This window comes from Acidaminobacter sp. JC074, assembly GCF_022496765.1.
Classification (GTDB): domain Bacteria; phylum Bacillota; class Clostridia; order Peptostreptococcales; family Acidaminobacteraceae; genus JABXKX01.
The window spans coordinates 57,672-106,386 of record NZ_VANV01000021.1 but is presented as its reverse complement, the minus strand read 5'-3'; the positions used below and the strand labels follow the sequence as shown (position 1 = coordinate 106,386).

The following is a 48,715-nucleotide window of genomic DNA, read 5'->3' as shown; positions in this document are numbered from 1 at the left end:
TACTATGTATACTAAGTAGATTCGACATCGGATCTACTTTTCCTTTTTGTAATTTTTACCAATTGATAAATAAAAGAAATGAACTATAAATCATCTGATTCATAGTTCATTTTTGTTTTGTTAATTATTTACTTTCGACAGCCCCTTTATTTCTTACATAATTTTTTGTTGACACTTGTTTGTTTCTCCTCTAAAATACCTTGTATCAGAAGGGAGCAATCATGAAAATCAGAAAAGAAATTACATGTCCTTTAGAAATCACCCACGATATTATAAAAGGTAAGTGGAAAACTGTCATTTTATACCAAATCAATCACATAGAAAAAGCTTCGCTGTCTCAATTGGAATCTTCCATAAAAGGGATCAGTCAGAAAATGTTATTAGAACAATTAAAAGAACTGATGTCATATGGCCTAGTAGGTAAAAATACTTTTCAAGGATACCCTTTGCGTGTGGAATATTACATTACAGAGGATAGGGGGAAAAAATTGATAGAAGCTTTAGATATCATGCAAGAAATTGGTGTGAAGTATCTTGAAGACCAAGGGACTACCGAAGGGTAGATCTTTAAAATTCAATTATTTGGCCGTCTTCTGGAATGATCATTCTTTCCTTAATACCAGCCTTTAATGCTTTTTCTCTCAATTCCTCTCTAGTTACAGGACAATGGTCTAAACTTTCCATATGAATGGCAACTATTTTTGCATTAGGTACTAATTTAGAAATTTCTATTGTATCTTCTGCATTCATAACAAGTTGGGCCATATTGCCTTCTGCATCAATTGGCAGACTTGCACCACCTGAATGAACAATCACAATATCTGGTTTAAATGATTTAATAGCTTCTTTCATGTCGTCTGTTAGTAAGTTGTCACCTGTCCAGAATATAGTTGGTTCACCTTCAGCTTCTAAAACATATGCTGAGCTATCGCCGACAATTGGTAGAAGAAATTCTACATCTGCATGAACACCTATAATTCTAGTAATTGTTATGTTATCGATCTTAATTTGCGAGCTGATTGGCTGTAAGTTTGTAAAACCCTTACGCTTTAATCCAGCTTCATCAAATGGCTGGATGTAGACAGGCATATCTTTATCTAAGACTTGAACTGCTTTTGCATCAAAGTGATCAGATGGGCCTTCCATGTTAGAATCTTCTGGTATATGCGTATGAGTAACCAGTGTGAACTCAACATTCTTTAATAGAGTATCAATATCTACTGGCATGCCTACTGTAGGATTTGCTAAGACTTCATTGTTTAAAAAGCCTGGATACGCAGCTTGATCTGCTAACATGGGATCCGTTAAAAATGTTTTTCCTGCATATTCAATTTTCATAGTTGCATTTCTTACAAACTCGATTTTAGTAGTATTTTTTTCTTGTGGTTGGCAACTTAATATCAAAAATGAGATTAAGCTGATCATAATAATTAATTTTTTCATTTTCTGTCCTCCGTTACATTGTGTAACCTAAATATAAAAATATGAGTGATGTTAATGCCACATAGGTTAAAGCATAAGGCATTAAAGCTAAAACTTGATTGACTGGCTTGAGGCCAAGTGTGCCTGAAACAAGTATGTTGGATTCCGATATAAAACATACTTGTGTACCAAAGCTGATTCCAGAAAGTATAGCTCCGATAACCATGAAAGCATTGACTTCATGAACTTGAGCTAATGGTAGTAAGACGGGTAATATAAGTGGTATGGTTGCCCATACATCAATCCCGGCAAAAACAAGACCAGCTACCAAAAGGAAGGAAAATACCAGAAGGTTTTCCCTCGTGATTAATGGATTGATTAAGTTTAACACTGTATCTGCGAAGCCTAACTCAGTAAGTATTTCACCGAAAGTAAAAGCAAAGATAATAAATATCAAAGGTGAGGTCATAGTAGACATACCTTTTAAAACGATATCAACGGCTTCTTTGAAGTAGACTTGTTCAGAAAAGCTCAACCATGCTGTCGTAACCACTAAAGCTGTGACCAAGCCGTAAGTTATGTTTAAAGTTAATACTGTTACGACTATTAATATAACAATTGGTATTACAAAGTTTAGTGGATTACCTTTTACCGAGATTTCTTGATCTTCTCTCGCCTTGAAGTTATCATATGCTCTTTTTAGTCTAAAAACCCTAGGTGCAAGCCCTGAAATCATTAAAACTGTTCCAATAATGCTGATTATAGGATAAATCATGAATGGCATTATTTTAATGTGGGTGCCAATTTGTCCATGACTAGTATCTATGCCTGTCGTTTTAAGAACACCATATATGAATACTGCCCATGTTGATACTGGTGTCATAATACTTAGTGGTACGCTAGTTGTGATGGATATGATCGACACTTGAACTCTTGGTATTTCAAACTTATCTATGATCTTTCTCATAGTTGTTCCTACTAATAAGGAGTTGAGATAATCATCCATGAACAAAGCTATTCCTAATAGCCAAGTAAATAGTAGAGCGCTTTTTTGAGTATGAATTCTATTTTTAAGAAACTCAATCATACCCAGTATCCCTCTTGAATGTGTGATAAGTTCTATTAGACCACCAAATAAAGTTAACATAATAATTAAAAATATAATGGTCTCATTTGCTAGTGTGTTATAAACACCAGCAAGAAAGTGCTCAGGAAATGTCAGCCCATACTTAATGATATATGCTGTCAAAACGGCTAGAATTATTGGTTCAACTGTTCTTTTACTCATTATGGAATAAAGGATGAGTAAAAGAACAGGAAGGTATATAATGATTGATTCTATAGACACACAATTTCACCATCTTCTGGAATGATAATATTCAAAACTTGATTTTTCTCCGCTTTCATTCTAAGTTCTTGTCTGGTAACTGGACAGTGGTCAAGGGATTCCATATGAACAGCAATTATTTTAGCATCTGGTAGAAGTTTGGCTATTTCTATTGTGTCATCTGCATGCATAACGAGTTGTGACATGTTGCCTTCAGCATCTATTGGCAACTCTGCACCACCTGCATGGACAATCACAAGATCTGGTTTCTCATCTAGAAGGTACTTTTTCATTTTCTCTGTCAAAAGTGTATCTCCAGTCCAAAAGATACTTGGTTCATCTTGAGATTTAAGCATGTAAGCGGAACTATCACCAACAAGCGGTAAGAGGGCATCTATATCTGCATGTCGACCAATGAATCGTTTTACTGTTATTTCCTTATAATCCAAGGATTCTTCAATTGCATGTACATTCACAAAGCCGGCATTCTCAAGTCCTTTTACATCACTTGGTTGCGTAAGGATAGGTAAATCCTTCTTTAGTTTGGATACCGCGACTTGATCGAAATGATCTGAAGGTCCGCCAGCTCCTTTTGCAGGAATATGCGTATGTGAGACGAGCACGCTGGTAACATTTTTTGTTATTTCATCTAAAGTTGTCTTTAGTTCTGCTGTAGGATTTACTAGATTTTCACGATCCATAAATCCTCTATAAGCGCCTTTCTCAGCTAACATGGGATCTGTAAGAATGACTTCTCCAGCATAACTGATCCTCATAGTTGCATTCCTAATTAATTGAATTTTCATTTTTGTTCTCCTTAATTTGTCAATATGTTGTGACTAACTACACAATAACATCGTATTATTTTCCTTGTAAATTACCCACTTTTTTGTGGGTATGAAAAAAAATGAACTTGACATTAATCGAACGGTCGTTTATTATAGACTTATAAGGAGATAGAATTTGAGAAAAAAAGATGAATTAAAAGCTTTGGGAATTCGCTCATCAGTTATAAAATTAGCTAGAGATTTTGGTCTACAAGGCATTTCAATGTCAAAGATCGCAAAAGACTGTGGGATTTCATCATCAACAATCTATACATACTATAAAGACAAGAATGAAATGATCCATAGTATTTATCATGATCTTAGAGAGAAGAGACATAATAATATATACAACTCAATTAAGGAAGGCATGAATGCTGAGGAGACTTTAAAAGTCATTTACCTTGATTTTTATGATTATTTGATTGAGTTTGAAGATGAATATTATTATATAAGACAGTTTTCTTCTTGTCCTTGTTTAGATGAAGAGATAAGAGAAAAAGAATATCATATCGCTATTGATAAGATCATTGGAGGTTTTATAGAATCAGGCGATTTAGTAGATGTGGACATTACAATCATTCATGCTATGTTGTCATCTACAATAGAAAGAATAGCTGAAAACTATTTTACAGGAAAAAGAAAGTTAAGTAGAGATGAAATTATCAAAAGCTTTGATTTAATATGGAAAGGCATTAAAGCCCACTAGGGCTTTAATTTAAACATTCTAAATTAAACGAACGTTCGATTAAGGAGCGTTATGAAAGTATTTAAGAAAAATAAGTTGGGAAGTATTGAATTAAAAAACAGATTTGTAAGGTCAGCTGCGGGATCTGGTGTTGCATCAAAAGAAGGTTTTGTAACTTATGAAGTAAAGGATTGGTACAGAAAAGTTGCTTCTGGTGGCGCAGGGCTTCTGATTACAGAAATGATGACGGTATGGGATGATAGTAATTTCCCAGAGTATTATTTAAGAGTAGATGATGACAAGTATATTAAGGGATTAAAAGAACTTGCGGATATAAGTCATAGCTATAGGTCTGGAATTGTCGCTCAGATTGGAAATTATGGTTCACTTTTACATTGGGAGCCCAATAAAATACCTGTAGGTCCATCAAATGTCAAGGATGCAATTAGCTGTATTGAGCCACATGCCCTAAGTGAAATAGAGATAAATGATTTAGTGAACTATTTTATAGAAGCGGCAAAACGTGTAAAGGAAGCGGACTTTGATGGTGTACAAGTTCATGCAGCTCATGGTTTTCTATTAAATAAGTTTATCAATCCCTATTATAACAATAGAAAAGACAGATATGGCGGTTCGACAGAAAATCGTTCGAGAATTATTGTTGAAATTGTTGATGGTATAAAAAAAGCTTGTGGGAAGGATTTCTTAGTCTTACTCAAATTAAATAGCGACGATTATGTAAATGAAAGCTATGGCTTTAAGTTTGATGAAGCTAGAAAAGTTGCAAGTTATTTATCAAATAAAGGATTTGATGGATATGAAATAACAAGTGGATTAGCAGGTGGAAGAATATCTCCTGCAAGGCCTTTAGATGAGGAGGCCTATAACTTAAAACATGCAAAAATTATTTCTGAAGAAAACAATCTACCTGTTATTTTGGTAGGTGGTATCAGGTCTTTAACTCTTGCAGAAAAGATTCTAAATGAAACATCAATAAACAGTATTGGAATGACACGAGCTTTGACTTATAAGCCAGATTTAATCAATGAATGGATGAATGGAGAGCAAGTATCGAAATGTATCGCTTGCAATAAATGTTTTGTAACAGACGGACAATTATGTATTTTTAACATAAACAAGGAGGCCATATGATTTCTGAATCACTAGCTGCTTTGAAGAATAATTTCTATTCAAGTGCTCCAAAAGACATACTGGATATAATTGATCAAAGCATATTTGACTTGGTTGAAAACAAGTTGGTAGAAAAGGCCATCAAAGTTGGCAAGAAGATGCCTGAGTTTACTCTAAAAAATGCTGTAGGTAATCAGATTTCTTTGAGCAGTTTACTACAAAAGGGGCCATTAGTCGTTAACTTTTATAGAGGTGGATGGTGACCGTTTTGTAATATTGAGCTTGGAGGTTACCAAGAGATAATAAATGAAATTCACAGAAGAGGTGGACAATTAATTGCGATTTCACCGGAAAAACCTAATGACTCACTGTCGCTTCATGAGAAGATGGCTCTGGACTTTGAAATCCTGTCTGATATTGATAATAGGTTAGCAAAGAAGTTAGGCATTGCCTTTTCCATGGGTGAGGAGTTAAAGAAAGTATATCATTCCTTTGGTATTGATTTGAAGTCAAAACATGGCAATGACGAATATGTTATGCCTGTACCGGCAACCTTTGTGATTGATAAAGAAGGCATGATACAACTTGCGCATATAGGTGTTGATTATACTCAAAGACTAGAACCTGAAGAAGTCTTGAAGTATCTATAATAAGGAGGCAATAATGACTAAGAAAACACATACAAAAGAAGCAATTAGAGAGGCTATGGATCACTTAATTGATCGAGCAACAAATTTTGATACTGAAGCATTAGAGCTAATTTATCATGATGATTTTCATACGACACTCATTAACCCTGATGATACAGTGGTAACCTACAATAAAAGTGAGTTTAAATCACATTTTAAAAAGCAAGCTGATGAAGGTAAGCATCAGTTAAATACATGGGCAAAATGGCATGACTTTCACGTTTTAGGTGATACAGCGGTATGTGTGTTAACAAGAAAACATTCTGGTATGAATGGTGAGGAAATGAAACTTTTATGTAACATTGAGTTTAGATATGAGGATAATAGATGGCAAGTACTTAGAGAGCAGATATTTCTTCGTCCATTAAATGAATAACTTACCGACTAAAAAGATGAGCTTTGCTCATCTTTTTAGTTTATAAGCATTAATATCTAGTTTGTCTCCTTCTTGATGAAATGAAAATGATAAGCCTTTTCCTGTGTTTTTTAAAGTGGCAATATTTTCAGATTCAACTATTTTGTAACCATTTTCCTTTAAGCTATGAAGGTATTTGTTACTATTGAAATTGTCAGGTGAGGTCTCAGGGTAATGCTTTGAGATATAAGTTCGTGATAGACACCCATCTTGTAATGAAAAAAATACGGAGTAGATAGTTGAATCTTTTTTAAGGTAGGGATGGATATTAAAAATAAGCCTTGTTTTGTTAAAAAGCATATGTTCACTACTAGAGCTGAAATCAATAAATGTATCAACACATTTATCACGAATTGGCAGACAAAAGTCATTGTTGGTGATGTATATGATATCAAGGTCTAATCCTAAGTATTCTAGATTCTTCTTAAACATGGCAATGAGATCTTTGAACTTATCAATCACGATGAATAGATTATTTGAGCCTAATTTATCCATAGTCTGGTATAAAAAGAAAAAAGAGTTGAGATTGGTTTCCAAAATTACCTTATCATTTTGAGGTATCATTTGATCATATATCCATTGACTAGATCGATTGATGATATTAATGAGGTCAGTGGAATTGTCTTTATATACTTGTCTTTCTAAATCAGGTTTATCATATTGACTGATAGGTTTTGAATCTGTAATTAGAATACCGTCCTGAACAAGTGCTGAATATTTGCAGGTGTTACAGAGAAGGTCAGCTTGGTAGATATATTTATGATCCATTTGTGCATTTGTAAGTACCAAAGGTTTCTTGCAATGTGGGCAGTAGAGCAAGTATAGCCCCCTGATTGGCAGTCCTGTACTAGTTCTTTCTTTGGTAGGTGTGTTCTCATTTATCTCTTGATCTGCTTGTTTTATCATTTCTTTTATAGCCATCATGTCTGACCTTAATTTTTCCTTATGATCAGATAGAATTTTGTGATACTCGTTTATGTCTTCTGGCTCAACCCAATTGGATATTTTTCTAAGTGCTATAACTTTTTCGATGTCTTTAACAGGCATGCCCATGCTCTTGAGTTTTCTAATGAACTCAAGCTGGATAATATTCTCTTTACTAAAATCGAATTTTGAATTGATCTTTTTAGGATTTACAAGGTTTAGATTGATATAGTGACGAATGGCACCAATACTCAATCCTGTTTCTTTACTTGCTAAGCTAATTTTCATCATGCCTCCTTGACTGAAGTTTACCATAATTTTAATTGAATGAATAAGAAAATAATTAATTAGAAAAGAGTGTATAAATTTTATACATTGATGTATAAAATTTATATACATTCTATATGTTTATTATACTGGTAATCTTTATATTTTGTGTATAAAAATTATACAGCAGCTTTCTGAGAGTGTCTGAAATGCATAAGTCTTAGTTGGCATGGTACTTGCAATAAGTAATCTAAACGAAGGAGGACTAGATGAAAACACAAGTATTATATGAGATTAAACCACCAAAAGGAACAGAACTAAGATGTAAAGGATGGAGACAAGAAGGGCTTCTAAGAATGCTCGAAAATAATTTGGCTAATGCAGAAGCACCAGAAAAATTAGTCATATATGGTGGCAATGGCACTTGCGCAAGAAACTGGGAATCGTACCATGCCATTGTAAAATCACTAACAGAACTTGAAAATGATGAAACATTGGTTATGCAATCAGGCATGCCGGTAGCTGTCTTTAAAACACATCGATTGGCTCCGAGAGTTGTCATGGCCAATACTAATTTTCTACCAGCCACATGGGATACATACTTTGATTTAAGAGACAAGAACTTAATGATGCATGGTCAATATACAGCAGGTCCATGGGAATACATTGGTACTCAAGGCGTTATTCAAGGTACCTTTGAAATCTTAGCTGTTATAGCTGAGCAAAAGTTCAATGGCTCATTAGAAGGAAAAATCCTTTTAAGTGCTGGCGTTGGCGGTATGGGTGGCAATCAGGGCAAGGCTATGGCATTACATGGTGGATGCGCCATTATACCTGATGCTGATGAACGTGTTATTAAGAGAAGAATGAAGGCAGGCTTTATTGATAAGATGGTTCATACATTTGATGAAGCTTTAGAGCTTGTTAACCAAGCTATTATTAAAGGTGAGGCACTTTCAGTTGCAATACTTGCTAATGCTGCAGATATCTTTGAAGAGTGTTTAGAAAAGAATTTTATACCAGATATTTTAACAGAGATGACACCATGTCATGATCCAAGTATTTATATACCTTCTGGCTATACAGGTGAAGAAGCAGACAAGTATAGAGCAAGTGATAGAGATGCCTATATGAAAGAAGCTTATGAAACCATGAAACGCCAACTTAGGGTGATGAATGCTTATTATGATAAGGGGGTGGAGACCTTTGAGTATGGTACTTCTATTAGAAAAGAATGTATGGACGCAGGTATGGCTAGAGAAGAGGCTTTAAAGATTCCTGGCTTCTTGGTGAAATATGTGAGACCTCTTTTCTGTGAAGGTCGTGGTCCTTTTAGATGGCTATGTTTATCAGGTGATTCAAAAGATCAAAAGCGCTTGGACGATCTTGCTCTTGAGCTATTTAAAGGGGATGAGATTATTGAAAGATGGATTAAACTAGCATCTGAGCATCTACCTATTGAGAGCTTACCAGCTAGAATTTGTTTCCTAGGTTACGGCCAGAGAAAAGCTTTTGCTTTAGCTGTTAATGAGCTTATCAGAAATGGAGAAGTTGGTCCAGTTGCCTTTACCAGAGATAATTTAGATGTTGGCTCAATTGCCAATCCACTGGTAGAAACACAAGATATGAAAGATGGTTCTGATAGTGTAACCGACTGGGTTTATTTAAATGGTTTATTAAATGTAGCATCAATGGCAGACCTTGTGTCTCTTCAAGCCAATGGTTCTATGGGGACATGTATTCATAATGGTGCAACAATCATTGCTGATGGTAGCGAAGAAGCTGAGCTTAGGTTAGAAGCGTATATGAATGCTGATGTTGGACTTGGTGTTGTTAGACATGCTCATGCAGGCTATGAGAAGGCCGTTGAGGTAATCAGTGGTGATGGACCTTTAACAAATGATTCTATTAAGATTCCATTATGGTGGACTAGAGAAGCTACTTATGGTCCTGAGGACTTATAAGATGTTAACGATTAAAAATTGCAAGTATATTACTAAAGACTTAGATCTTGCTCAAGGTGATATATTTATAAAAGATGGCGTAATAGCTGGGATTGGTGATTATTTTAAGGGCGTAATCATCGATGCAACAGATAAACTGGTTATGCCAGGTCTTGTGAATGCACATTTGCATTCACATGACCATTTTAATAAGGGGGCTGTCGATAATCTTCCTTTAGAGATTTATCTGATGTACTTAAGACCTTTTTATAGTGGGATACAAACGACACCAGAAGAGATTTATTACAGGACCTTATATGGTTGTATTGAAATGATTAAGACAGGTACGACCTCCATAATGGACGATGTCATCATCAATCCTTTGTTAGAAGAGGCTCACTTAGATGCCGTCATGAGGGCCTATCAAGATGCAGGCCTAAGGGGTTATGTGGCTGGTCATGTACTTAACATACCGATAGATAAGACCATTCCTTACTTAGATCAAAGTGTGGATGAAAACCTAAAAATGAAAATAAACAGAGATTATCCACCTGTTGAAGAAATCATTGCTTATTTTGAAAAGCATATTGCAAAATACCGTGACAAACTCATGAAGTTTACAATTGCACCTTCTGGTCCGCAGAGATGTACATTGGAACTTTTAAAAGGGGCTAAATATTTATCTGAAAAATATGATGTACCTGCAGTGAGCCACATACTAGAATCAAAGATGCAAAAATATGCTGGTGACTACTTATTTGGAAAAACACTGATTGAGTACCTTTTCGAACATGATTTACTTTACCCAAATCTGTGTTCTGTACATTCTGTTTGGGTAACTGAAAGAGATATTGAACTTTTAAGTCATGCAGGCTGCTCAGTTATTCATAATCCAGCTTCTAACTTGAAGCTTGGGTCAGGCATAGCACCTATAGAAAAGTTTTTATCATTAAATATGAATGTTTCTTTAGGAACCGATAACATCAGCGCAAATGATACCATAAACATGTTTGAAAGTATGAAGCTTACTGGACTCATTCATAAAACAAAAAATATTAATTACAATAATTGGCTTGGTCATAAAGAAGCTTTTCGTATGGCTACAATAGAAGGTGGCAAATGCATTAAAGAAGATATTGGTGCGATTGAAGTAGGGAAAAAAGCTGACTTGCTTATCTTAGATACTTTCAATGAACGTATGATGCCATCACAGGATCCTGTGAAAAACTTGGTATATGCAGAAAATGGTGCATCAGTAGAGATGGTTATTGTAGATGGAAAGATTATCTATGACGGTGAGATAAAAACTTTTGATGAAAGACTTGTTTTAGAGAAAATCAGAACCCTATCAGACCATATTAATAAGGTCTATATACAGTCTGCTGATCAAGCTGGAGAGATACACAATGCAATGGATATCGCCTATCGTAGATGTTTGGAGGAAAAAGATGTATGATTTAAAGATTCAAAACGCAACTTATTACAGTTGTGATATGTTTTTAAAAGGCAATATCTATATCAGTGATGGTATCATCAAGTGCATAAGTCTAGAAGATAGTCCTTCAAAGGAAGTCATTGATGCAAAAAATTATTTTGTTTTACCGGGCATCATAGATCCTCATATGCACTTTAGAGATCCAGGCAACACTGAAAGAGAAGATTTTTATTCAGGTTCACAAGCTGCAGCAGCAGGTGGGATTACGACAGTATTTGAAATGCCTATATCAAAACCACCTGTCTATAATACCCATATCCTTGATAATCGTATAAGAATTGCAAAGGAAAAAAGCATGGTGAATTTTGCCTTCTATGGTGCTGCGGGTTATGAAAATTTAGATGACTTAGATGACTTAAGCAGGGCAGGTGTAGTAGCTTTTAAGACTTTCTTGCATCCTGCACCAATAGGACGTGATGAAGAATTTAGAGGCTTAACAGTAAGAGACGACGGTGAACTTTTTAGGCTATTTCAGAAGGCTGCTGACTATGATTTTAGATTATGTTTCCATGCTGAAAACAATGATATTATCAAGGCATGTGCAGAAAAATTAGAAATAGAAGATAATTCCTATCATTATAAGTCTAGACCAAAATCTGCTGAGCTATCTTCTGTAAGTACATTGATTCATTTAGCAGAAAGCTTTAAGGTAAAAATAGGTATTTGTCATATCTCTTGTCCCGAGGCAATTGATCTTATTCAAGCTGCCAAGAAGAGAGGTCTTGATGTAATCGCTGAAACGTGTCCACACTATTTAGTGATGGATCATGGACATATTATGAAATATGGAGCTTTCGCTAAGTGTAATCCACCTTTAAGGTCAAAAGAGGATGTAAAGGGGATGTGGCATCACTTGTCAAAACGCCATATAGATACACTCTGTAGTGATCATGCACCATTTGTCTTAGAAGAAAAGAATAAAGGAATTAAGGCTTCCTATGCTGGTATGCCAGGTATAGAAGTTTCTTTACCTATTATGCTTAATCAAGTTAACTTAGGAAATCTAACACTAGGAGATGTTGTCAGATTAATGAGTGAAAACATTGCAAAACTCTATGGACTTTATCCTAGAAAAGGTTCTTTATCAGTAGGTGCAGATGCAGATATCACGATTGTTGATATGAATAGGCAACATGTCTTTAAAAAGGATCATTTAAAAACAAAGTCAAAGGATACAGCACTCGTATTTGACGGTATGCAGGTAAAAGGTATGCCTGTTTACACGATTGTATCAGGTCAAACAGTCATGGATCATGGACAAGTTAGTCTTCTCAAAGGTCATGGAAAGTTTGTAAAGAGGTTATAATGAAGATCAAGATAGATAGAGTAAAAAAATTACTTGATGAGTTATCACTCATAGGAAAAACAGAGGATGATGGTGTTACTAGAGTTGCTTTTTCAAAGGAAGATTTAAAGGCAAGAAATATGCTTATCTCTAGATTTAAAGCACTTGATATGATTGTTAGACAGGATCCAGCTGGTAACATCATAGCAAGTACATCACCTGGTAAAGGTTTGGTCATAGGCTCACATTTAGACACGGTTGTCAATGGTGGCAACTTAGATGGTATACTTGGTGTGGTAGCTGGCCTTGAAGTGTATGAAACACTTAGAGAACATGACATTGATTTTAATATGCCATTTCATATTGTGATATTTGCAGCGGAAGAAGGCGTACGTTTAAATGGAACTTTTGGCAGCCGCGCTATAGCTGGTCTGATTTCTGACCAAGAAATTTACGATTTAAGTGGTCAAAACTATGGCATTGTAGATTTTGAGAATATTCATTTATGTCAACGATTTAAAGATGAGATGAAATATCTACTAGAAATGCACATTGAGCAAGGTAGACTTTTAGAAAAAAATAAAAACAAGATTGGGATTGTAAAAGATATTTTTGGTATAAAAAGAAAGACAATTCATATTTATGGTCAAGCAGATCATGCTGGTAATACGCCAATGAATATCAGAAATGATGCCATGGTTTCTGCGGCGAGAGTCATTTGTGATCTAACCAATCAAGCGGAAATACTAGATGATACAGTTGCTACTTTTGGTTATGTGAATGTAAAACCTAATTGTGTTAATGTTATACCGAGTGAAGTAGAGTTAAAACTTGAAGTAAGAAGTAACAATCCTGAAAACTTTGATAAGATTGACCAGGCCCTTATGAATATCTTGGACAATTATAAGATTCAATGTTTAATTAAAGAAGATGTCTATAAAAAACCTAAGTTACTAAGTAAAGAATTACAAGATGTCATTGAAGAGGTGGTCATTAAAAGCGTGCCTTTCCAGTATATATCTAGTGGTGCAGGCCACGATTCAGCTTCTTTTGCAGAAAAAATACCGACTGCAATGATATTTGTACCTTCCATTGATGGTGTCAGTCATTCACCTAAAGAAGATACTTCGATGGAAGATATTGAAATTGGATGCCAAGTCTTATTAGACACGGTATATAGATTAATAACCTAAGAATCTTCAGACTTGGTCTGGAGATTTTCATTTACAGTTTTATCGGGTATAATTTTTATATAAAGGAGTTGGCATGAACTATTTAGAGCTATTAATGACAGTTAATGAGAATTTGATACTTGTGTGTAAAGATAAAATTGTTAAGCAGGGGAAAAAGATATCTGTGATTGGTGATTTTATAGGCATGAATTTTTCGGATACTTTTCTAAAAGAGGATGATTTGTATGTTTATAAGGAGAAATATTATTCACTTAAACACTTTATATATCAGGATTATGATGTATATGAGTTAAAGAGTAGTGGTATGACTTTAGAAGAAAAAGTTATTTGCTATGAAGAAATAATTGATAAAATGAGTGAAGGTGTCATTTTATCAGATAAGGACCATAATATCGTTTCATACAATCCATCTATAGAACAAATGGAAAGGCTAAGTGCAAAAGAGATTGTTGGCAAGAAATTATGGGAAGCTTTCGATTATAGTGATGAAAACCTTTCAGAACATAAAATGGTATTCGATTCAAAAGAAGCCATCATTGATAAATATAAGGCACATACAGAGTTAAATGGTATACCTCAATATACATCTTATTCAACATACCCTGTAATTAATCATGGAAGAATGATGGGTGTTTTTTCTATAGCCAAGAATGAAACAGTTCTTAGAAACTTACTGTATGAAACAATTGAATTAAAAAGAAAGCTGTTTGTCGAACCTGAGAAAAAACCTAAGTCAAATGAAAACGGTGCTAGATATCAATTTTCAGATATCTTAGGAGAAGATCAGCTGATCAAAGATGTTATTAGAGAAGCACAAACTATTGCTCTTCTAGATACACCGATTGTTATAGTTGGAGAAACTGGTACAGGTAAAGAAATGTTTGCTCAAAGTATTCATAACTTTTCTAGGGCAAAATCAAAGTTTGTAGCCATAAATTGCGCTGCTATTCCAGAAAATCTTTTAGAGAGTATTCTATTTGGTACTGTAAAAGGTTCATACACGGGTGCTATGGATAAAAGAGGTTTGTTTGAAGAGGCTGGTAATGGTACTTTATTTTTAGATGAAATCAACTCCATGTCTATGATGATGCAGGCAAAACTTTTAAGAGTTTTACAGGAAAGACTAGTTAGACGTGTAGGTTCAACGGAGACTATTCCTGTAGAATGTCGCATCATAAGTGCTATTAATGAAGAGCCCAAACATTTAATAGAAACTGATAAGATGAGACAGGATCTTTTCTTTAGACTCTCTGGTTATTCCTTGTATTTACCTTCTTTAAAAGGGAGAAGTAATGATATCTATCTTTTGATCACTAAGTTTATAGGACGCTATAATCAGTTACTAGGGAAAAATATTAAGGGTATGAATAGTGAGTTGACAAGTTTGCTTCTTGGTTATTCCTGGCCTGGAAACATTAGAGAATTAGAGCACATGGTTCATAACTTAATGGTTAAAGCTGTAGGCAATGAGCTAACCATTGAGGATATACCAAGTTACTTGGTGGACTTTAAGTTTAAAAGTGATGATGATGAGACACTGCCAAACACTTTGAGAAAACTTGAAAAACACTTGATTGAAAAGGCACTCTTAGAGCATGACGGTAATATAACTAAAACTTCTAGGGCCCTTGGTATTATTCGTCAGAGTCTTTTGTATAGAATTAAGAAGTTGGATATTAAACGTTAATTATACTAGGAATAAGGTGTTATGAAAAAAGATTTGATAACAATTGGAGAAATGGCAAAACTACACGGTATTTCAACACAAGCCTTAAGATTTTATGATAAGCATGATATCTTCAAACCAGCTTACATTGATGATGTTAATGGTTATAGGTATTACAAAAGAGAGCAATTTGCTGAGCTGGATATGATTATTTTCTTAGCTAAAATGAACATTTCTTTAGAAGAGATCAAGAAAATAATTCAAAGCCGTAGAGTTGAATCCATGCATATCTTATTTGAAGGCTTCTTAAGTTCTGTCAACAAGCAACTAGAAGAGTTAAGTCTTGTAAAGGAGAGCTTAGAGACTCAGCTCAGCAGAATTAAGAAATATGATGATTTTACTTTTAATACTTGTCGTGTCGTTTATGAATCCAGTAGAGCTGTTCTTTACAATAAAGATCAAACAAGCATATCAAAAAAAGAAAGTATCAAGGAATATGCTTTAGGCATTAAAGATATTCTGAAGCAAACAAAACGGATGAGTCCTTTGTTTGATGAGATATTTGCCATCAAGTTGCCTTTTACCCATATATTTAACAAGACATATCATCTTGAAGATAAGATTATGCTCTTTGGATGTGAGGATTTTAAGGAACATAAAATTATTCCATCAGGTCATTTTGCTTCAATTGTTTTTAAAGGAGATATTATTGACGGAGAAACCTTTTACCACAAGTTACTTAAATGGATTGAAGAAAATGATTTTCAAATAATTGGTGATGGCTTATATGTTTCAATAATTGATGATTGCTATACCATTGACTCAAATGAATACATATCAGAGATACAAATACCAATAAAAAAGCTTAATTGAACTTCCAAATAGGAGGTTCTTTTATTTTGGATTTTTATTCAGAATTGTCAGAAAAGTTCTTGACTTTATTCTAAGTATAATCCTTAAACTTGATAGTAAAGGGGGGATTTACATGGAAGAGTTAAAGAGGCAAGAACATGTAGCAGTTAAGTTAAGTAGGAGGCTGAAACTTGGTTATGGTCTAGGTTCAACTGGTGAACAACTGGCTTATAACGTGTTCTACATTTACTTTATGATGTTTTTAACAGACGTCGTAGGTATCGGACCAGCATCAGCCGGTCTTATATCATTAATGGCAGTTGTTTGGGATGGTATTACAGATCCCATAATCGGATATTTATCTGATAACAGCAAAAACCCAAAAGGGAGAAGAAGTCCAATGATGCTTTATGCATCAATACCACTTGGGATACTGACGTTTGCATTGTTTACGAAAGTGAACCTAAGTGAGTCTTATGCAATTATTTATTATCTAGGTATTAACATGCTCTTTTGGTTGTTTTTCACCATGGTTGATATTCCTTATCTATCACTTGGTGGAGAGTTGACGAATGATTTTAATGAACGAACAGAGCTAAGAGGCTATGCTGCAGTATTTTTCAATTTAGGTGTCCTTATAGCCAGCTCGGGTTTCATTATATTTGTTGATATTTTTATGAAAATGACTGGTGATACAGCAAAATCATGGTCTTATGCAGCTATGGTTGTTGCTGGCATAATTATTATGAGTTTCATTATTACATACTTATCAGTGAATAAACACGAGCCTAAAAATAAGTTGATGACTAGAGATAAATTTTCTGTCAAAAAAATAGTTGAATCTTATCAATCTGTACTCAAAATCAAGTCCTACAGATTTATAGCATTTACGACTTTATTTTTTATCATCGCTTATTCATTTTCAACTTCAAACGCTATGTATTTTATGACTTACTACGCAAAGTTGACACCAGGCGCTATTGCCTTAGCTTTTATTATCATTAGTATATCAGCTGCAGCCATGTCAGCATTTGTTTCGCTTTTAGCAAAGAGATTTGATAAGAAAGGTGTTTATTTAACGGGTATTCTTATTTTTTCACTAGGGGTTTTTCTTTTTAGGTATTTAGATGTTTCAAATCCTATGATGATTTATGTTTACTTCTTATTTATGGGAGTAGGGTCATCTGCATTTTGGACTTTGATTTATGCCATGTCCTATGACGTATCAGAAGTGGAAGAGTATAAGACTGGATTAAAAAAACAAGGCGCAATTGTTGCTTTTATGTCATTTTTCGTCAAGCTGGGAACTGCACTAGCCATGTGGTGGATTGGTGTTTACCTACAGAAAATTGGTTATGATCCAACACTACTTAACCAATCAGATCAGACTGTAAAAGGTATTTTAGATTTACAAACCATCTATCCAGCGGTATTTGGCTTATTGGCTTTTCTAGCCATGTTAAAGTATCCAATCACAAGACAAGCATTTGACAAGTTAAATGTAGCATTAGAATTAAAAAAACAAGGTAAAGCACATTCAGAAGAAGACTTTAAGCATTTACTGTAGGAGAGCATATGTATGATTTAGTGATAAAGGATGGTATTGTTATTGATCCTGAAAGAGGTATTAGAACAATAGCATCCATAGGTATAACAAATGGCATTATAAAAAGAATCACAAGAGAAGATATTGAAGGTAAAAGTATCATTGATGCTGGGGGCTTAATAGTCAGTCCAGGATTTATAGATATTCATACCCATGTAGATGCCAAGGAAGATCTAGGTAAATGCATGGCCATACAAGGCGTTACCTCTGTGGTAAGTGGCAACTGTGGTTTGAACACTTATCCAGTTGATAAGTTTTATAAGACATTTGAAAAAGGTGGTTTGGTTGTTAATGAAGCCATGCTTATCGGGCATACTTTTGAACTAAGATCACAAGTTGGCATCACAGACATTTTTGAACCTGCTTCGAAAGAGCAAATAAATGAAATGGTTAAATTATGTGAGGATGCATTTAAGGCTGGTGCATTTGGTTTATCTTTTGGCATTGAATATCAACCTGGTTCGTCTTTTGATGAAATGTTAGAACTCGCCAAAGTGAGTGCAAAGTATGGACGAATGATTGCAGTTCATACAAGACATGATGCTTTTAGGGCAGTAGAAGGCATACATGAAGCCTTAAAACTAGCTGAACTGACAGGTGCCTCTTTACAGTTTGCCCATTTAGAGCATACCTTTGGTGTTGGACTTATGACAGAAGTTTTAGATTCTTTAAAACGAGCCAGAAAGAAAGGTTATGATGTTTGGGCAGATTCAGGCCTTTATAGTGCTTTTGCTACACTTACATCAGCACCATGCTTTGACGATGGCTGTGCAGAAAAATTTGGTGTAGACTATTCCGATTTTGTTATTGCGACAGGCACTTACGCAGGCTCAAGGTGTACAAGAGAACTGCTAAAGCAAGTTAGAAAAGAAGAGCCAAACTCATTTACTATTGGATTTACCAACAGAGATTCAGATGCAGTTGAGGCAATTAAAGAACCTTTTGTGATGCTGTCTTCAGATATCATTCCATCTGAGAATCCTGATGAAGGACATCCACAAGCGACTGGTACAGTGCCTAAACTCTTTAGATGGATTTCAAGAGAAATGGGGCTTCTTACGACTTTAGAGGCTATTAATAAGGCAGCATTTTTACCCGCAGAAAGACTTGGATTAACAAATAAAGGACGCATAAAAGTTGGTGCTGATGCAGATATAGTCATTTTTAATGAGCGTACTATAAGAGATACTTCTGATTATTCGATTTATGGCAATCCAAAAGAAAAGCCACAAGGAATCTCAGCAGTCATTATCGATGGCAAAATAGTTGTCAAAGATAATGAGTTCATCAATTTAAAAGCAGGTAAGGCTTTAAGAAAGCCTTTAGAATATTATGAATTATAGGGGGGCATATGAAACAGTTTAATGAAAAGGAAATCAGAAGCTATTATGAGGATGACAAGAAATATTTTGTTCATGCAGACAACAGTGTATCAGCTCAACAAAATGGTTCTTCACTCATTTATAAAGCTGCGAAAGGTAATTATTTATATACCATAGATGGTAGGGAGATTTTGGATGCTACTGCTGGTCTAGCACTTGCCAATATTGGACATGGCAATGAGGAAGTTGCTAGAGCAGCTTATGATCAGTATTTAACATTAGATTACAACCAAAACTTCTTTGAGTTTGCATCATTAAAACCTATTGAACTGGCAAAAAAGATTTCTGAGCTATCTCCTATTGATAATAGTAAGGTATTCTTTGTAAGTGGTGGCTCTGAAGCCAATGATACCATGTACAAGTTTATTAGATATTACTGGTATTGTAAGAATCAAGACAGCAAAGACTTCATCATTTCTAGAGATAAGGCTTATCATGGATTATCTTATGGTTCTATGTCAGCGACTGGACTTCAAGGTATGAGGGAAGGTTTTGGTCCTATGAATCCAGGTCATGCACACATCAATGCACCTCATTGTTATTATTGTCCTCATGGATTAGATAAGGAAAACTGTCATTTGGAATGTGCTGTAGAATTAGAGACAAAAATATTAGAACTTGGTCAAGACAATGTAGCGGCATTTGTAGCAGAACCCATTCATGGTGTGGGCGGTTACTTAACACCACCTGAAGGGTATTATGAGAAGATAAGAGAAATTTGTGATAAACATAACATCTTGTTTGCAGTAGATGAAGTAATTAGTGGCTTTGGTAGAACAGGTAAAATGTTTGGTATTTTACACTGGGACGTTAAACCAGACCTTATTGCTTTTGCCAAGGGTGTTACAAGTGCTTATTTCCCAGTAGGTGGTGTGATTTTCCCTGAGTATATGTACAAAGCATTTGGTTCAAAACACTCATTGGACCATGGCTTTACTTATGGTGGTCATCCTGTAGGCTGTGCAGTAGCACTAAAAAACCTTGAGATTATTGAAAAGAATGACTTAATTGAAAGAGCAGATAAAATGGGTAACATGCTCATCAAAGGTTTAAGAGAGATAGCTCATCCAGCTATTGGGGAAGTCAGGGGTAAAGGTCTAATGGTTGGTATAGAAATGATCAAAAATAAAGAAACAAAAGAGAAATTCGATGATTACCTATCAGATAGAGTTGTAGCACTTGCCTATGAAAGAGGTGTCAATATCAGAAATACACCTGGAGATGTCATTGAAATATCACCACCATTTACAGTTACAGAAGAAGAGATAGACCGAATTGTTAAGACGACTGGAGAATGTATTGAGATAGCTTATAAAGAATTTATGAAGTAGGGAGGAAATATGGAAGGTATAGGAATTTTATCTTTAGTCGCTCCTATTGTCGTTATTTTACTGGCAATAAAGACCAAGAAGATATTTGAAACACTGATAATAGGCACATTTGTAGCACTCTTATTATTAGATGGACCAAAATCTTTCTTCATGCATTTTGTAGATAATATATATGTCATGATGACCAATGAAGACAATATCTACATTTTAGCATCACTCTTACTTTTAGGACCATTTTTTAAGCTACTAGAAAATTCAAATGGCCTTTTAAAGGTTGCCCAGTTTTTAGCTGGTAAATGCAAGTCATCAAAGTCAGCTTTATTTTCAGTTTACATACTAGGGATTATTGTATTTATCGATGACTATTTGAATGCTCTTGTACTTGGTTCAACTATGAGACCTGTTACGGACAAGTATAAAGTGCCAAGAGAAATGCTTGCCTGTGTAACCAATTGTACTGGCGTGCCAGTCTGTACCTTGATTCCACTTTCTACTTACGCCATTTTCTATGCAAGTGTTTGTGGTACTCAACCAGAACTTGCAGCTTTTGGAGAAAATGGTATGGGCATATATATAAGTGCATTGCCATTTATCTTTTATCCAATAGTAGCCCTTGTGATTGTACCATTATTAATCATGGGGAAAATACCGATTGTAGGGAAAATGAAAGAAGCTTATAAAAGAGTAGAAACAAATGGACAGCTTTGGTCTGATTTAAGTAGTGAAATGAACGTAGAAACTTCAAATATAGAGGACAATAGTGGTTCAGCCTGGTTCTTTGTAATTCCAATGATTGTACTTGTAACTCTAACTTTTGTGTATGACTTATTAGTAGCTGTTATAGTAGCCACATTTGTTATAGCCTTGATGGTTATGATCACAAAAAAAATGAATTACGACCAAGTGACTGATTGTATTCAAGAAGGTATGGTCGTTATGTTGCCGATGGTTCTTATCATTGTAGGTGCCTTCCTGTTTAAGGAGGCTGTATTAGAAACAGGTTTGGTCGAATTCGTAGTAGATTTACTTGTGCCAATTGTTAGTGCTAATTTATTGCCAATGATCACCTTTATTGTTGTCTTTTTAATTGTATTTGCAACTTCTTCATCTTATGCTGTTCCAGCGGTAGCTATGGCAATCATTATACCGCTTGCCGTAGCTGTAGATGCAAACTTGCTCTTAACAACAGGTGCCATATTTGCAGGTGGTGCTGGAGGTGTTCATGCTTGCTTGTACTCAGATGCAACAGTTGTTACATCTTCTGCGTGTCGTATCAATGTACTTGACCACACCTTTAGCCAGTTACCTTATGCACTTTTAATTGCAGGCATATCACTCATAGGTTATTTGGTTATGGGATTTGTGATTTGATGGAGGTGTTATGAAATTAGTATTTGATGAAAGCAAGTGTTTAAGTTGCAAGCTATGTGAAATAGCTTGCACTTTTACTCATGAAAATGTTTTTGCAACAAAACATTCAAGAATCTCAGTAGAAAAAGTTTATACAGGAAAAGGGATAGAGGTACATACTGGTATTTGCAGTATGTGTGGTTTATGTGTTGAAAAGTGTCCTTTTGGTGCTATAGAAATAAAAGACGGTCATTTGTCACTAGAGGAAAGTAAGTGTAGATCATGCAAAATATGTGTAAAGGTATGTCCTGAGGGGGCTATTAAAATGGAGGGTAAGTTACCACTTATCTGCAACCTATGTGGTGGCGATCCTGCTTGTATCAAATGGTGTCCGCATCAAGCTTTGACAATAGGAGTGTAATATGTACGGTTATAAAGGTATCATCTTAAGAATTGACTTAACAAATAAAGTAATATCGAAAGAAGCTTTGAACAAAGAATGGTTAATCAAGTATCTGGGTGGAAAGGGATTGGCTATAAAATATCTCTATGAAGAGCTAGAAGCTCATATTGATCCCCTGTCAGAGAAAAATAAACTCATTGTTATGACAGGTCCATTTACAGGAACAGCTGTACCATGTTCAGGAAAAATTGCAATAGCATCTAAGTCGCCTGCAACAGGCACAATCCTTGATTGTTCAATTGGTGGTTCTTTTGGTGCTAAGTTAAAGTATGCCGGTTATGACGGTATTATATTAGAAGGCAGATCGGAGAAACCTGTTTATATTGATATAAAGGACCATGAGGTAGAGATAAGAGATGCTGACCACTTGTGGGGAAGAGGTGCTCACGAGGTTGAGCTAGAACTAAAAAATCAAGAGAGTGAAGTTTTAACCATAGGTCAAGCCGGTGAAAACCTCGTTAAAATGGCATGTATCAATACTGACTTATATAGGCAAGCTGGTAGAGGTGGTATTGGTGCTGTTATGGGGAGTAAACATGTTAAAGCTATTAGAGTTGAAGGAAGTGCTTGTGTAAAAGTTGCCTATCCTGACATCTTTTTAGAGAGAGTTTCAAAACTTATTCAAAAGAATTTACAAGATGATCACAATGGATGGGCTTTTTCTGATGGCACATCTGGCAATGTTGAAATCTGTAATGCATCAGGATGTATGCCTACCGAGAATTTTACTAAGGGTTCTTTTGAATATGCAGATCAAATTGGACCAGATGAAATGAGGAGAAACAGGGTATCTAAAAAAGGTTGTTTTTCATGTATACTTGGCTGTGGTAATTTTACAAAAAAAGCTGGCAAAATCGTTGAAGGACCTGAATATGAAACCCTGTCTGTTGCTGGTGCAAATTGTGGTATCAGAAATTTAGAATCCATAATTGAATTTAATAGGTTATGTGATGACTTTGGCGTGGACACAATCTCAGTAGGCAATATCACTGCTTTTGCTATGGAAATGACAGAAAAAGGTGTCTATGATTTTGGTTTAAGATTCGGTGATGATGCATCCTATTTAAAGGTACCTGAGTTAATATCCAAGAGGATTGGTATTGGAAAGGAACTCTCAAAAGGTGTTAAGTATTTAGGAGAAAAACTAGGACAGAGTCATGTGGCTATGGAAGTAAAAGGATTAGAGTTTCCAGGTTACGACCCGAGAGGGGCTTTTGGTATGGCCTTAACTTACGCTACTGCTGATAGAGGTGCCTGTCATCTCAGATCCTATGTTGTATTAGAAGAGCTCCTAGGAGATGCTGATGCAGTTTCTATTGAGAATAAGTCATCTATGGTAGCTGATTTGCAAAAGTTAAATGGCGCAAAGTTTTCATTGATTTTCTGTGATTTTCTTCCAGTAAACGCTGAGGAAATGGCAGAAATCTATGAAGCTGTTGTAGGCGTATCTTCAACAGAAAAAGAAATCATAGAAATTGGCACCAGAGTTAACACTTTAGCTAGGCTCTTTAATGTTAGAGAAGGCTTTAGTAAAAAAGATGATGTTTTACCTAGAAGGGTATTTGATGAAATCTTAAAGTCCAATATAGGCGATTTAAGTCTTAAGGAATCAGAGTTTGACTTAATGTTAGAAGAGTTTTATGGCTTATGTGATTGGGATGACAATGGCATACCTAGACAGTCACTGTTGGAAAGTTTAGACCTATGATTGTACATGTTAAAATGATGGGTGTTCTAAAAAAATATGGTGATAATCAATGTCTATGGGTAAAAAATAATACAAGTATTCAAGAGGTAATAGAAATCTTAGACATACCTAAAAGGTCTGTAGCCTTAGTATCCATAAACAATGCAAGATCTGATATGCATGCAATTTTAAGGTATGGAGATACTATAAAGATTGTAGGTTTTGTAGCAGGAGGTTAAATGGATTGAGTGCCTAATGTTACTAACTTACTGATTAATTTCAACCAGAATGAAACAGATAGACTTTTCTATCTGTTTTTTACATTTTTTGTTTATTTACATGTATAATATAGTTGGAAGTCCTATTATTTTTGGAGGTGTTCATGAAAAATGTAATGATTACCATAACGTTAGCATTTTTTGTTTTGGTAAGTGCATTCGAATATACGTATTATGCATCAAGTGATCTTGAAGACATGGAAGTCAGTTATAAAAGTGACTTAGAAGCCTATTACAACGAGGGTATACTCATATGTCTAGAAGCTCAGTTAGCCATGTCAGCCTATCCTAGTCAAGTGCTTGAGAATACAGCATTCAAAAATGTTATTTTAGATGAGATGGATAAGATAAAGGAAAAAAGAAGTTATTTACTGGTCATAGAAGGTTGTGAAGAGGCTGATAAAATATTAGATGAACTTTTAGTGCTTGTAGATACAAATATTGAACTGCTAGAAAACTATCATGAAGACCAATTAGGCTTTGATGAGGCCTTGGACAATAATTTTAGGATTACTGAGCTTTTTATGGATTTCGAAGCATTATCGGAACAAAGCGGTGTTAACTTAACCAACTCGTCTGTTAGACGCATGAATAGTATGACTAGAAAATATGTAGATGGACAAAGGGGAGACTAAGTTGAAAAAATTAATTGTTATTAATGGCACCATGGGAATTGGAAAGACAACCACATGTCAAGCACTCAATAAAAGGTTGTCAAGAAGTGTTATGTTAGATGGCGACTGGTGCTGGCATATGGATCCTTTTATCGTAAACGATGAAACCAAGGATATGGTGGAAGGAAACATTGTGCACCTTATAAATTCATATTTGGCATGCAGCCATTTAGATCATATTGTTTTCTGCTGGGTCATACCATATGAGAAGATATTAGATAGCTTAAGGGCTAGACTGATAGGCGATTATGAACTCTATTTTATTACTCTTATGTCCTCTGAAGATGCGTTAAAGTCGAGGCTTGAAAAGGATGTAAAAGTAGGTAAGAGGTCTTCTGATATTATTAAAAGAAGCATTGAAAGACTAGGTCTTTATGAAAATATGTCTTCAACAAAAATAGATGTGAGCCAGATGAGTACAGATGAAATTGTATACCATATTATCAAACTCGTAAAATGAGGAGCAAAATGATGAAGAAAGTAATTCTTATAATGTGTTTAATATTATTAACAGGATGTCAAAGTATAAATAATGAAGCTGACATAAAGCCGACAGAGATTGTAGAGGAAGCTGATGTAGTAAGGACTGAGACAACTGTAGATGATGAGCCACTTGAGCTGATAGACCATGTTAAATTAAAGTTAGACAACTGGTTAGATTATGACCATGTTGAGCTTTTAGATAATTATCGCCATCACCATATGATTAGAACTCAAAAAGAAACTTTTGCAGATAGATACTTTCTTTACAATGAAATAAGAGACCTTCTTATTGATATGTCATTAGGAGGGGAAATCGTATCATCTTATGAGATACTTGATGAAGATACCGTAAAGTTTATTATGGCTGGAAAGCACCATGAATCAGATTTTCAAGGTATACCATATGTATTAGAATGCAGACGAGGAATTATTGAGGGAAAAGAAACTTTTTTTTCTGAAAGAAAGGACTACTTGATACCACTATCTGAGTCTATAGAATTTGGCAACAAAGACAATCACCAGCTGAGAGATATAATTGTGACATTGGAGGGACTACAAGTCCTATTTGGCCCTAAAGATGAAAATGACCCTATGTATTTCGCTGCTTATACCAATGTGCCTGTTACACAAACTTCATTTGATGAGAGTACACTTGAACTAAAATTTGAATTTAAAAGCACCAGTGTAGATCCAGACTTTGATATGAAGTCTATGGAGGGGAATCATTTCATAACATCAATGAGTCTAGATGAATCAGAGGATTCTCTAATTTTAACAATAAAACTTCTCCGAACAAGTGGCCAAGAGCTTCCAAAATACTATAAGCTCAGAATCATTCATACAATGAGGTTACCTGCAGCTTTGGATTTGAGATTTTATGAAGAACATTAGAGGTAGACTTGTACCTCTAAAGTCTTTTTTCAGCATCATTATAAACTTGATTATCTTTTCGAAGTCCTATAATGATAACTTTCATAAGATCATTTTCTTTTACTAGTTGATAGACAACTCTATAGTTTTTATCAAACTTAAACTTCAGAAGCCCATTTAGGTTACCTTTCAAACTTTCTCCTAATCCACCATATTCTTTAGGATATGGGTTTAAGGCAATCTGTTCAATTTTTCTTTTTAAACGTGAGAGTTGTATATAGGACAACTTTAATTTTTTAATGTCCTTTCCAAACTTTTCGTGATAAATTATATGGAAACTCATTAGTCTACTCCTAGATCGTCCCAGAATTTTTTGTGGGCTATATATTTAGCCTGTGATTCTGCAACACGATCTTCAGCTACCTTAACAAGTATTTCGTCCATTTGCTCTTCTAATGCGGCCTCCATGCTCTTAAATACATCATATGGAACAAGGACAGCCTTGGCTTTATCCCTGTTCATAAGGATTTTAGGGCTATCTAGTTCATCGAGAACTTCTGTCATTCTCTTTCTAAACTCTGTAATTGGAAGAATTGATTTTTCAAACTCTTTAATCATAATGATACCTCCTTCTAAATTAAGCTTATCATTTTGTGATTTAAGTTTCAACTTAAAATGATATTTAAATTTAAATTAAAACTGTAACAAGAAAGCAATATGCATGTTCTTTTAGAAATTGGCTTGATAGTTTATGAATCGTAAAAGAATTTATTTAGTGTATAATGAAGTTAGCTCTATTTAATATTGATTTGGAGGAAATAAATGAAACTAAGAATGGATGAAGTTGTAAAGATACTTGTTGGATTTATCAATGTTCTGTTTACAGGCATTGTTATATATTATACTGCTGTTATTGGATTTATCCTATATGCGCATTTATCAAGTGAAATGGCCTACTCGATTAGGATGAATAGCCCTTTACCTGCACTTATATTTTTTGCTGTATTTGCTGTGGTATACTTCATCAGAAAATCAAAGGTCATGTTTGTTATCTCACTAGTTGGCTTATTTGACTTTTTAGTATTGAGTATGTTGATGTTTTAGTTTTTTTAATCAGCTTGTCAAATGTAGAACGAATCCTGTTTTGCATATGACGGCTTTTTTATTTATAATGTCATTAATAGATTTAAGGGGGCCTTATGCAAGTACTTATTGTAGGACACACCAATCGTACAAATAAAGTTGTTGAATCACTTAAAGCAGTTGAGGACATTGAAGCAAGTGTTTTTCTAGTGGATTCATATATCAATTATAAAGAGTCAAAGTCTGCTATAGTAAAGATGAAAGATGCAGTAAAAAAAGCGGATATCACTTTATTTTGTGGAAAGCTGACTTATTCATGGTTTAATAAGAACATTATATTTTCAGACAATGTCGGTTATATTCCCAAAAATACTGAAACCTTTTTAAGAGCTCTTATGGAAGCCGTTTATAAGGGATACGATATAGAGAATATCAGTGTGGATGGCTTTACTTTAGACAGTGTAAGAGACTTGTATCATGATTTTGGTAATGAGAAGAAGGATACGAATATCAGATGTCATGAATCGACAGGTTTTGAAGATCTCTTCTTAGAAAATACTTTTAACTTTCATAAGAATCTTTATCTTAATCAATCAGTGAAGACATGCATGACTTCCATGCCAGATGTATATGATATGCTTATAAATGAAAAAATCCCATGTGTACTAATCCATTCTACAGATTCACTTATTAAGGCTACATTTGAAAAGCTTAAACTGAAGAAGTTGTTAAATGATAAGTCTGGAAATGATTTGGTTTTTATAGCCATTGACAATACCATACCAGATGAATCTCTCAACTACGATGATGATTATCAACTTGTTCAAGAAAGAATCAATGTTGCCAATCAGATGTATTTGTTTTCGCAACTCATTAATGGTGCAATAGAGGAAATCAACTTAAGAAGGTATGTCATTACAACCAAGTTTAAACACTTGGCTGAAGAGACAGACCAGCTTAGAAACATCATTCTTTTTGATATGATAGGAGAAAATACGACGTCTTACTTGAGTATGGGGATTGGTTTTGGAGATACAGCTAGAGAAGCCAGACATAATGCTCATATGGGTATGAGAAAAGCTAGGAAAAAGGATGTCTCTTCTGCCTACGTTGTTTATTCAAAAGATAGAATAGAAGGCCCCATCTATAGAAAAAACAAGCCAGATAAGGATAAAGTTTTAGATGAATCTCATTTAATTGCTGCTCAAAAGACAGGATTAAGTGTTAACACCATCTTTAAGTTAAAGGCACAAATTGATAAACACGGGAAAAATGTCTTTACAGTTAAAGAGCTTTCATCCTATTGTAATCTTTCACTAAGAAGTATGTATAGGGTCTTAGAAAAATTAGAATCAGGTGGTTACATTTCTGATGTCGGTAAAAAAATGAAAGACCAAGCAGGACGTCCTGGAAGACTATTTAGGATTGAAATTTAGCAAGTCATTGACTTGCTTTTTTTATTGCATAATTCTTGACTAATTCTTGTCATATTATTGCGCTAAAAAAAATATGACAATAATTACAGGAGAACGTTTTCATAAGATTCAGAAATTTATTCTAGGAGGACAAAGTGAAGTATAAGTATATATCAAAAAGATATCATGTAGATAAATCTACACCCATGGGACAGGTAGATGAACTTGCCAAGAAATATGAGGGCGTGATTGATTTGAGTCTAGGAGATCCTGATATAACCACACATCAGATTATAATTGAAAAGGCATTTGAGGATGCAAAAAATGGACATACCAAGTATACGGATTTTAGAGGGGATCCGGAGCTAAGAGATGAGATAAGAAAGTTTTATGGAGAGGAATATAATATTGATTTACTTGACGAAGAGATCATGGTAACAGCAAGTGGCTGTGTGGCCATGTATCTTGTTTTAGAAGCCATATTAGATGATGGTGACGAGGTTATTATGCATGCACCATTTTTCACGCCATATCCTCAGCAAGTTGAATTGACAAGAGGTGTGCCTGTCATTTTAGATACTTTTGAAGAAGAGGACTTTCAGATTAATATGGAAAGGCTTGAAAAGCTGATTACTGATAAAACAAAGGCTATTGTCATCAATACGCCCAACAATCCAACGGGGACGTGCTTTACCTTAGAAACAATGAGAAATATTGCATCTATAGCAAAAAAGCATGACCTTCTTGTAATCGCTGATGACATTTACGGTTCATATTCTTACCAAGAAAAATTTGTTCCATTTCTAAGTTTAGAAGGCATGAAAGAAAGAACGATTACCATTAACAGTTTTTCAAAAGACTTTACCATGACAGGCTGGCGTGTCGGCAATATCATAGCACCTTCTTATATGATAAAGGTGATTCAGCTAATTAATGAAAATGTTGTTTTTACAACATCGTCTGTTTCTCAAAGAGCAGCTATAGCTGCTTTGCAAAATCGAAAAATGATTCAGCCAGATATGATCTTAGAGTATAAGTCTAGAATGTTTTATGCAGCAGACCGTATTAATAAGATTAAAAATCTCTCTGTATTGCCACCGAAGGGCACCTTTTATCTCTTTGTAAATATAAGAAAAACAGGTTTAACATCTGCTGAAATCAGTGAGTTGATTTTACGAGAAGCCAGAGTATTAGGCATACCAGGTAATGCATTTGGTGATTGTGGGGAAGGCTTTATAAGGTTTGCCTGTACAGTGAATAAGGAGGCGCTCAAAGAAGCCTTTGACAGGATTGAAGAAATGGAGATGTTTAAATCATGACTAAAACAAAAGCAATGAATACTCTATTTATTTTCAGTGACGAACATTGTAAGAAAATGCTGGGCTGTTATGGCAATGAAGACATCCATACACCCAACTTAGACAAGTTGGCTTCAGAAGGTGTTCGGTTTACAAATGCTTATTGCAACAATCCAATTTGCATGCCATCAAGGGCAAGTATGACCGTTGGTGATTTTGGTTCTAAGTATGGTTATTGGGATAATATGTCCCCATATGGAGGAGAAGAAAAGGGATATGGTCATCGCCTAGTGGATGAAGGCATCAAGGTGACGACTATAGGCAAGCTTCACTATAAGAGTGATTCTAGTCAAACAGGTTTTCCTGATATGAGACATCCATTAAATGCTAATGGTGGTGTTGGTGATTACTTTGCTGCCATCAGAGGATTTGGTAATGATGCTTATAAACATGCATTTGAAAAAAACATTACAGGCGCACGCTGGGGAGATGCACCACATTTAAGGTTTGATAGAAAAACAACTGAGGAAGCCATTGATTGTATAGCTAGTAAAAATGAGGATGATGAGCCTTGGATAATTCAGGTAGGATATATCACGCCACATTATCCACTGGTTGCACCTGAAAAGTATAAGGATTTGTACCCGCCAGACAAGCTGCCACTTCCCAAACAATTCTCTTTAGACAAAAGACCCAAACATCCAGTGGTATCTGAGATGAGAAGGTATATGGGTGTTGACTATGAAATGAGTGAAAAAACAATCAGAAAGGCAAGAGCAGTTTATTATGGTATGTGCTCTTTTCTTGATGACCAGGTTGGCATGCTTTTAAAAGCACTTAAATTACAAGGCCTCGATAAAAACACAAGGATTATTTATGCAACAGATCATGGAGAGATGCTAGGTGAACATGCCACATGGTTTAAGGAGCTATTTTATGAAGAGTCTGTTTCTATCCCAATGATTATGAACGGTCCTGATATAGTACCTATGGAAGTTCAAGAAAATGTTTCTTTGTTTGATATATATCCAACTCTTTTGGATGGTGCGGGTATAGCTTTATCAGATCAAGATTTAAAAAAGCCAGGTAGATCTTTATGGCCAGTTGCACAGGGAAGAGAAAGGATTGAAAAAGAAAGACTTGCCATTTCAGAGTATCATGCAGATGGTCTATCTACTTCATCCTATATGGTAAGAGACCATAGATACAAGTTTATCTACCATGTGGATTTTCCAAATCAGTTGTTTGATTTAAAAAATGATCCTGAAGAGCTTCATGACTTAGGTCAAGACTTAAACTATGAAGCCGTCGTTTTTGCTATGGAAGATAAGCTTAGGCTGATTATCGATCCGGAAGAAACATTTATGAAAAGTAAAATTCATCAGTTTGAAAGTATGAGAAAATATGGTGGACATAAGAAGATACTCAGTCAGGGTGTAGATTTTGCCTGTACACCTGTACCTGAAGAACTTAATAAAGCGGACTAATGTATGATATTATAAAAAGGGGGAAATTCATGAGTTATGCATTAAAAGAGAAAAAGAGTGAGGAAGTATCCGGTAAGTCAAATCTTAAGCAAAGTTTGACACACGCCTATGTCATACTGGCAGTATTAATTGTTGCCTGTACACTGCTGACATACATCATTCCATCCGGTAGTTTTGAAAGAGTAGTACATGAAGCAACAGGAAAAACGGTTATTGATCCGTCTACCTTCCAGTATGTTGACAACTCGCCAGTGGGATTACTTGGTATGCTTTTAGCAGTACCAAAAGGCATGAAGCAGGTTGCCAGTATTATATTCTTTATATTTATTATCGGTGGTGCTTTTGAAGTTCTAACACAAACAGGCTTTACACTAGCCATCGTTGGTCACAACATAAAGAAGTTTCAGGGTAAGGAATGGCTCTTGTTTCCAATCATTGTGATTATGCTTGCATGTCTAGCTGCAACTATGGGCCTTGCTGAAGAAATCATCATCTTTATTCCAATTCTAATGGTACTTTCAAAAGCCATGGGTGGCGATGAGTTAACGGCTGTTGGCTTGGCTTATTGCGGGGCTAGGGCAGGTCATATCAACGGTATGTTAAATCCTTTTTCTTTAGGTACTGCACAATCTTTTGCTGAACTGCCACTTTATTCAGGTCTTTGGTACAGGTCTATATGGTTTGTAATTACCATTATAGTGACAACTATTATTGTTTATAGATATACCATGAAGATAAAAAGAAATCCTGAAAAGTCGATTATGTATAATCCAAACAAGCCAAGTGGTCAAGATGACATTGATTTTTCAAAGATTCCTGATTATACAAGAACTCATAAGATCTTAGGTCTTGCTCTAGTAGCATCTTTAGCCCTTACAGTATTTGGTGTTTTCAAGTATGGCTGGTACATCAATGAGATAGCTGCAGTATACTTAGGATTTGGTATATTGTTTGGCCTGATAGCAAGATTTCCAGCCCACAAGATTGCAGATTATTTCTTAATCGGTGCAAAGAACATCGCTTTTGGTGCTTTAATTGTTGGTGTAGCAAGAGGCTTATTGGTTGTTTTACAAGATGGTCAGGTATTAGATACGATTACACATTTTTCAGCTAACTTACTAAGTGGTGCTCCTAAGCTAATCGCTGTTAATGGTATGTATGTTTTCCAATGGATTTTAAATATTTTAATCCCATCTGGTTCAGGTCAGGCAGCGACAACCATGCCTTTAATGATCCCAATATCAGACATATTGGAAATCAACAGACAGGTTACAGTTACAGCATTCCACTATGGTGATGGTGTCACCAATATCTTAACGCCTACCTCAGGTGCCTTGATGGCATGTCTTGCAGTTGGTAAAGTACCATACAGCAAATGGGTCAAGTGGGTTGTTCCAATGTTGGTTGCGTGGTCTATTATAGGATTTTCTGCAGTAACAATTGCTCAAATGATTAATTTAGGACCATTTTAGATAGAAGGTATAAGATGTATGGATATGCTTCCTAAGAGGAGCATATCCTATTTTTATAAAGAAAAGATTAATTCATATCTGTTAAGTTACGACAATTCATAGATTATATCGTAGAATAAGTATAAGTGCTAAAATAATGAATAGAATATACTAGGAGAATAAGATGACAAAAATATACTTAATAAGACATGGTGAAACAGAGTGGAATAGATTGACTAAACTACAGGGGAGAGAAGATATTTCTCTTAATCAGACTGGTCTTATGCAGGCGGATAAAGTATCTGAATACTTTTGTGATAAAAAGTTAGACCTGGTCTTTTCAAGTCCCTTAAAACGTGCATATGAGACTGCTGATGTCATTGCTAAAAAACATGACATAGATGGAGTTTTTACTTTAGAAGGTCTCATTGAAAGAGATTATGGTCAGGCTTCGGGTTATACATCAGCAGAGAGAAAAATTAAGTTTCCTGATGGCAAGTTTGAGGGTATGGAAGATTCTGAACTAGTAACTGAAAGGATGATGACATCGCTTTATAAGATTGCCAGAGAAAATACAAACAAGTCAATTTTAGTTGTGTCTCATGGTTCAGCCATTAATACCGTACTTGCATATCTGTCAGATAATGAAATTGGCAGCGGTAAAACAAGACTTCATAATTGTTCTGTTAACTTACTGAACTATAAAAATGAGTCTTTTTCCATTGAGTACTTTAACAGGGATGTTCTATGAAGAGGTCATTAGTTTTTATTTTAATATTTATCTTACTTTCACCCTTAAATGTCTATGCCAATTCAGCTGAACCGCCTTCTATAGTGATTATGTGTATGGATGGACCGGATGACTTAGAGATCTATTATGGTGATGTAAAGCTTTCTAAAAATCAAAGAATAGGAGAGGACTTTTTTTCTCTTTATCGATCCGATTTTAAAAATGAGAAAAATCACGTTTTAAAATTTGTATCAGACAAGAAAACCTTTGAAATAGAGATTGTTAAGTTAGACAAATACAGGTCTTATTATCGCTTAGACTATTCAAAAGAAAAACTGAGTGAAGGTAAAGGTGTTGTTAGATCATCTGTACTAATTGCCATAAGAATACTTCTGACATTAATAGTTGAGGCGGCAGTCTTCTTTGTATTTGGTTTTAGAAGTAAAAAATCTTGGAGAGCTTTTTTACTGATAAATCTCTTAACCCAGGGCTCTTTAAATATATGGCTATCAACTATGACACCAGGTTACGGTTATATCATCCTTGCCTTGATATTTTCTGAGGTATTAATCTTGCTTGTAGAGTCTTTAGGATTGTCTTGGTATATAGACGAACTAGCCACAAAATATACGGTTGTAACTGTTATTGTAGCCAATCTTATAAGCTTTTATGTAGGTATGATGGTCATACCCTTATTACCCATTTAGATGCAAGTCATATGACTTGTATTTATTTTGACTGATTTGACCATTTTGGCTAAATTAGCTACAATTGATTTAGGAGGTGGATATTATGAAAGTTACATCGACAGAAATTAAGAATTCATTCGGTAAGTATCTGAGGTTGTGTGCATCAGAAGACGTTGAAATAACAAAGAATGGTCTCACTGTTGCGAAGCTTGTATCTCTAGAGAATAATTATGACAGAGTTTGTGAAGCGGAGGCGGCATATAATGCAGATAGGTTGAAAATGTCTTTTGAAGCTTTTGAAAAAATGAATAAAACTGCTGACAAAAGATATGAGTATATAGATGGAGAAGTCTACTTAATGACATCACCTAGCATAAGGCATCAGTGGGTTGTTTCTAAGCTTCATGTTGCTCTAGACAAGTTTTTAAGAGGAAAGCCATGTGATGCTTTTGTATCGCCTTTTGATGTCACTTTAAAGGCAGAAAATAATTGGAATGTTGTCCAACCTGACATATTGGTATTATGTAACTGGAGACAAGATGCTGATGAAAATGATCGTTATCGTGGGATACCAAAATTAGTTGTTGAAGTCCTATCACCAAGTACACAAGAAAAAGATAAGACTAAAAAGTTAAAACTCTATAAGTTGTCTGGCGTAGAAGAGTTTTGGGTGATTGATCCAAAAGAAATGTATGTTACAATATATAATTTCCAAGATCAAAAAGTTCATTCTATAAAAGCCTATAGTTCTTCAGAAGCCTGGAAGTCGATTATATATCCTGAGTTTGAATACGAATTTGATGAAAGTTTTTAAAAATTTTATGATTTTTTCATCAAATGTACATATGAAGTACACATGGGGGTGTTATTATGTATTCAAGAAGAGAGATATCATAGTAAATAGATGATTTTAAACTTCAATCCCCCCTATTAATATTTTATGCGAGAAATCACTTGGTGCGAATCAGGTGATTTTTTATTTGTATTAAAATAAGGCCCTAGAGCCTTATCTGATAATATTGCCATTATAGCATGCACAGTTTCTTCCTTTGAACTTAGCAGTATATAGGTTCATATCTGCATGATCGATGAAGCTTTGTAAATCTTCTCTTGAATCAGAATTTGTAGACGCACCAATACTAATGGTGGCTATTTGATGTTTGTTTGTTATATGTTCTATCTGTAAATCACGTACAGCATTTAAAATGATGCTGACTAAATCCTGGATATTTACATGTTCTGATAAGAGTATGATAAATTCATCACCACCATATCTGTAAATCTGTTCTTTTCCTTCAGGTAATATTTTTGAGAGAGCATTAATGATGTCTCTGATACATGCATCGCCTTTTAAATGTCCATAAGTATCGTTATAGCCCTTAAAGAAATCAATATCAAACATAAGAAGGGCATACAGTTTATTTTGATCAAGTAGGCTCTTAGCGTCTTTTATGAGAGCTTTTCTATTTTGTGACTCAGTCAGTGTATCTCTTAGACTTTCTTCCATAACCGTTTTAACTTGTCTGGTTAAATCAAGTATCTTAAGGGTGTTTTCAGTAATGAACTGTTGATTTTTCTTATATAGCCTGTCTTGAACGGCTCGTGATTCCTTGTAAAGTTTAATAGATTTTTCTAAGTTTCCATGGTCTTCATGTATTTTTGCTAGATAATACATAAGCTGGGATTTAGCAATGGAATCGTGTTCAGTAATACAATCGAGGCAGTGTTCAATGGCTTTCTCTGCTAAATCAATAGAATCATTTTTGTCCATAGCAATGCACCATTCAATGACATAGTCATAATGGTTGATATGGGTATCTTTATTGTATTTATCCATGATGAGTAAGTTCATTTTCTGGCTGGATTCTAAGGTGTACCCTTGGTATGCTTCTATGAGATGGTAGGTCATAGCTAGAATGAAACGCGTACTCTCATCAACTTCATCTATAAAATTTTGTGCAGTACTTAGATACGCTTTTGCTTCATCATGCTTGCCTTGTTTAATAAGGTCATTGGCTAAATTGAGGTTAATAAAATATCGGTGAAATGTGTTGTCATGGTTATTGATAATTTCATAGGCTTTTCTAGTATAGTTTGTAGCTTCATCTATCATATCTAGCTTGAATAAGCAAGTACCAATGTTGGCGTTTAAAGGCCCAAGGTATTTAACGAGCTTGTTATCTGTAACTTTTTCAAGTGCTGACATAAAGAGTTGAAAAGAATGATTAAAAAAACCAAGATGCGTATAGAGTGCGCCTAAACGTGTTTCTATGATCACCAAACTTTCTATATTTCCTAAATTAGTAGCTAGGATTTGAGCTTTTGTAAGGACTTCAAAGGCCTCCTTAGCATCGTCTTTTAGATAATAGTACAAACCCTTGGCCAGTAGTAATTCCAGTTTGGCATTGACATGATCTAGTTCTTCAGCAAACTGAATAAGCTGGTCGAGTTCATCAAGTGAATATTTGTTAGCAAAGATATCATCTTGCATGTTTTCAATCTTTTTTGATAATGTTTTATAATCCATAATAAGCTCCTTAAAATAATTATACCCCATGACTTTAACTAATAACAATGTTGTAAATTGGAAGCTTAATAGAATAAAAAAAGTGTGTTAAAAGTTCTTAATGATTTAGGTCAAAAAAAGTTGATTTTCTTTGAAATGTACATATGAAGTACACATGAGGGTGTTATTATGTATTCAAGAAGAGAGATATCATAGTAAATAGATGATTTTAAACTTCAATCCCCCCTATTAATATTTTATGCGAGAAATCACTTGGTGCGAATCAGGTGATTTTTTATTTTTTTGGTGTATAATAGTAGAGGTGATGGAGGAAAGAGATATGGAAATGTGTGGCGTATGTTTGATTACAAGAGATGTAAGAAGACTAGCAGATTTTTACTCAAGCGTACTTGAAACCGATGCTATGGGTGATGATTACCATGTAGCCTTTGAAGGAAAGAACTTGGCCATATGGAATCATGGAGTAAAGAAGTCAGTCAGAACATCATCCTTATGTTTTATGTAGACGATCTCGAGGGTGAGTTTAAGAGAATTAATGAACTGGGTATAGAAATTACAACTGAGATAGAAAGCAAGCCTTGGGGCGTAAAAGTCTTTACATTTAGAGATCCAGACGGGCATGGTGTACACTTTTTAGAGAAGTTATAGGAGAGGATTATGAAAATAAATTATACATTAACAGCTAAAGATTATATAGACTTTAATATTTATCATATGAATACATCAAAAACAATGAAGAGAAACATCATGTTTCAAAGGCTGATGGGACCTCTTATCTTCACTATTTTTACATACATAGCTTATAGACTTACCAATATATCTCTTATGTATTGGTCAATAGTTTTTTTAATAGCCAGTGTCATATGGTTCTTTGTTTATCCAAGCAGATTAAAGAAGAGACTCATAAAGCACATCGTCAAGCTTCTTTCGGAAGATGAAAATAGAGGTCTTTTAGGTGACAAGGTCATGGAGTTAGGTGATGAGGGTATCATCGTTACAGATCAGTTTGGAAAGAACTCAGCATCTTACTCAGTGCTTTCAAGAATAGAAAAAACAGATGAACATATCTTTGCATTTAACAGTGCAGTTTCAGCTTACATCATACCATTATCAGCATTTGAAAATGACAGTCAAGTTGAAGCATTTATTGAGGAACTAAAGAATAGGGGATAATTATGAATGATAAAGAACTAGAACTACTAAAGAAAGCCATGATGAATGAAGATGATGGCGCTGATTATTATTTTAAACAATCACAGCAGTGGCATGAAAAGACTGTATGTGACAACTTTATAAAACTTTCTGAGGAAGAAAAACTTCATTCAAAGTGGTTAAGAGAATTATTCGACTCTAAAAAATCATTTGGAGATGAAAGAGTTTTTTCATATCTTGAGGTGAGTAGACCTAAGATTTATGATTGGACTGACATAAAAAAGATCTCTGATTTGGGTATTAAAGATGTTTTTAAAAAGGCCATGGCAATGGAGGAAGCTTCATATGAATACTACAAAGACATCAAGGCTTCTTCTCAAGATAAGGATTTGATACAGCTACTAGATATCCTTATTGAGTGGGAACTTGAACACTATAAGTCATTCAAAGAAGTCTATGAAAGCATGTAAAAATCCACAACTGATGTTATGGATTATAAAGTACATTTAATGATTCTAATAAAGTCTCTTCTAGAGGCTTTTTTTCGTTGTATAAAAAGTATTCGATGATGATACCATTCTGAATTCTTATGGCTACATCACATAAAAGTTCAGGGTTTGATTGATTAGTAATCTCTCCCGATTCTTGGCACTGCTGAATAAGTGGTATTAAGAGCTGTTTGACTTTTCTTGTAAACTCAATTGTATCTTCATTAGGTGCGACCAAGGTTGCAGCTATAAAGTGCCTGATAGCCTCGTCACTGCCTATACTTAATAAATGCCTATTGTAGACCAGTTGGATACGAACTGCTCTTTCATAGTTGTTTGGTGCTGTTAAGATCCATGACATGCTTTTAGTATCATAAACTGAATCTGAAATATAGTATTCTGTTAAAATTTGCTCTTTGGTTTTAAAGTGGTAATAGAAAGTTGATCGACCAAAGCTCATTTTAGAACAGATTTCTTTAATACTGACATTTTCATAACCCTTTTCAGCAAATAAATCGATGGCCGTATCGATTATTTTTTGTCTCGTTTTCTTACTTGTGTGCATTTTATAGCCTTTCTTAATATATTGTACAAACAGTATAACACCTATGCAAAGTTGAATCAAATATTAAAAAACTGTACAGTGTACAAATTTTGTTGACAAAGTATAAATATGAGTGTAGTATGTATAGCAAATAGATCAAGAAAACATGCATAGGAGGCATAAATGAAAATAGGTTATTTATTATTAGAGGGTTTTTCTAATGGTGATGTTATTGGTAGTCAAGCAGTACTGGCTTTTTCAAAATCGAAATTTTACTATATAGGCAAGGAAGAGAAGATGCTTCTTGGAGACTCTCAGTATTCTCTTAGAACCAATACAACATTAAAGTCGTGTCCTAAGTTAGATGTTCTAATCATACCAGGCTTAAAAGAAGAAACTCTAACCGAAGAGATCTTGGATTTTATAAGATTGCAAGCTAAATCTTGCAAACATGTTCTTGCATTTTCATCAGGTGTATTAGCTCTGGCTAAAACAGGTATTCTTAAAAATCGCTATGTGACAGCTGATAAGAAAACTCTACAGCGGCTTGAAGCATTTGGTGCTAGACCTGTAAATAGAAAGACTTTTATGAAAGATCATAAGTTTATTACAGCAGGTCCTTCAACGGGCGTGATTGAAGCGGCATATTATCTTGTCTACTTGGAAAGAGGTAAGGGCTTAACTAAATTATTAGAGCTTAATTTAGAGTATAATCCTACTAAGGCATTTGATCATATTGATCAAAGAGAATTACCGGATATAGACTATAAACCATTAAGAGTAGGCGTGACTTGTCCAGACAAACTTTACATGCCAGATGTAGCAGGGGCTGTTGATGTTTTTAAGAACATACCAAATGCAGAAATTTACTATGTGTGGAAAGAATATGGTCAAATGACTTCAATTTTAGGTCCAGATACTGAGGTAACCATGACATTTAAGGAAAGTCCTCAGTTTGATGTATTAATAACGGGTGCCATTGCACCTGGTGCTACAGTAGATGATGACTTGATAAATTTTTATAGAAGTCAGTCAAAAGGAGCTAAGGCGGTGGTAGGCGTTTGTGCAGGTGTATTCGTTTTAGGTGCTGCTGGTCTTTTAGAAAATAGGATGTCAGTAACGAATCTTCATATGTTGTCTATGTTAAAGAAGGTTGGCGCAAAAAGACATAACACAGAAACAACGGTAGATGGCAAGTACTTTACTGCAGGACCTGCAATAGGTTCATATGAAATAGCGCTCCAGGTTGTTGCGCAAATTTACGGTGAACCGTTAGCGGCATATTTAGAATCTGAAGTGTTAGAATATCATCCAAATCCTATATTTGATATGGGGACACCTAAAAAGGCCGGTAAGATTAGGCATATGATGAGTTTATGTCTCTCAACACCACTTTTACCTTTGTATGGCGGCAAAGTCAAAAGAGCATATAAAACAAATAAAACACTTCTTTAGAAGTGTTTTTTAAATGAGAGATTTTATAAGAGTAAATACTCTGGTCTTGTTGTATTTATCATGTAAACTGTCATTGTTTTCATCTTGCACCATATAGGCGAATGATAGAAACATGATCCAAGGGAGTGCTACAAGGTAATAGATTATTTGATGTATAAAACTCTGCTGACACCAAGTGATAAATCCATCTAATATCCCCACTTGATACATAAGAAAGAGTAGCCATATATTTATCTTCTCAATAAATGTTTTCCAGATGATTTCTCTATGTATAATTTGATCATAAGTATTCGTCTTATAAATCACTTTGATACGCATAAGACGTTTTCCAATTGTTTTAGATTTTAGTAATAAATTATATATACCAGCAATCAAAGAGATTACAGCAATGTTTTTAACAGGAGTTAAGGGATCTAGAACAGGTGTTGAAATCACATAGATTATTACTGAATCTATAAGATAGGAGATCAGACGTGCACCTAAGGGTGCTTTTTTATTTTTTTGCATTATAAGTCCTTTCTGTGCATAAGTTTACACTTATATTGTATAAAAATAGTCTGCAAATTGTAACGGAGATTTCAAACTAGAGATAGTATATTTCAAACCAAGTCCTCTTGAATTATAGAGAAAACGTTTGCTGGATGTTACTTTTTAATCACACCACATCAGGTGGTTGAATATTAAGGGAGGGACTATAATGAAGAAATTTTTAGTAATCATGTTGAGTGTATTACTAGCATTTACATCAATTGGATGTTCATCTAGCGATACAAACGCAGGAGGGGAAACACCAAAGGAATTGACCTTGTCATATCAATATTGGGATTTAATTCCTAATCAAGAAGAGGTCTTTGCAGAATTTACTAAGCAATATGAAGCAGAGTCAGGAATTAAAGTAACAATTGACGGTAATTTAGTTGGTGATGCTGGATGGCAAGATATATTAAAGACTCAAGTTGCTGCAGGTAATGGTCCAGATGTATTCCATATGGATTTAAATGAATTCTCTGCATGGAGAGATGTTGTTATTCAACCAATTTCACCTTACATTGATCAAACTTTAGTAGATGAGTTTGTGCCAAGTGCAGTGGGTGTATGGAAGGCAGACGATAAACTTTATGCACTTCCAAACTCTTTTTCTGTTGTTGCCTTTTTATACAATAAAGAAATGTTTGAAAAGGCTGGCTTAGATGTATCTGGTCAGACAAGAATGACCTTAGAAGATTTTGAAAATACAATGGATGCACTTTACAATACTTTTAAAGATGAACAAGTAAAATATGAAGAAGATGGTGAAAACTATCAAAATTATGTAGTTGGTACCAGATCACTTCTATACTGGTGGTGGTTATTTAATTCATATGGTGGTGAATCACTAGATACAACAAACAATATTGCTCAGGAAGCATATGTTGATGCAATTATGAAAATAGCTGAATATGCAGATAAGGGTTGGATAACTAATGCATCAGACGTTATGCCAGGTGGTGTAACCAATGCCTTTGGTTCAGCGGGCAATGTGGCTATTTATCCAACGGGTGACTGGACAACAACAGGCTATTACAGAACGCAACATGGTATTGGTCAAGTTGCAAAAGACATCACAACTGATTTTGGTTCATTAACTGTACCGCTTGGTTCTGATGGCAAAGTACATGCAGAAATGTATAATCAAGGTGTTGTTATGAATAAAAACATTGATGGTGCGAAAGCAGAAGCTGCTGCAGCTTTTATTGAGTATATGACAACTTCTGATGCATGGTTAAAAGCACGTGGTCCTGAAGCTGGTGGTTTAGGTATCCCAGGTAGAAAAGAATGGGCTGATGCATATAGCAATACTTGGTTTGAAAAGCCAGAACAAAGAGAAGCTTTTGTTTGGGAAGCTAACAATGGTGTCATCACATCACCAGACTATCAAATTCAAGGTATCGATCTATACAGTTTTGTTCAAGAGGCCATTACTCTATCTTATGATGTTGCCATTGAAGAAGGTCAAATGGATTATGATGCAGTTAGAAAACTAGTTATAGAAAGCTTAGAAAAATCACAAGAATCAATTAACTTACAGTTAAAAGAAAATGGATTAGAAATTGATAATCCAGAAGCAAAAGTTAAATAATATAAGCCCCCGTTTTGGGGGCTCTTATTGGGATGAAGCATGAGTGCTGACTTCTTATTTAGAGGAGAAACTATGTTAAAAGGTAGAAAACTCAACAGAATAGAGAAAAACGAAAACATAATGGGTTATCTATTTATGAGTCCTGCAATTATTATGTTAATTGTATGGATTATATTACCCATCATAATAGCTTTTGTATTATCATTTACGAACTATGATGTTTTACGAGACAATATCACACAGCCTTTTAATGGGGATATTGATTTTGTAGGATTTGATAACTACATAATGGCTATTGAAAATCCAATCTTTAGACAAGCATTAGGTCAAACCATTTACTATGCATTTGGTTCTGTAATTCTTACCACTTCCATAGGCTTGATATTAGCTCTTATTGCACACAATGCAAAGGGCAAAGGCTTCTTTAGAATTGCCTATTATATTCCAACTGTTACTTCAGTTGCAGTACTTGTTATCATTTTTGATGGCTTGTTTAGACCTGATACGATAATCAGTAATTTTCTTCAAACCTTTGGAATACCACCAATCCATTGGAGGCAAGAACCAGCATTTACAATGCCACTTGCCATCATTATGGCAGTGTGGGCAGGAAGTGGTTATTCGATGCTTATTTATCTAGCTGGTTTACAAGAGATTCCAGACAGTGTTTATGAAGCGGCTTCTTTGGATAGTGCACCTAGATTTAAGCAGTTTATACATATTACATTCCCACTACTTAACAATAAGACATTCTTTTTAATGGCAACTGGTTTTATTGGCTCATTACAAGTTTATGATGCAGTACAGATGTTGGCAGATTACGGTGATGCACCTATTACTGGTGGTCCCGAAGGTTCTTTATGGACTGTCGTGTATTATATTTACTATGTTGGATGGCAACAAAACAAAATGGGAAGAGCATCAGCCATATCTTTCTTGTTGCTCATTGTAATAATGGTATTCACATTGGTTCAAAGAAAGATATTTAAAGATCAAACGTATTAAGGAGTGTTTATGAAACAGAAAAGCAATGACTCAATTTGGTCTGATCCATTTAAAAGATCAGCCATGATATATAAAATCAATACCATCATTTTCACACTTCTGGCTCTTGCATTAACAGTATATACATTGTACCCATATTTTTTCTCGATCGTTGCATCTTTGAGATCTGGTTTTGATATATATACTGCAAAATTTAGCTTCAGTGAATTATCAACCTATGCATATGAAAGGATTCTCTTTGGAATAACAGCGGATGAGTCCATTAAATTATGGCAGTGGATGGGCAATACAGCTTTTGTTTCCATTGTAACGACATTTTTAACTCTTCTTGTTTCTGCTATGGGTGGCTATGCACTTGCTAGAATTAAGTTTAAAGGGGCAAATATATTACTGGTGATTATATTAGGTGTCATGATGATACCTGGTCAGATTACTTTGATTCCCAAATACATCATTATTGCAAACTTCCTTAAATGGGGGGATTCGTATTTAGGACTCATTGTTCCTGCAATATTTTCTGCATATTTTACATTTATGATGAGGCAATTCTTCCTGTCGTTTCCAAAGGAAGTGGAGGAAGCAGCTATACTAGATGGCATGAGCAGAGTGGGTGTTTTCTTTAAAATGCTTTTACCACTCTCGAAGGCACCATTATTAGCAGCTGGAACATTAATATTTATGGGGACATGGAACTCATATTTATGGCCGAAGCTTCTGATTAATGACTCATCAAGGTACCTTTTATCTCAAGGTATGACTGTTATGATGGGCGGCAGGTATACAAATACACCAGCTGTCAGTATGGCAGCGGCTATTATTTCAACATTACCATTGATTCTATTATTTATGGTATTTCAAAAACAGTTTATTGGTTCCATAGCTCAGACGGGACACAAAGGGGCATAGGAGGATTCGCTTATGGAAGAAAGGCGCAAATTATTTGCACTGCCTTATAAGGATTTAAAACCATCTGGTTGGTTATTAGACCAGATGACTTTACAAATGGATGGTATTACAAGAGATCTTGATCAAGTATGGGGTTCGGTATCAAACCATTCGGACTGGATAGGTGGTACGAATAACTCTTGGGAAAGACCGCCATACTGGCTTGATGGATTGGTGCCACTGTCATACCTTCTTGATGATCAAACAGGTATTGATAAATCAAAAAAATGGCTGGAATGGAGTTTAAATAGTCAAAGAGCTAATGGTGACTTTGGACCTAACTATAGAAAAACTGACTTTGATGAAACCCTATTTTGGCCAAAGTTTGTCATGCTTAAAAGCTTTGTATCTTATTATGAGTCTACAGAGGATGTAAGAGTAATTAGCTTGATGACAAATTACTTTAAGTTCGTTTTGGACAAGCTAGACACTTATAAGATGTCTGGATGGGGACAGGCTAGAGGGGCTGACTTAACTTATACCGTCATGTGGTTATATGACATTACTAAAGATGAGTTTTTAATGGACTTAGCCAAAAAGATAAACGACCAGAGTTTAAACTGGGTAGATACTTTCGAGTCTTTTCCATTTGTACAACCTACAGCTTATTATTATCCTTGGGAAAAAACATTAGAAAATACATTTAGAGGCGCCTTATATGATGTCATGAAATATCATTTAACACATGTTGTAAATGTAGCTATGGGCTTTAAACAACCAGCTATGAAGTACCTTGAAACAGGCAATGAAGAAGTTCTAAAAAGTTTTTATAAAGGCATCGAAGCTTTAGAAAAATATCATGGTCAGATCACAGGCATGTTTTCTGGTGATGAACATTTAAGCGGGGATAATCCTACTCAAGGAACAGAGCTGTGTGCAGTTGTGGAAATGATGTTCTCGCTTCAGATTATGCTAGAAGTAACAGGTGATCCTAAAATTGCAGATTTGCTTGAGAGAATCACTTACAATGCGCTTCCGGCAACCATATCTGAGGATTTTAAAACCCATCAATACGACCAACAAGTCAATCAAGTATTGGTTAGTGTAGCAGAAAGAAACTGGTACAACAATGAACCTGATTCCAATGTTTTTGGCTTTGAACCTAACTTTGGGTGTTGTCTTGCAAACATGCACCAGGGATGGCCAAAATTTATAAAATCAGGACTCTTTAAGAAAGAAAATAATATTTACGCTATGGTTCATATGCCCTTAAAAGCAGAATTTGACATAGATGGTCAAGCTGTACACTTGGATGTTATAACGGATTATCCATTTAGAGAAAAGATTGTTTATAAGGTACACACGACTGAAGCTACTAAGTTTCAGATGATGATTAGGATTCCTAGCTGGTGTGATGATTATAGACTTAAAATAAACAATAAAGTCTTGAAAACAGAAGATAGAGATTTTATTAAGATAGATAGGGTCTTTTGTGATGGTGATACCATAGAAGTAAAATTTGTTATGGAAGTTAAGAAGCATACAGGATGGTACCATAACGGTATGACCGTAGAAAGAGGACCATTAATCTATGCTTTACAAATAGATGAGGAATGGATTGAAAGACCAGAGGGCATTAAAAGTCATCCTAATTATGAAATATATCCTCATTCGCCTTGGAACTATGCTTTAGTTGATGACGAGGCATTCAAGGTATACGAGAAGAAATTAGAAAAACAGCCTTTTGGTTCTACTTGTCCTGTTCAAATTAAAACCAATGCAAAACGTGTTTCTTCTTGGTTTTTAGAAAAGAGTCAAGCAGGTGATCTACCTTTATCTCCAGTGGATATTGAAGCTGATTTAGAGGAAATAACTTTGATACCATATGCGAATGCTAAACTAAGAATTGGTTTATTTCCTTGGAGTCAATCATGAAAAAAGTGAGTTTTGATAAGGTAAAAATTCTTTCTGAATTTTGGAATGAGCGTATTGAGACGGTTCGCTCTAAGACCATTTGGCAAGTGCTTGATAAATGTAATGAAAGCAGAGTTAGGAATTTTGAAGCTGCAGGCATGTACCTTAGCGGAGATAAAAGTCAAGTCTTTGAAGGGCGGTTTTATGATGATTCTGATGTATATAAAGCTTTAGAAGGACTCAGCTATTTGCTGGTCGGTCATTATGATGAGAACTTGATGAAACAAGCAGATGAGATCATTGATAAGATTGCCTCTGCCCAGTGGCATGATGGCTATATCTCAACATACTTTACATTAACAGATGAAGATCGATATTCAGATATGGACCGTCATGAACTTTACTGTGGTGGCCATTTGATTGAAGCAGCCATAGCTTATTATAAGGCTACTGGTAAGGATGCATTATTAAATGTAGCTATAAAACTTGCAGACCACTGGGTTGACTATTTTCATTTGAAAAACTGGGTTTGTGGTCATCCGGAAGCAGAACTTGCCTTATTCAAACTTTATGAACTAACGAATGAAATAAAGTATAAAGAGTTGTCTTTATACTTACTAGAGCAAAGAGGCAAGGGTTTTTATAAGAGTGAGTCAAGACCCATTTGTAATCAATCGAATTTCTATACACTTGAATATGCTCAGGATCATGAACCCGTAAAAAAACAGGTGAAGGTTAAAGGACATGCTGTAAGAGCTATGTATCTCTATACAGCTATGGCTATGCTTGGTTATCCCGTGAAAGCTCTTTTTGAAGATTTAGTCAAGCATATGTATATAACAGGTGGTATTGGAGATTCCATAAAAAATGAAGGTTTTTCGGATGATAACAACATGAAAAATGAAAATGCCTACGCTGAAACTTGTGCCAGTATTGGATGTGTATTTTTTGCAGATAACATAAACGATAACTTGAATCAGCATGAAATAATTGAAAGTCAGATCTATAACAATATATTGGCTGGATTATCTGCTGATGGACAAAAGTTCTTTTATGTGAATCCAATGGTAACTAATGGTTTAAATAGGAAAGAGGGTGGACACAAGGAAAGAAGTCCATGGTTTACAACATCGTGTTGTCCGACTAATCTTACTAGATTTATTCCTTCTATCGGGTCATACATCTATCGTTATACAGATGATGTCATTTATATCAATCAACATATTGGGTCAGAAGTTACCATTGAAGGTGTAAACATTACTTTGAAGACGGATTACCCAAGAGGTGGGCATTTTGAAATTGATTACGATGGTAACATTCGTTTTAAGAAAATCTATTTCAGGCTGCCATCTTGGATAAAAACATTTAGGGTATCTGAAAGCTATGGACTAGAGAATGACTACATCATGATTGACTTAAAAGAGTCTGCTTCTTTTTCAATAGATTTTGAACTAGAAGTGAGAAAGTTATCAACACCTTTGATTGATTCAAATAAAGGAAAGAGTGCCCTAGCTTACGGTCCCTTTGTTTACTGTTTTGAAGGTAAAGATAGTCGTATAGAATTTTTAGAGGATGACTATGACATTATATGGAATGATGAACTTAAGGTTCATACGCAAGTAAATAATTATGAGGCAATACCTTATTATATATGGGGCAATAGGGGCAAGAGTGCCATGAAAGTATTTGTAAAAGAGAAAGGACGTGACTAAATGGCTAGTATCGTAATGAATAATTTAACGAAAAGCTATGACGGTGAATATAAGGCAGTCAATAATGCAAATCTTGAAATAGATGAAAAAGAGTTTTGTGTACTTTTAGGTCCTTCTGGATGTGGTAAAACAACACTCTTAAGAATGATTGCAGGCTTAGAAACAATAACAGATGGTGATCTTTATTTAGATGGCGTACATTTAAATCAGGTTTTACCAAAAGACCGTAATATAGCGATGGTGTTTCAAAGCTATGCGCTATATCCTCATTATAGTGTTTACAAGAATATGGCTTTTGGCCTTAAAATGAAGAAAATTCAGAAAGAAGAGATTGATAAGAGAATAAAGAAAGCAGCTGAGTATTTAGACCTTACAGAGTATCTTGATAGAAAACCAAGAAATCTTTCAGGCGGTCAGCAACAAAGAGTTGCTTTAGGACGAGCTTTAGTTAAACAAACAAAAGTGTTTTTAATGGATGAACCTTTATCAAACTTAGATGCAAAACTTCGTCAACAG

The 48,715-nt window shown here is 35.0% G+C and carries 49 protein-coding genes (1 of these 49 running past the window's edge); 40 read left to right on the top strand and 9 right to left on the bottom strand.

The features are described 5' to 3' along the window. Nucleotides 1-221: 221 nt before the first annotated feature. Nucleotides 222-563, top strand: a complete 342-nt coding sequence (locus tag EZV73_RS21760; protein ID WP_240842548.1) for a helix-turn-helix domain-containing protein — start codon at nt 222-224, stop codon at nt 561-563. A 4-nt stretch (nt 564-567) separates the two neighbouring features. On the opposite strand, the gene EZV73_RS21755 is transcribed toward EZV73_RS21760, so the two are convergent. Genes EZV73_RS21755 through EZV73_RS21745 form a run of 3 tightly spaced genes read right to left on the bottom strand, consistent with a single transcriptional unit; the run spans nt 568 to nt 3,555 of the window. Continuing rightward, nucleotides 568-1,443, bottom strand: a complete 876-nt coding sequence (locus EZV73_RS21755) for an MBL fold metallo-hydrolase (protein WP_240842547.1) — start codon at nt 1,441-1,443, stop codon at nt 568-570. 13 nt (nt 1,444-1,456) lie between these two features. Then, nucleotides 1,457-2,770, bottom strand: a complete 1,314-nt coding sequence (locus EZV73_RS28925; RefSeq protein ID WP_240842546.1) for a Na+/H+ antiporter NhaC family protein — start codon at nt 2,768-2,770, stop codon at nt 1,457-1,459. Next, entirely contained in the window at nt 2,761-3,555 is a 795-nt protein-coding gene (locus tag EZV73_RS21745; protein WP_240842545.1) for an MBL fold metallo-hydrolase, read from the bottom strand. The genes EZV73_RS28925 and EZV73_RS21745 overlap by 10 nt, the downstream gene beginning before the upstream one ends. Nucleotides 3,556-3,712: 157 nt before the next feature. Between EZV73_RS21745 and EZV73_RS21740 the strand changes: the two genes are divergently transcribed. The 4 genes from EZV73_RS21740 to EZV73_RS21720 are packed head-to-tail and all read left to right on the top strand — an operon-like array spanning nt 3,713 to nt 6,457. Then, nucleotides 3,713-4,282 (top strand): TetR/AcrR family transcriptional regulator, encoded by a 570-nt coding sequence (locus EZV73_RS21740; RefSeq protein ID WP_240842544.1) that lies wholly within the window; start codon nt 3,713-3,715, stop codon nt 4,280-4,282. 51 nt (nt 4,283-4,333) lie between these two features. Beyond that, nucleotides 4,334-5,413: an NADH:flavin oxidoreductase gene (locus tag EZV73_RS21735; RefSeq protein ID WP_240842543.1), complete on the top strand. Its 1,080-nt coding sequence runs from the start codon at nt 4,334-4,336 to the stop codon at nt 5,411-5,413. Continuing rightward, a complete protein-coding gene (locus tag EZV73_RS21725) occupies nt 5,410-6,042 on the top strand; it encodes a peroxiredoxin-like family protein (protein WP_330637180.1) in 633 nt (210 codons plus the stop codon). The genes EZV73_RS21735 and EZV73_RS21725 overlap by 4 nt, the downstream gene beginning before the upstream one ends. A 13-nt stretch (nt 6,043-6,055) precedes the next feature. After that, nucleotides 6,056-6,457: a nuclear transport factor 2 family protein gene (locus tag EZV73_RS21720; protein ID WP_240842542.1), complete on the top strand. Its 402-nt coding sequence runs from the start codon at nt 6,056-6,058 to the stop codon at nt 6,455-6,457. 27 nt (nt 6,458-6,484) lie between these two features. Here the strand turns inward: EZV73_RS21720 and EZV73_RS21715 are convergent, their stop codons facing one another. Next, a complete protein-coding gene (locus tag EZV73_RS21715; protein WP_240842541.1) occupies nt 6,485-7,708 on the bottom strand; it encodes a MerR family transcriptional regulator in 1,224 nt (407 codons plus the stop codon). A 248-nt stretch (nt 7,709-7,956) separates the two neighbouring features. Here EZV73_RS21715 and EZV73_RS21710 point away from each other — a divergent pair, with 248 nt between their 5' ends. The 16 genes from EZV73_RS21710 to EZV73_RS21635 all read left to right on the top strand — a co-directional run bounded on the left by EZV73_RS21710 (nt 7,957) and on the right by EZV73_RS21635 (nt 26,266). Then, nucleotides 7,957-9,651, top strand: coding sequence for a urocanate hydratase (locus tag EZV73_RS21710; RefSeq protein WP_240842540.1), 1,695 nt, complete (start codon nt 7,957-7,959; stop codon nt 9,649-9,651). Between the two features lies 1 nt (nt 9,652). Then, nucleotides 9,653-11,086: an amidohydrolase family protein gene (locus EZV73_RS21705; protein ID WP_240842539.1), complete on the top strand. Its 1,434-nt coding sequence runs from the start codon at nt 9,653-9,655 to the stop codon at nt 11,084-11,086. Continuing rightward, nucleotides 11,079-12,431 carry a dihydroorotase family protein gene (locus tag EZV73_RS21700; protein WP_240842538.1) on the top strand — a complete coding sequence of 451 codons (1,353 nt, stop codon included), beginning with the start codon at nt 11,079-11,081 and terminating at the stop codon, nt 12,429-12,431. Before EZV73_RS21705 ends, EZV73_RS21700 begins: the two co-directional genes overlap by 8 nt. Next, nucleotides 12,431-13,603 (top strand): Zn-dependent hydrolase, encoded by a 1,173-nt coding sequence (locus tag EZV73_RS21695; RefSeq protein WP_240842537.1) that lies wholly within the window; start codon nt 12,431-12,433, stop codon nt 13,601-13,603. Before EZV73_RS21700 ends, EZV73_RS21695 begins: the two co-directional genes overlap by 1 nt. Before the next feature lie 73 nt (nt 13,604-13,676). Next, nucleotides 13,677-15,290 (top strand): sigma-54-dependent Fis family transcriptional regulator, encoded by a 1,614-nt coding sequence (locus EZV73_RS21690; protein WP_240842536.1) that lies wholly within the window; start codon nt 13,677-13,679, stop codon nt 15,288-15,290. 21 nt (nt 15,291-15,311) lie between these two features. Then, entirely contained in the window at nt 15,312-16,142 is an 831-nt protein-coding gene (locus tag EZV73_RS21685) for a MerR family transcriptional regulator (protein ID WP_240842535.1), read from the top strand. A gap of 112 nt (nt 16,143-16,254) precedes the next feature. Beyond that, nucleotides 16,255-17,688, top strand: a complete 1,434-nt coding sequence (locus tag EZV73_RS21680; protein ID WP_240842534.1) for an MFS transporter — start codon at nt 16,255-16,257, stop codon at nt 17,686-17,688. An 8-nt stretch (nt 17,689-17,696) separates the two neighbouring features. Then, a complete protein-coding gene (locus EZV73_RS21675; protein WP_240842533.1) occupies nt 17,697-19,070 on the top strand; it encodes an amidohydrolase family protein in 1,374 nt (457 codons plus the stop codon). Between the two features lie 8 nt (nt 19,071-19,078). Continuing rightward, complete coding sequence (locus EZV73_RS21670) at nt 19,079-20,440, top strand: aspartate aminotransferase family protein (RefSeq protein ID WP_240842532.1); 1,362 nt, start codon at nt 19,079-19,081, stop codon at nt 20,438-20,440. A 9-nt stretch (nt 20,441-20,449) separates the two neighbouring features. Beyond that, the gene (locus tag EZV73_RS21665) at nt 20,450-21,811 is read left to right on the top strand and encodes a Na+/H+ antiporter NhaC family protein (RefSeq protein ID WP_240842531.1); all 1,362 of its coding nucleotides are present in this window, start codon (nt 20,450-20,452) and stop codon (nt 21,809-21,811) included. 10 nt (nt 21,812-21,821) lie between these two features. After that, complete coding sequence (locus EZV73_RS21660) at nt 21,822-22,211, top strand: 4Fe-4S binding protein (protein WP_240842530.1); 390 nt, start codon at nt 21,822-21,824, stop codon at nt 22,209-22,211. 1 nt (nt 22,212) lies between these two features. Then, nucleotides 22,213-23,961 (top strand): aldehyde ferredoxin oxidoreductase family protein, encoded by a 1,749-nt coding sequence (locus EZV73_RS21655; protein ID WP_240842529.1) that lies wholly within the window; start codon nt 22,213-22,215, stop codon nt 23,959-23,961. Then, complete coding sequence (locus EZV73_RS21650) at nt 23,958-24,179, top strand: MoaD/ThiS family protein (RefSeq protein ID WP_240842528.1); 222 nt, start codon at nt 23,958-23,960, stop codon at nt 24,177-24,179. Before EZV73_RS21655 ends, EZV73_RS21650 begins: the two co-directional genes overlap by 4 nt. Nucleotides 24,180-24,322: 143 nt before the next feature. Continuing rightward, nucleotides 24,323-24,853: a hypothetical protein gene (locus tag EZV73_RS21645; protein ID WP_240842527.1), complete on the top strand. Its 531-nt coding sequence runs from the start codon at nt 24,323-24,325 to the stop codon at nt 24,851-24,853. A 1-nt stretch (nt 24,854) separates the two neighbouring features. After that, nucleotides 24,855-25,352, top strand: a complete 498-nt coding sequence (locus tag EZV73_RS21640) for an AAA family ATPase (protein ID WP_240842526.1) — start codon at nt 24,855-24,857, stop codon at nt 25,350-25,352. Between the two features lie 11 nt (nt 25,353-25,363). Next, on the top strand, nt 25,364-26,266 hold the full coding sequence (locus EZV73_RS21635) for a hypothetical protein (RefSeq protein ID WP_240842525.1): 903 nt from the start codon (nt 25,364-25,366) through the stop codon (nt 26,264-26,266). Between the two features lie 16 nt (nt 26,267-26,282). On the opposite strand, the gene EZV73_RS21630 is transcribed toward EZV73_RS21635, so the two are convergent. Continuing rightward, the gene (locus EZV73_RS21630; protein WP_240842524.1) at nt 26,283-26,588 is read right to left on the bottom strand and encodes a type II toxin-antitoxin system RelE/ParE family toxin; all 306 of its coding nucleotides are present in this window, start codon (nt 26,586-26,588) and stop codon (nt 26,283-26,285) included. Further along, nucleotides 26,588-26,863 (bottom strand): type II toxin-antitoxin system Phd/YefM family antitoxin, encoded by a 276-nt coding sequence (locus tag EZV73_RS21625; RefSeq protein ID WP_240842523.1) that lies wholly within the window; start codon nt 26,861-26,863, stop codon nt 26,588-26,590. Before EZV73_RS21625 ends, EZV73_RS21630 begins: the two co-directional genes overlap by 1 nt. Nucleotides 26,864-27,067: 204 nt before the next feature. Between EZV73_RS21625 and EZV73_RS21620 the strand changes: the two genes are divergently transcribed. From EZV73_RS21620 to EZV73_RS21585, 8 genes are all read left to right on the top strand, one after another. Further along, on the top strand, nt 27,068-27,349 hold the full coding sequence (locus EZV73_RS21620; RefSeq protein WP_240842522.1) for a hypothetical protein: 282 nt from the start codon (nt 27,068-27,070) through the stop codon (nt 27,347-27,349). 95 nt (nt 27,350-27,444) lie between these two features. Continuing rightward, nucleotides 27,445-28,764 (top strand): hypothetical protein, encoded by a 1,320-nt coding sequence (locus tag EZV73_RS21615; RefSeq protein WP_240842521.1) that lies wholly within the window; start codon nt 27,445-27,447, stop codon nt 28,762-28,764. Nucleotides 28,765-28,898: 134 nt separating this feature from the next. Continuing rightward, nucleotides 28,899-30,062: a pyridoxal phosphate-dependent aminotransferase gene (locus EZV73_RS21610; RefSeq protein ID WP_240842520.1), complete on the top strand. Its 1,164-nt coding sequence runs from the start codon at nt 28,899-28,901 to the stop codon at nt 30,060-30,062. Then, a complete protein-coding gene (locus EZV73_RS21605) occupies nt 30,059-31,528 on the top strand; it encodes a sulfatase-like hydrolase/transferase (protein WP_240842519.1) in 1,470 nt (489 codons plus the stop codon). The genes EZV73_RS21610 and EZV73_RS21605 overlap by 4 nt, the downstream gene beginning before the upstream one ends. A gap of 29 nt (nt 31,529-31,557) precedes the next feature. Next, the gene (locus tag EZV73_RS21600; RefSeq protein ID WP_240842518.1) at nt 31,558-33,000 is read left to right on the top strand and encodes a YfcC family protein; all 1,443 of its coding nucleotides are present in this window, start codon (nt 31,558-31,560) and stop codon (nt 32,998-33,000) included. A gap of 163 nt (nt 33,001-33,163) precedes the next feature. Further along, nucleotides 33,164-33,730 (top strand): histidine phosphatase family protein, encoded by a 567-nt coding sequence (locus EZV73_RS21595; protein WP_240842517.1) that lies wholly within the window; start codon nt 33,164-33,166, stop codon nt 33,728-33,730. Continuing rightward, the gene (locus EZV73_RS21590; protein WP_240842516.1) at nt 33,727-34,416 is read left to right on the top strand and encodes a hypothetical protein; all 690 of its coding nucleotides are present in this window, start codon (nt 33,727-33,729) and stop codon (nt 34,414-34,416) included. Before EZV73_RS21595 ends, EZV73_RS21590 begins: the two co-directional genes overlap by 4 nt. Nucleotides 34,417-34,501: 85 nt before the next feature. Further along, nucleotides 34,502-35,212 carry a type II toxin-antitoxin system prevent-host-death family antitoxin gene (locus EZV73_RS21585; protein WP_240842515.1) on the top strand — a complete coding sequence of 237 codons (711 nt, stop codon included), beginning with the start codon at nt 34,502-34,504 and terminating at the stop codon, nt 35,210-35,212. A 192-nt stretch (nt 35,213-35,404) separates the two neighbouring features. On the opposite strand, the gene EZV73_RS21580 is transcribed toward EZV73_RS21585, so the two are convergent. Beyond that, nucleotides 35,405-36,925, bottom strand: a complete 1,521-nt coding sequence (locus tag EZV73_RS21580; RefSeq protein ID WP_240842514.1) for a GGDEF domain-containing protein — start codon at nt 36,923-36,925, stop codon at nt 35,405-35,407. A gap of 319 nt (nt 36,926-37,244) precedes the next feature. Here EZV73_RS21580 and EZV73_RS21575 point away from each other — a divergent pair, with 319 nt between their 5' ends. Genes EZV73_RS21575 through EZV73_RS21560 form a run of 4 tightly spaced genes read left to right on the top strand, consistent with a single transcriptional unit; the run spans nt 37,245 to nt 38,547 of the window. Then, nucleotides 37,245-37,430, top strand: coding sequence for a VOC family protein (locus tag EZV73_RS21575; RefSeq protein ID WP_240842513.1), 186 nt, complete (start codon nt 37,245-37,247; stop codon nt 37,428-37,430). Next, complete coding sequence (locus tag EZV73_RS21570; protein WP_240842512.1) at nt 37,418-37,573, top strand: glyoxalase/bleomycin resistance/extradiol dioxygenase family protein; 156 nt, start codon at nt 37,418-37,420, stop codon at nt 37,571-37,573. Before EZV73_RS21575 ends, EZV73_RS21570 begins: the two co-directional genes overlap by 13 nt. Nucleotides 37,574-37,582: 9 nt before the next feature. Then, nucleotides 37,583-38,098, top strand: coding sequence for a YcxB family protein (locus EZV73_RS21565; RefSeq protein ID WP_240842511.1), 516 nt, complete (start codon nt 37,583-37,585; stop codon nt 38,096-38,098). A gap of 2 nt (nt 38,099-38,100) precedes the next feature. After that, nucleotides 38,101-38,547: a ferritin family protein gene (locus tag EZV73_RS21560; protein ID WP_240842510.1), complete on the top strand. Its 447-nt coding sequence runs from the start codon at nt 38,101-38,103 to the stop codon at nt 38,545-38,547. A 16-nt stretch (nt 38,548-38,563) separates the two neighbouring features. Here EZV73_RS21560 and EZV73_RS21555 read toward each other — a convergent pair whose 3' ends face one another. Continuing rightward, nucleotides 38,564-39,130, bottom strand: coding sequence for a TetR/AcrR family transcriptional regulator (locus EZV73_RS21555; protein WP_240842509.1), 567 nt, complete (start codon nt 39,128-39,130; stop codon nt 38,564-38,566). A gap of 162 nt (nt 39,131-39,292) precedes the next feature. On the opposite strand from EZV73_RS21555, the gene EZV73_RS21550 reads away from it, so the two are divergent. Then, complete coding sequence (locus tag EZV73_RS21550; protein ID WP_240842508.1) at nt 39,293-40,564, top strand: DJ-1/PfpI family protein; 1,272 nt, start codon at nt 39,293-39,295, stop codon at nt 40,562-40,564. 9 nt (nt 40,565-40,573) lie between these two features. On the opposite strand, the gene EZV73_RS21545 is transcribed toward EZV73_RS21550, so the two are convergent. Continuing rightward, the gene (locus EZV73_RS21545) at nt 40,574-41,071 is read right to left on the bottom strand and encodes an RDD family protein (protein WP_240842507.1); all 498 of its coding nucleotides are present in this window, start codon (nt 41,069-41,071) and stop codon (nt 40,574-40,576) included. Nucleotides 41,072-41,261: 190 nt separating this feature from the next. Between EZV73_RS21545 and EZV73_RS21540 the strand changes: the two genes are divergently transcribed. From EZV73_RS21540 to EZV73_RS21515, 6 genes are all read left to right on the top strand, one after another. After that, nucleotides 41,262-42,683, top strand: coding sequence for an ABC transporter substrate-binding protein (locus EZV73_RS21540; RefSeq protein WP_240842506.1), 1,422 nt, complete (start codon nt 41,262-41,264; stop codon nt 42,681-42,683). Between the two features lie 72 nt (nt 42,684-42,755). After that, the gene (locus EZV73_RS21535; protein ID WP_240842505.1) at nt 42,756-43,688 is read left to right on the top strand and encodes a carbohydrate ABC transporter permease; all 933 of its coding nucleotides are present in this window, start codon (nt 42,756-42,758) and stop codon (nt 43,686-43,688) included. A gap of 9 nt (nt 43,689-43,697) precedes the next feature. Further along, nucleotides 43,698-44,594 carry a carbohydrate ABC transporter permease gene (locus tag EZV73_RS21530; protein WP_240842504.1) on the top strand — a complete coding sequence of 299 codons (897 nt, stop codon included), beginning with the start codon at nt 43,698-43,700 and terminating at the stop codon, nt 44,592-44,594. A gap of 12 nt (nt 44,595-44,606) precedes the next feature. Then, nucleotides 44,607-46,508, top strand: coding sequence for a beta-L-arabinofuranosidase domain-containing protein (locus tag EZV73_RS21525; protein WP_240842503.1), 1,902 nt, complete (start codon nt 44,607-44,609; stop codon nt 46,506-46,508). Beyond that, nucleotides 46,505-48,199 (top strand): glycoside hydrolase family 127 protein, encoded by a 1,695-nt coding sequence (locus EZV73_RS21520; RefSeq protein ID WP_240842502.1) that lies wholly within the window; start codon nt 46,505-46,507, stop codon nt 48,197-48,199. Before EZV73_RS21525 ends, EZV73_RS21520 begins: the two co-directional genes overlap by 4 nt. Continuing rightward, nucleotides 48,200-48,715, top strand: the 5' end (the start) of a protein-coding gene (locus EZV73_RS21515) for an ABC transporter ATP-binding protein (RefSeq protein WP_240842501.1). 573 nt of this gene lie beyond the right edge of the window; the window shows 516 of its 1,089 coding nt (coding positions 1-516); it begins with the start codon at nt 48,200-48,202; the stop codon falls past the right edge of the window.

What these genes read in the sequence shown, in the direction of transcription:
- EZV73_RS21760 (WP_240842548.1), top strand. Translation starts at nt 222, where the DNA reads ATGAAAATCAGAAAAGAAATTACATGTCCTTTAGAAATCACCCACGAT.
- EZV73_RS21755 (WP_240842547.1), bottom strand. Translation starts at nt 1,443, where the DNA reads ATGAAAAAATTAATTATTATGATCAGCTTAATCTCATTTTTGATATTA.
- EZV73_RS21745 (WP_240842545.1), bottom strand. Translation starts at nt 3,555, where the DNA reads ATGAAAATTCAATTAATTAGGAATGCAACTATGAGGATCAGTTATGCT.
- EZV73_RS21735 (WP_240842543.1), top strand. Translation starts at nt 4,334, where the DNA reads ATGAAAGTATTTAAGAAAAATAAGTTGGGAAGTATTGAATTAAAAAAC.
- EZV73_RS21720 (WP_240842542.1), top strand. Translation starts at nt 6,056, where the DNA reads ATGACTAAGAAAACACATACAAAAGAAGCAATTAGAGAGGCTATGGAT.
- EZV73_RS21715 (WP_240842541.1), bottom strand. Translation starts at nt 7,708, where the DNA reads ATGAAAATTAGCTTAGCAAGTAAAGAAACAGGATTGAGTATTGGTGCC.
- EZV73_RS21710 (WP_240842540.1), top strand. Translation starts at nt 7,957, where the DNA reads ATGAAAACACAAGTATTATATGAGATTAAACCACCAAAAGGAACAGAA.
- EZV73_RS21705 (WP_240842539.1), top strand. Translation starts at nt 9,653, where the DNA reads ATGTTAACGATTAAAAATTGCAAGTATATTACTAAAGACTTAGATCTT.
- EZV73_RS21700 (WP_240842538.1), top strand. Translation starts at nt 11,079, where the DNA reads ATGTATGATTTAAAGATTCAAAACGCAACTTATTACAGTTGTGATATG.
- EZV73_RS21695 (WP_240842537.1), top strand. Translation starts at nt 12,431, where the DNA reads ATGAAGATCAAGATAGATAGAGTAAAAAAATTACTTGATGAGTTATCA.
- EZV73_RS21690 (WP_240842536.1), top strand. Translation starts at nt 13,677, where the DNA reads ATGAACTATTTAGAGCTATTAATGACAGTTAATGAGAATTTGATACTT.
- EZV73_RS21685 (WP_240842535.1), top strand. Translation starts at nt 15,312, where the DNA reads ATGAAAAAAGATTTGATAACAATTGGAGAAATGGCAAAACTACACGGT.
- EZV73_RS21680 (WP_240842534.1), top strand. Translation starts at nt 16,255, where the DNA reads ATGGAAGAGTTAAAGAGGCAAGAACATGTAGCAGTTAAGTTAAGTAGG.
- EZV73_RS21675 (WP_240842533.1), top strand. Translation starts at nt 17,697, where the DNA reads ATGTATGATTTAGTGATAAAGGATGGTATTGTTATTGATCCTGAAAGA.
- EZV73_RS21670 (WP_240842532.1), top strand. Translation starts at nt 19,079, where the DNA reads ATGAAACAGTTTAATGAAAAGGAAATCAGAAGCTATTATGAGGATGAC.
- EZV73_RS21665 (WP_240842531.1), top strand. Translation starts at nt 20,450, where the DNA reads ATGGAAGGTATAGGAATTTTATCTTTAGTCGCTCCTATTGTCGTTATT.
- EZV73_RS21660 (WP_240842530.1), top strand. Translation starts at nt 21,822, where the DNA reads ATGAAATTAGTATTTGATGAAAGCAAGTGTTTAAGTTGCAAGCTATGT.
- EZV73_RS21655 (WP_240842529.1), top strand. Translation starts at nt 22,213, where the DNA reads ATGTACGGTTATAAAGGTATCATCTTAAGAATTGACTTAACAAATAAA.
- EZV73_RS21650 (WP_240842528.1), top strand. Translation starts at nt 23,958, where the DNA reads ATGATTGTACATGTTAAAATGATGGGTGTTCTAAAAAAATATGGTGAT.
- EZV73_RS21645 (WP_240842527.1), top strand. Translation starts at nt 24,323, where the DNA reads ATGAAAAATGTAATGATTACCATAACGTTAGCATTTTTTGTTTTGGTA.
- EZV73_RS21635 (WP_240842525.1), top strand. Translation starts at nt 25,364, where the DNA reads ATGAAGAAAGTAATTCTTATAATGTGTTTAATATTATTAACAGGATGT.
- EZV73_RS21630 (WP_240842524.1), bottom strand. Translation starts at nt 26,588, where the DNA reads ATGAGTTTCCATATAATTTATCACGAAAAGTTTGGAAAGGACATTAAA.
- EZV73_RS21625 (WP_240842523.1), bottom strand. Translation starts at nt 26,863, where the DNA reads ATGATTAAAGAGTTTGAAAAATCAATTCTTCCAATTACAGAGTTTAGA.
- EZV73_RS21620 (WP_240842522.1), top strand. Translation starts at nt 27,068, where the DNA reads ATGAAACTAAGAATGGATGAAGTTGTAAAGATACTTGTTGGATTTATC.
- EZV73_RS21615 (WP_240842521.1), top strand. Translation starts at nt 27,445, where the DNA reads ATGCAAGTACTTATTGTAGGACACACCAATCGTACAAATAAAGTTGTT.
- EZV73_RS21605 (WP_240842519.1), top strand. Translation starts at nt 30,059, where the DNA reads ATGACTAAAACAAAAGCAATGAATACTCTATTTATTTTCAGTGACGAA.
- EZV73_RS21600 (WP_240842518.1), top strand. Translation starts at nt 31,558, where the DNA reads ATGAGTTATGCATTAAAAGAGAAAAAGAGTGAGGAAGTATCCGGTAAG.
- EZV73_RS21595 (WP_240842517.1), top strand. Translation starts at nt 33,164, where the DNA reads ATGACAAAAATATACTTAATAAGACATGGTGAAACAGAGTGGAATAGA.
- EZV73_RS21590 (WP_240842516.1), top strand. Translation starts at nt 33,727, where the DNA reads ATGAAGAGGTCATTAGTTTTTATTTTAATATTTATCTTACTTTCACCC.
- EZV73_RS21585 (WP_240842515.1), top strand. Translation starts at nt 34,502, where the DNA reads ATGAAAGTTACATCGACAGAAATTAAGAATTCATTCGGTAAGTATCTG.
- EZV73_RS21580 (WP_240842514.1), bottom strand. Translation starts at nt 36,925, where the DNA reads ATGGATTATAAAACATTATCAAAAAAGATTGAAAACATGCAAGATGAT.
- EZV73_RS21575 (WP_240842513.1), top strand. Translation starts at nt 37,245, where the DNA reads ATGGAAATGTGTGGCGTATGTTTGATTACAAGAGATGTAAGAAGACTA.
- EZV73_RS21570 (WP_240842512.1), top strand. Translation starts at nt 37,418, where the DNA reads ATGTTTTATGTAGACGATCTCGAGGGTGAGTTTAAGAGAATTAATGAA.
- EZV73_RS21565 (WP_240842511.1), top strand. Translation starts at nt 37,583, where the DNA reads ATGAAAATAAATTATACATTAACAGCTAAAGATTATATAGACTTTAAT.
- EZV73_RS21560 (WP_240842510.1), top strand. Translation starts at nt 38,101, where the DNA reads ATGAATGATAAAGAACTAGAACTACTAAAGAAAGCCATGATGAATGAA.
- EZV73_RS21555 (WP_240842509.1), bottom strand. Translation starts at nt 39,130, where the DNA reads ATGCACACAAGTAAGAAAACGAGACAAAAAATAATCGATACGGCCATC.
- EZV73_RS21550 (WP_240842508.1), top strand. Translation starts at nt 39,293, where the DNA reads ATGAAAATAGGTTATTTATTATTAGAGGGTTTTTCTAATGGTGATGTT.
- EZV73_RS21545 (WP_240842507.1), bottom strand. Translation starts at nt 41,071, where the DNA reads ATGCAAAAAAATAAAAAAGCACCCTTAGGTGCACGTCTGATCTCCTAT.
- EZV73_RS21540 (WP_240842506.1), top strand. Translation starts at nt 41,262, where the DNA reads ATGAAGAAATTTTTAGTAATCATGTTGAGTGTATTACTAGCATTTACA.
- EZV73_RS21535 (WP_240842505.1), top strand. Translation starts at nt 42,756, where the DNA reads ATGTTAAAAGGTAGAAAACTCAACAGAATAGAGAAAAACGAAAACATA.
- EZV73_RS21530 (WP_240842504.1), top strand. Translation starts at nt 43,698, where the DNA reads ATGAAACAGAAAAGCAATGACTCAATTTGGTCTGATCCATTTAAAAGA.
- EZV73_RS21525 (WP_240842503.1), top strand. Translation starts at nt 44,607, where the DNA reads ATGGAAGAAAGGCGCAAATTATTTGCACTGCCTTATAAGGATTTAAAA.
- EZV73_RS21520 (WP_240842502.1), top strand. Translation starts at nt 46,505, where the DNA reads ATGAAAAAAGTGAGTTTTGATAAGGTAAAAATTCTTTCTGAATTTTGG.